This is a genomic window from Deltaproteobacteria bacterium (assembly GCA_016219225.1).
Classification (GTDB): domain Bacteria; phylum Desulfobacterota; class RBG-13-43-22; order RBG-13-43-22; family RBG-13-43-22; genus RBG-13-43-22.
The window spans coordinates 1-55,977 of sequence record JACRBX010000075.1 but is presented as its reverse complement, the minus strand read 5'-3'; the positions used below and the strand labels follow the sequence as shown (position 1 = coordinate 55,977).

Below are 55,977 nucleotides of genomic sequence, written 5' to 3'. Positions count from 1 at the left end.
GAATCAGGTGTTCCTATATCCCGCCAATAATGGCCCCGGCTGATAAAGGCCCGAACCGGAACGCCTTCTTGAATCATCTGCTGATAGACCGGGATAATATCATAACTGCCGGTAGAAGGGAGAAAACCGAAGATCTCCTGGCCCAGGATATGTATGCCGGTAAAGGCCAATCCTTTTCCTCTTTCCTGTCTGAAATCCCGGATACGGCCCGACCCATCCACTGCAATCTGGTTGAATTCAGGGTAATCGTGCAGAATCAAAGTGACCGGCCCCGGTCCGCTTTGATGAAAATCAAGGGCCTTTTGTAGATCGATATCCGTAACGATATCCCCGTTGAACACCACGAAGGGGCTTTCCTTCCAGAAGCCCCGGGTGCCGCCGATCCCGCCGCCCGTCCCCAGGATTTCCGGTTCGTAGCGGGTGTGTATTTGAAACGGCCGGCCCTCTTTTTCGGATTGAACAAATTCTTCTATTCGGGGGGCAAGGTGATGGGTATTGAGGACCAGCCGGGAGATAGAAAATCGATTCAGGAAATCGAAGGTCAGGTCAAGCAGGGGCTGATTCAGGATCGGGAAAAGGGGTTTGGGACGGCCCAGGGTCAGGGGAAGGAGACGGGTCCCTTTCCCGGCCGCCAGAATCATGGCTTCCATGGCTAAAAATCAGAATCCAGGAGCCAGAAGCCAGAAGCCAGAAGAGAAAAACAATCTTCAACATTCTGAATTCTGAATTCTGAATTCTGAATTCCTGTTCTTTTATATTCCCAGATAGGCTTCTTTGACATGGGGATTATTCAGGAGTTCTGCGCCGGTCCCTTCCAGGACGATACGCCCGTTTTCCAGGACATAGGCCCGATGACAGATGGACAGGGTGTGTTTGACATTCTGCTCCACCAGAAGGACGGTCACCCCTTCCTGATTGATTTTTTTTATCATTCGAAAGATCTCCTGCACCAGTACCGGAGCCAGCCCGAGGGAGGGTTCATCGAACATCAGCAGTTTAGGAAGGGACATGAGCCCCCGGCCGATGGCACACATCTGCTGTTCGCCCCCGCTCAAGGTGCGGGCATGTTGTTTGCGCCTTTCTTCAAGACGGGGGAACAGACTGTAGATCCATTGGAGGGTTTCCTTCCTTTTGGATTTAGCCAGGGGGGAAAGGGAGCCCATAATGAGATTTTCTTCTACGGTCATTTCCGGGAAAAGGCGTCTGCCTTCCGGGACATGGGCAATACCCTGTTCGATGGTTTTATGTTCGGGAATCCGGTCCAGTCTTACCCCGTCGAATTCGATGGACCCCTTCTTGGGACGGATGAGACCGGAAATCGTACGCAAGGTGGTTGACTTCCCGGCCCCGTTGGCCCCGATCAGGACCAGGATCTCTTTTTCCCGGACTTCAAAGGAGACCTCCCACAAAACCTGGACATCCCCGTAGGAGACCTCCAACTGATTGACCTTAAGCATAATCTTCTCCCAGGTAAGCCTCGATTACCTGCGGATTCCGGGAAACCTCTTCCGGAGTCCCGGAGGTGATCGACTGGCCGTGGTTGATAGCCAGGATTTTTTTCGAGATGCTCATGATCACCTTCATGATGTGTTCGATGATGATGATGGTAATTCCCTGCTTGTTGATGTTTTTAATCAGTCCGATAGCCTGATCGACTTCTTTGGGGTTCAGGCCGGCACAGGTCTCGTCCAGAAGAAGGACTTTGGGTTGCGTGGCCAGGGCCCGGGTAATCTCCAGGCGTTTACGGAGTCCGATCGGCAGGCTTTTAGCCGTCTGCTCCTGGTAGGATGAAAGTCCGCAAAAGGCGATGGTTTCCAGGGCCAGTTTACGGGCTTCCCTGAGGGTGTTTACCCGGCAAAAGGCTGAGGCGATGACATTATCCAGGACGGTCATTCTGGCCAGGGGTTTGACTACCTGGAAGGTCCTGGCAATGCCTAATTGGCAGATTTTATGGGTGCTCAGACCGGTGATCCGCTGTCCCATAAAATAAATATCGCCGGAGGTCAGAGGAAAGTAGTGATTGATCAGATTGAAGATAGTTGTCTTTCCGGAGCCGTTTGGTCCGATAAGACCGAAGATTTCCCCCTCCTCCACCTGGAAGCTGACCCCGTTGACTGCCGATAACCCTCCGAAAAATTTAACCAGGTCCCTGGCTTCAAAGATGATCATGAGGCCTCCCTTGCCGCTTTCCGAAGGAAAATTTTCTTGATTTTGTTCCAGTCTCCTACCAGGCCGTTGGAAAGGTACAGGATGGTCAGGACCACCAGGATGCCGAAGGCCAGGGCATGACCGTGACTGATCCATTGGGGACCCAGTCCAAAGAGGGCGGTGCGGAAAAGTTCCTGGATGCCGACCATGACCAGGGCGCCTACAGCCGGACCCCATAAGGTGGCCACACCGCCGATGATCCCGACCAGGATGGCCTGTATGGAGACATCATGGAGCGAAAATACGACCGCCGGGTCGATGAATCCCATATAATTCATATAAAAAGCCCCCACCGTCCCGGTGAAAAAAGAACTGATCATCAAGGAGATATTTTTATAAAAGGGGGTACTGATCCCCAGGGATTCGGCGGCATCCTGGTCTTCCCGGATGGAGACAAAATAATAGCCCCATTTGGAGTTCATGACCAACTTGATGATCCAGAAACAGGCGGCGGCGATGAAAAGGACGATATAATAATAGGGAAGCTTGCTGGCAAAGGTCTGGATGATCATGATCCCCACCATGCCTTCGGTAAAGTCCACCCAGTTATTGGCGACAAGCCTCAGGATCTCCCCGGAGGCCAGGGTGGCCAGGGCAAAATAAGGGCCCCTCAACCGGAAGCAGAGATAACCGATGAGGATGCCGAGGATTACAGCCGTTCCGCCTCCAAAGGCCATCCCCCACCAGGGAGAAAGTCCCAGTTTTGTATTTAGTATGCCGGCCGTATAGGCCCCAATTCCGAAGAAGGCCGCATGGCCGAAAGAGACCTGACCGGTAAAGCCGGCCAACAGGTTCCAGGAAGAACCAATGACCACCCACATGAGGACCAGGATCATGAGGTGTTGATAATATTCCTGCCGGACGATCAAGGGTAAAAGGACGGCCAGGATAAGAATGATGAGGCTGAACAGGCCCTGCCTTGGTCTTTTCATAACTAAACCCTCATGCCCGCCTGCGCGGGCGCTACGATGCATGAAAATGGAATTAAGAGAGGCTATAGGCTATGGGCTATGGGCTATAGGTCAGCTTTTTGCTGCTCCGTTTTTCCTCTCGCCTCGTACCTCTCGCCTGAATTTTTATTTTCGAACTAAACCCCCATGCCCGGGGCGGGCACCACGAAGAATGAAAATGTCTTTCGCCGACCCCTGATCCCTGATCCCTGATCCCTGATCCCTATTTTCGAACTAAATCCGGGTCACCCTTTTCAGTCCCCCGGGGAGGAAGATCAACACCAGGAGGAAAATGACCATACCCACCGCATCCTTATATCCCATGGAAATAAAGGTGGCCCCGAGGGATTCATATACGCCGAGGGTCAGCCCTCCTATGATGGCCCCCACCGTGCTCCCCATGCCCCCCAAGATAGTGATCACAAAGGCCTTCAGGGTAAAGGGGCCGCCGATATCCGGAAAAAGATAATAGACCGGAAGGAGTAAGGAGCCGGCAGCGGCATCCAGGGCCGAGCCAAGGGCATAGGTGGTGAAAGTGATTCGCCGCTGTGGTATCCCCATGAGCACAGCAGCATCCTTATCCTGGGCCGTGGCCCGGATGGAACGTCCGATATCGGTCTTCATGAGGAAGAAAAAAAGGCCGATAGTCAAAAGGATGGCGATGAAAAAGGCTATGGTCAGGGGGTAGTTGAAAGAGATTCCTCCCAGATAAATGGCCTTATTGGCATAGCCGGTGCGGACCGATTGGTAGTTGGAGGTAAAAATGAAGCGGGCTACTTCGGTCAGACAAAGGCCGATGCCGACGGTCATGAGGACCTGATTTTCCGGCAGGATGGATTCTTTCCCGATCAGGGGATCCAAAAGATATTTACCGATGAAAAAGGCCAGGATAAACAAGGCCGGCATGGTTACCAGGATGGACAGGTAAGGATCCATGCTGAAGTACTTAAAGCAAATAAAGGTGATGTACATGGAGGTCATCAGGATCTGGCCGTGGGCCAGATTGATGATGCCCATAACCCCCATGATCAGGGTCATCCCGATCCCGATCAGGGCATAAAGGCCGCCGATCAGGATACCTATGACAACGGTCTGGGTCATCTGGAAGAAATCGTTCATCCCCATGACCCCCATGACCATGCCGACAACAACCAGGGCATAGGGGACGCCGATGAGGATCAGGGCTGCGACTATCAGAATCCTGAAAAGAATGGCCATAGGTCCACCCGTAATTTGATTGTCTATGTGCTTATTGCCTGTATACCGACAAAATTTTGTAGATCAAGTTAAGCAACTTGCACTGCACGCGGATTTTTTTGCTAATGCGCCCCTTTTCCGTCTGAATTCTGGCTCCTGGCGCCTGAATTCCAGATTGGGTTATCGTTCCTTCCAGGGTTTATGCGGGTAGAGGTATTTGACCGTGGCGTATTCCTTGGGCCAGACACATTCCAGCTTGCCTTTGTTCCATTGGACCAGATAGGTGGCCACCTTGTTCTGATTGGTTTTCTTGCCGTAAGAGGTGAACTTGATCCGGCCGAAAGCGGTCATTAAATCGGTGGCGGCCAGGGCCTGACGGATATCTTCATGGGATAAGGACTTGGCCCTTTTCAGGACATCGGCAATGACGAACATGGCGGCATAGGCCTCAGCCCCATGATATTCCGTATCCTTCCCATGCAATTTTTTGTAATTCTTAAAATAGTCCATGGCACCGGGGAAGGGAAGGGTCGGGACCCATAAAGTGGCTGAGAAAACCCCATCCGTGGCCTTACCGGCATTTTGATAAAACTCCGGCAGGGTAAAACCGGCCGCCCCCCCGACAAAGAGTTTGGGGTTGATATCCAACTCCATGGACTGGCGCACGAGCAGGGACGCATCCATGATGTAGGAGATCATATAGACCAGATCAGGATTGGCGTTCTTGACCTTGATCAAAAGGGGTTTGAAGTCCACGGCTCCCTTTTCATAACCTTCCTTGAGGACCACCTGAATCCCTAACTCCTTGCAGGATTTTTCAAATTCCCTGGAGCCGCTGGTGCCGAAGAGGGAATTTTCAAAAAGGATGGCCGCAGTTTTGGGCTTGGCGACTTCCTTAAAGAAGGTTTCAGCGGCATCGGCATACTCGCTGACCGGAGGATTCAAACGAAAGACATAATTCCAGCCCTGCTCGGTGATAACATCGGCCGCGCCGGTATTAATCAAAAAGGGCATTTTGTTTTGCTGGGCCACCCCGGCGATTGCCCGGGTTTCGGAACTTCCGTATCCGCCCCCCAACAGGACCACTTTGTCTTTGGAGATGAGCTTTTCCGCAGCGGCCCGGGCGATATCCGGTTTGCCGGTGTCATCTTCAAAGAGTAATTCGATCTTGGCCCCTTTTATCCCGCCGGCCTTTTGAATCTCATTGAAGGCCATCAAAAAAGAATTTTTCTCAATTTCCCCGAAGGCTGCTTGCCCTCCGGTCAGGGGAAGGATGATCCCTACCTTGATGACATCGGCGGCCTTGACCGGACTCGAAACACCCAAAGTTCCAGTTAATAAAAAAATCATACCCAAAAGATAAATCCATTTCCCTCGTCCCATAACACCCTCCTTTGTTTAAGATTTCAAAAAACGAAGTATGATGAATGAACAATTATGTAATAATACTTTGGTAACTTGGTGAATGTCAATAAAAAATCCTGATTTCAGGCGGCACCCGGAGGCCTTTTTGGACGCAGATCGACTCGGATCGGCAGATTTTCGCCGATCGTGCAGATTACCAAGATTTTGAATATAAAGATTAGTTTTCGGCGGCGATCGGCGAAAATCGGCGTCCAAATTTAATTTTACCCCTTAAAATCGTCGGTCGATAATCCGAAGCGCCTCATCTTGTCGTAAAGCGTCTGCTTCGGCAGCCCCAGGGCTTCGCTGGCCGCCGATGCCCGTCCCGAGTGGCTCCGGAGCGCCTCTTCGATAAGATGGCGTTCGAACAGATCCACCTGTTCTCCCAGGGAACGGGGTCCGGTTTTTGAGGCTTGCAGCGAACCGATTACACTGCTTTGCATGCCGAGGACGAATCGGGCGGCGATATTGCGCAGTTCCCGGACATTGCCCGGCCAGTCATAGGCCAACATCCGGTTTAATTGTGGTTTCGAAAGGGCCGGGGCCTCACGGTTATAGCGCTGGGCCGCTTCCATGACAAAATGTTCGAACAGCAGGGGAATATCCTCCCGCCGTTCCCTGAGCGGCGGGATGGTCAGTTCCAGGACGCTCAGACGATAGAAAAGGTCGATACGAAAGCGTTGTTGGGAACATAATTCCCGGAGGTCCTTACAGGCCGAAGCCGTCAGGACGCGACAGTTCATGGGGATAAGCTCATTGGAACCCAGGCGTTCGAATTGCCGCTCCTGCAGGGTCCGCAGCAACTTGCTCTGTAAGGAAAGGGGCATGGACTCGATTTCATCGAGAAATAAGGTGCCGGCGCCGGCGTGTTCGATCTTGCCGATACGCCGTTTCAAGGCCCCGGTGAAGGCCCCGGCTTCGTAGCCGAAAACCTCGCTTTCAAATAAAGTCTCCGGCATTCCGCCACAATTGATGGCCACAAAATTATTCTGCTGCCGGCTCCCATGTTCGTGCAGACAACGGGCCACCAATTCTTTCCCCGTTCCGGTTTCACCCAGAATCAAGACATCGACATCGGTGTCAGAAAGGTCCAGGATCGTCCGGCGTAAACTCTCAATGGCCGGTGAGTACCCAAGGATCTTGGACCCGATACCCTGCCGGTTTTCCAGCTTACGACGCAGGGACAGGACTTCCAGGGTCAGCTTGCGTTTATCCAGTGCCCTTTTGACTACCTCGCTCAGGTGTTCCGAAGAGAAGGGTTTTTCAATAAAGTCGTAAGCCCCTTCCCGTATGGCCTGGACGGCCATGGAGATGTCGCCATGGCCGGTGACCAGGATTACCGGCAGGTTTGGATCGATCGTTTTAGCGTGGCGCAGCAGTCCCAGGCCGTCCATCCCCGGCAGTTTGACGTCGCTCACCAGGACGCCGGCAAAATCGGGCACGATATGCTTTCGCACCTGTTCAGCCGAGTCATAGGCCTGCACCTCAAGACCGGCCAACTGTAAGGCCTGTTGGCTGCCCAGACGTACGGCCGGATCATCCTCAACAAAAAGCACCTTGAGCCCCTCAAACATAAGACCCCTCCGTATCGGCTGCCCGAAGTTCGATCTGAAATTCGGCACCGCCCTCACTATGATTCCGGGCCTTCAGCACACCGCCGAAATCACGCAGGATACCCGTTGAAATGGCCAGACCCAACCCCAGCCCCGCACCCTGTTCTTTGGTAGTGAAAAAAGGTTCGAAGAGATGAGGCATTACGCTATCGGGAATACCGGTTCCGCTGTCCCGGACCCCGATGAATACCCTTTCAGCCATTTGGGAGACGTCGATCTTCAGCCGGCGTTCCGGCACAGCGGCCATGGCATCCAGGGCGTTGCTCAAAAGGTTCACCAGGACCTGGGCCAAGCGGTTTCCGTCGCAGAGCGCCCACACCTCAGGTGGGGAAATATCCCGCTCCAGAACAACGCCCTCTTTATGAATACGTTGTTCCATCAGGGCTATGGTCTCGGAAATCACCCGGGCTACGGAAACCGGCCTGGGGTGGGCCGGTGATTTTCGGGCAAAAGATTTTAGTTGTCCGGTGATTTTTCCCATCCGTTCGGTCAATTGGCAAATGATTTCCAGATTGGCCTCCACATCGGAAACACGACCCCGTTGCAGCAAGACCACGGCATTATCGGAAAGGGTCCGCAAGGCCGCCAGAGGCTGATTTAATTCATGGGTGATACCACTGGCCATCTGACCCAGAGCGGCCATCTTCCCGGCTTGAACCAGTTCTTCCATGGCGTCTTTGAGGACCTGTTCGGCATGCTTCCGTTTATTGATTTCCTCCTGCAGATGGATGTTGGCCGTGCTCAGGTCGGCGGTGCGCTCAATGACCTTGAGTTCAAGTTCATCATGGGCACGCTGCAAGGCCTCCTTGGCCGCAATATTCTGGGCGATGGCCCGTCGGCGTTGTTGCAGATACAGGGCCAGGATCATCAGGAATCCCAAAGCCAGACCGGTGGCAAAAGCGGTATTGCGGGCCAGCACCTTGACGGGTGCCATGTTGGACAAGGTGATGAGTTGCCAGCCGGTTTCCGGAACAGACCTGCTGGTGGCCAGGACATAGGGCTCCAACAGGGACTGCATCACTTTGTTCTGAAGGGCTTTGGTAATGGTTATCAGGCGGGCATTTTTAGAAAGACGATCATCCTCTTTAAATCCAATCGGATCCAATGAACCGATTCCCCAGTATTGTCTGGTCCTGGCCAGTTTTTTTCTGGTTTCTTCCGAAAGCGGATTCAGGGTTTTGAATTTCCAATCCGGTACTGAAGTGAGAAAGACTACGCTGTTTTCATCGACCACCAGAACGGCCTCACCCCCGCCGCTCCAGGACTCACCGAGCTTATCGAGGCTGACCTTCAAAGCAGCCACGCCGATCAGTCTTCCGGCGTGGAAGATACCGTGGGCCAGATAATAGCCCGGCTCATTACTGACCGTGCCGATGCCGTAAAAGCGTCCGGTCGACCCGTGCCGGGCATCCTGGAAATAAGGGCGGAAGGCATAGTTCTTGGCCACGAAGCTCAAGGGCTGGTTCCAGTTGCTGGAGGCCAGGGTGAGACCCTGGCGGTCCATGATGTAAATCGCTAAAGATTTTGCTTCCCGATTAAGCTCTTCCAGGTAATGGTTGGCCGTGGCCACCTGCCTGGGATCATCCGGATGGAGCAGGAGATCGACCACTTTGTTGTTCAACCGCAATACCTTGGGCAGGTAATCATAGCGGCGTAGCTCGCTCAACAGACTGCCGACATAAATATCAAGCCGATGCTCGGCGTTCTGGCGTAAATTACGGATGCCGGCCCGTTCACTCCAGATATAGGCCAGATAGACACCAAACGAAAGCAGGGTAAGCAGCAGCAATCCTGAGACCATCCGTCCCTTGACGGGCCCGGTCCAGGGTGAGAATTTTTCTCTAACTTGGCGAAGTCTCAATAGTTACTCGTTGCTCGTTGTTCGTTGCGGGATGGTGGAGAAATCCGCAATCCGAAAACCGAAATCAAGTATCCAGTATTACCTGAGAAATCACCGGCCCGTCAAGGAATTATGTAGTGAAGTTAAATTTCTTGACTTTTGTTGACTTATTAAGATATTAAACCCTCATGCCCCCCAGGGGGCGCCACGAAACATGAAAATGGGTTTCTCCGCACTCCGAACTCTTAACCCAGAACTTTATTTTCGTGTTAAAGGCACCATTTATGAGTATAGGGAAAGGATGAGGCATGGAAAAAAATCTTGAAAAAGTCAGAACCATTGGTCTGGTGGCCCACAGCGGGGCTGGAAAAACCTCCCTGGGGGAAGCCGTTTTATATACTACCAAGACCATTGATCGCCTGGGCCGGGTGGATGACGGGTCATCGGTCCTGGATTTTGAACCCGAGGAACTGAAACGCCATTTGACCATCAATACATCTTTCCAGCATTATAATTGGAAGAAACACACGATTTTTTTCGCCGATACGCCGGGGGATGAGAATTTCATCGCCGATACCTTTTCCTGCCTCCAGGTCCTGGACGGCCTGGTGGTGGTGGTCGATGCGGTTGACGGAGTAAAGGTCCAGACCGAGCGGGTCTGGCAGGCCGCCGAACAATATGGAATTCCCCGTTTGATTTTTATTAATAAGCTGGACCGGGAGCGGGCCGATTTCCAAAAGACCCTCACCTCGATTCAGACCATCTTGAAAATCAAAACCGTTCCTTTTACCCTGCCCATAGGTATGGGTGAGACCCTGAAAGGGGTAGTCTCTCTTTTAAATAACAAGGCCCTGGAATATGCCGGTATCCAGGGGGAGGGGAAGGAAGTCCCCTTGCCGGCGGACATGGCCGATGAGATCCAGACCTACCGGGAAAGCCTGGTAGAACATCTGGCCGAAGGGGATGACTCTCTGATCGAAAAATTTCTGGAAGGGGAGGAATTGACCCCCGAAGAGTTATCCATAGGCCTGCGGAAAGGGGTCTTACGAGGGGGACTTTTCCCGATATTCTGCGGTTCAGCCTTGAAGAACATGGGGATCGACCTGCTTTTAGAGGCCATTAACAGCGCCTTGCCTTCGCCCCTGGATCGGGGCTCTCGAATCGGTCAGGATCCCAAAACGAAGGCCGAGAAGAAAAAAGAACCCTCCATCGAGACCCCTTTCGCCGCCCTGGCCTTCAAAACCCTGGCCGATCCTTATGCCGGCCGGCTGACCATCTTCCGTATTTTTTCCGGCGAAATTACGGCCGATTCCGGTTTCTATAATGTCAATAAAGGGGTGAAGGAACGGTTCGGACAATTGTTTGCCCTGGAAGGAAAAACGCAAAAACCCATTCCCGTCGGGTATCCGGGTAATATCCTGGCCGTGGCCAAATTAAAGGAAACCGAGACCGGCGATACCCTGGCCGACGAGAAAGACCCCATCCTTTTTCCTTTTACGTCCCCGGCCTCTACGGTCATTTCCTATGCAATTGAGGCCAAAAATAAGGGAGAAGAAGACAAGGTCTTTTCATCTTTAAGCCGTCTTATGGAAGAAGACCCGACCATACGCCTGGACCGGGATTCCCAGACCAAAGAGATCATCCTCTCGGGCATGGGTCAGGTCCACGTGGAAGCGACCGTTGAAAAATTAAAGAGGAAATTCGGGGTGGAAGTGATCCTGAAACCCCCCAAGATCCCTTACCTGGAGACCTTCCGCCAGCCGGCCAAGGGGATTGTCTACCGGCACAAGAAACAGACCGGGGGCCGGGGTCAATTCGCCGAGGTCCACATCGATGTCTTTCCCCTGGAACGGGGCAAGGGGTTTGAATTTCAGGATGCCCTGGTGGGTATGAACGTGCCCAGGAATTTTGTGCCGGCCGTGGAAAAGGGCATCTCTGAATCCATGCAAAGCGGGGTCCTGGCCGGCTATCCGGTGGTAGACTTTAAGGTCCGCTTTTATGACGGCAAGTCCCACGAAGTCGATTCTTCGGAAATGGCCTTCAAGATCGCGGCCTCCATGGCCTTTAAGAAAGCGGTCCAGCAGGCCCAGCCGATCCTGTTGGAACCCATCGTCAAGATTAGCGTCACCGTACCGGACGAGAGCATGGGAGATGTCATCGGTGACCTGAACAGCCGCCGGGGAAAGGTCTTGGGCGTGGATTCCAAGGGGAATTATCAGGTCATCCAAGCCCAGGTCCCCATGGCTGAAGTGGCCAGGTATGCCCCCGACCTGACGGCCATGACCCAGGGCCGGGGTTCCTTTCAATCCGAGTTCTCCCATTACGAAGAAATCCCGGCTTACATGAGCGAGAAGGTCATCCAGGAGGCCAAGGCAGCGCTGGAAGAATAAACGAAAAAAATTTCGGATTGCGGATTTTGGAATGCGGATTTCAAACAAAAATCCAAAGGAAAAGCTATTATTTGACAACCTCTTAAAAAGTCCGGAAGAGTCCATTTCCGTCATTCCCGCGCAGGCGGGAATCCAGATTTTGATTCTTCATTTAACCAGTAACCAGTAACGAGTAACAAACCCTTGATCCAAACAGGCATCCTGACCATCAGCGACAAAGGCTCCCAGGGGTTGCGCACCGATGAGGGGGGACCGAAGATCCAGACCTTGCTGGCTGCCGATTGTTATCAGGTCCGGATCACGGCCGTGGTCCCAGATGAAATCCCTTCGATTGTCGAAACCCTGGTGGATTGGTGCGACCGGGAAAAACTGGACCTTATTTTGACCACCGGGGGCACAGGATTGAGCCCGAGAGATATCACCCCCGAGGCCACCGGCCGGGTCCTGCATCGTGAAATCCCGGGCATAGCCGAGGCCATGCGCCAGGAAGGTCTCAAGCACACCCCGTATTCCCAACTTTCCCGGGCCAAGGCCGGAATCAGAGGCCAGACCCTGATTATCAACCTTCCCGGCAGCCTTAAGGCTATCGAAGAGATGCTCCCCGTAATCCTGCCGGTCATTCCCCATGCCCTGGAAAAGATCCAAGGGGACCCGAGGGATTGCGGGCGGTAAGTTTCCTCTGAAAATGAACACGTTGAATTCAAGGAAGCGAAACAACTTTTTGATCTCCTTGTTAACATCCTTCCCGAACCTTTTCAAAAAAGGAAAAATCATGGCTGGTATAGGAGAAGTTCCTTGATTTCGAAATCTTCTCCCCTTCGCCGATGGGTTTAAGCCCTGCCAGCTTCATATCATAATCGACCATGATCTTGATCAATTCATCAAAGGTGGTCCGGGGTTCCCAAAGGAGCTTTTGCCGGGCCTTGGTAATGTCCGCCTGGAGGAAATCGACCTCCGTAGGCCTGAAGTATCGGGGATCGATTTCGATTATCGCCTCACCGCAATGGAGCAGGCCTTCCCAGGTTGATGAAAAACTTTTGACCAGCCCCTTTTCTTCCCGGCCCCGGCCTTCCCAGACCAGTTCAATTCCTGCGTAAGTAAAGGCCTTTTCCAGGAACTGTCTGATGGAGTGGCTCTTCCCGGTACCGATGACATAATCATCCGGACTGTCTTGCTGGAGCATCAACCACATCATTTCGACAAATTCCGGGGCAAATCCCCAATCCCTTTTGGCCTCCAGATTGCCCAGAAAAATCCGTTTTTGTCTGCCCGACAATATATTGGCCAAAGCCCGGGTGATCTTCCTGGTCACGAAGGTCTCGCCCCTTCTGGGGGATTCGTGGTTAAACAAAATCCCGTTACAGGCATACAGACCGTAGCCTTCCCGGTAATTAACCGCCAGCCAGTAGGCATACACCTTGGCCGCGGCATAAGGGCTTCGAGGGCGAAAAGGGGTTTGTTCATTTTGCGGGGGAGGGGCCGCCCCGAACATTTCGGAAGAAGAGGCCTGGTAGAATTTGGTCTTGATGCCGCTTCTCCTGATGGATTCCAAAATCCGGGCCGTACCCAGGGCGGTCACATCCCCGGTGTATTCCGGCATATCAAAACTCACCCGGACGTGGCTCTGGGCCCCCAGGTGGTAGATCTCATCGGGTTGGATGTTATAGATCAAATTGGTCAATTGTCCCGAATCGGCCAGGTCGCCGTAATGGAGAAATAATTTAGCCTGGGCCGTATGGGGGTCAATATAGATATGGTCGATCCTTCCGGTGTTAAAGGTGCTGGCCCTTCGAATCAACCCATAGACCTCGTAATCCTTGCTTAAGAGCAATTCTGAAAGATACGAACCGTCCTGCCCGGTTATCCCGGTAATAAGCGCTTTTTTCATTTGATGATCCTTGTTGCGGGTTACGGGTTACGTTATTTTCGTATTAAGCCTTCATGACCCATGGAGGCACCACAAAGCATGAAAATGCGAATATCGAATAATGAATGTCGAAGTAAGGTTGGGTTTGAACCCGCAACCCGTAACCCGTAACCCGAAACTCGAAACCCCCATGCCTAAGAGGAAGCCGATTGCGCCACGATTCCCGGCTCGGAAACCCAGTAAGGGTTGACCAGATCCTCGAAGATGGCCAGGGCCGCTTCGGCCCCCTGACCGGCGGCGGTAACGATCTGCTTATAGCCGCCCTCCACATCCCCGGCTGAATAGATTCCCGGGAGGTTCGTGCGGTGCCGTTCGTCCTTTTTGATATAGCCGTCTTGGGTCAGCTCTATGCCCAGACGTTTTGCTAACTCCACGGAAGGTTGGTACCCGACGGCCACAAAGACGCCGTCTACTTCCATGACCAGCGCCTCCCGGGTTTGGTTGTTGATCAACTCCACTTCCCGCACCCGATCTTCTCCCCTGATCTCCTTAATTTCGGTGTTGAGCAGGATGGGTATCTTCTGGTCTGAAAGACTTTTGGTCAGATGGGCCTGGGCCCGCAAGGTATCCCGGCGATGGACCAGAGTTGCCTTAACGCCGATCTGGTGCAGGTGCAGGGCCTCGGTGACGGCACTGTCTCCTCCGCCGACGATGATGACCGGCCGATCCTTGAACAGGGGCCCGTCGCATGTGCTGCAATAGCTGACTCCCCGTCCGAACAAGCGTTCTTCCCCCGGGCTGCCCAGGTGCCGGTAAACGGCTCCGGTGGCCAGCAATACGGCCCGGGTCAGGAACCGCCGGCGGTTGGTGGTGACGATAATGGGCTGGCCGGGTTTAATATCCATGACCTCCTCCCCGGGAAAGATATTGGCATACTCCAGGGCATGGAGGGCCATAATGTCCACCAGGGCCTTGCCCCCCACCTGAGTAATACCGGGGTAGTTTTGAACAATGGGGGTCGTTGCCACCTGTCCCCCCAGGACACCTTTCTCAACCACCACAGTCTTGAGGCCGCTGCGGGCGCCATAGATCCCGGCCGTCAGGCCGGCCGGCCCGCCTCCGACAATGACCAGGTCCGTTTCGATCTGCGGCGCATCGTTGTCCGGAATAAAGATCGTCTCTTCCTTAAGTTTTTTGAGGCTGGCCATAAACAGTTCTTCCGGTTGGGCTCCTCTGGCGATCAGCTTCTCATTGGCAAAAACCAAAGGTGTGCCGAAGGCCTGGTACTGGTCGGCCAGTTCCGGCATGGCCTGGACATCGATGATCTCCAGGGAGATGAATTCAGGCCTCTCCACCGCGGCCTGGAGGGCGTTCCGGGCCTGTTGAGGGCAATAGGGGCAGGTGAGGCTGACAAAAAGCTTGATCTGACGGGGCTCGTTGATGTCCTTTAAAATCTTGAGGGATTGTTCTCCTAACCGGCTATTTCGGTGACCGATCATATTCAGGGCCTGGAAAAAGGGCTCTGTCTCATGGCCGAGGGGAACACCCAGCCAGCGGATATTAACCTGATCAGGGGCCAGGATCAGGGTCGGGGTATATTGAACCTGATATTTAGAGGCCAGTTCGTGTTTTAAATCGAATTCCTGAAAGCTGATTTTATCGGAAAGGCCGGCCAGGGAGCCCAGGACCTTCCGCGCCGCTTCGCAATAGGGCTCGTTTCGTCCGGGCCCGGTAAAAAGCAGGAGCTCAACTGTTCGGGGGAGCAGATCAAAAACCGCTTTCAGCAGGTCATTGACCTTTTCTTCCTCAGGCTGCTGAGTTTTTGGTTCGGTCTTTTTTTTTCTGAACACAGTCTTTCCCTCATTTTAAGTTGCAAGTTGCCTGTTTCAAGTTTGATGATCTTGCAAAAATTCGTCATTCCCGCGCAAGCGGGAATCCAGGCCAATCCCAACTTATCAGAAACACTGGATTCCCGTTTCTACGAGGAATGACGGAAAAGGGGCGCCTTCGTATTTTTTACGAATGTAGAAAGATGCAAGTTTCAAGGGACATGGTCCGACGAAAAGACCATTCCGCTATCCGCAATCCGAATTCAGATGGGGGGTTGCATTTTTCAAAAAACATTTTACTTTTATACTAAGCCCTCATGCTCAAAGGGCCGCCAAGAAGTACGAAACCAGTTTATTTGTATCAGTTTAGCTTTTTGAAAAATAATTTTCACCGCAGAGCCGCAAAGGGCGCAAAGAGGGAATAAATTTTCCTTTCTGTTGAGAGGACAGAAAGGAAAAAGCTTTCGCAACCCTTCTGCCGGCTTCAAAACGGAAGCCTTGTTTAAGGTCGACGAAGTCGACCGCGTAATTATTTGGTCGGAGGCCAAGTATGTTTTGTTCAATCCCGCCTCTCACGGGATTGAACAAAGATGTTTCTCTCTGCGTTCTTCGCGCCTTTGCGGTGAAAAAAACTCTCTTTTCAAACAGCTAAAGTGTTACGTTTATTTTAATTCCGAAATCCGAAATTAGCAATCCGAAATCGAAAGGAGATCTTCCATGTATCAAAGCCAGTACCGCCGAATGGACCGTTTAACCCAACAAAAACAAAACGATGCCTATGTCCATCAGGGAAAATGGCCTGAACCGACCGTCTGCGGCCAGTGTCAGAGCCTCTTTTCAGGGGGCCGATGGACCTGGAATAAAGACATTCCCCGTGGTGCCAACCAGGCCCTTTGTCCGGCCTGCCGCAGGATCAATGATGATTTTCCGGCCGGTATCGTGGAATTGAGCGGCCCTTTTTTCTCCAGCCACAAGGAAGAGATCCTGAACCTCCTGCGCCATGAGGAAGCCCTGGAAAAGCAGGAACATCCTATGGAGAGGTTTGTTAAAATACTTGACGAAGCCCAGGGGACGACCGTCTCCACCACGGGGATTCACCTGGCCCGGCGGCTGGGCGATGCCGTACACCGGGCCTATCAGGGCGAATATGATATCCAATACCTGGAAGATGAAAAATTTGTTCGCATCTCCTGGCAGCGGTGATTTCCTATTATTTTGGAAGTCAGGAAAAGCTTATTTTCGTCATTCGTCGTTTTTTCGTGAAAACGGGTCCCGCCCTTGGCGGGATTAATAAAGTTACGCCTGGCCTGGATTCCCGCCTGCGCGGGAATGACGCGTTATTACTTGGTCATCATTTCTGATGGCTATGTAAAAAGTCAAAGATTGCTCTTTTCCGTCACCCCGGTGAAAACCGGGGTCCAGAGGCCGTTCAGACCCTGTCACTGTATAATGGCTCATTGATTTTTAGGGTCCTCCTCTCTATAAGCCGGGAAATAACTTTCCGTCCCTGTTTCTTTTTCCGGTTGGCGCCCTCGACCGCTCAGGCGTTGCATGAAGACATAGAGGACCGGAACAAAGGGAATGGCCAGCAAAGTGGAAGCGAGCATGCCCCCGAAAACGGCGGTTCCAATGGCCTGTTGGCCGGCTGCCCCGGCCCCCTTGGCGAACAAAAGCGGAACCACCCCTAATATAAAGGCAAAGGAGGTCATCATGATGGGCCGGAAGCGCCGGCTGGTGCCCTCAATGGCCGCATCGATGGCGGACATCCCTTCCCGCTGGAGGTCCCGGGCGAACTCGACGATGAGTATGGCGTTTTTACTGGCCAGGGCGATCATCAACACCAGGCCTATCTGAGTATAGAGATTGTTGTCGAATCCCCGGATAATAAGGGCCAGAAGAACGCCCACCAGGGCCATGGGCACAGCCAGAATAACCGCGGCTGGAGAAATCCAGCTTTCATACAAGGCGGCCAGGACCATGAACACCAGGGTCAAGGAGATGAGATAGATGAAATAGGCCTGGTTCCCGACCCGTTTCTCCTGATAACTGGTGGCCGTCCAGTCATAGCCCACCCCCTTTGGAAAGGATCGGGCCGCCAGATTTTCCATCAAGGTCAGAGCCTGTCCGGAGCTGAATCCCGGAGCGGTGGAGCCGAAAATTGTCGCTGCCGGGTAGAGGTTGTACCGGGTGATCAATTCAGGGCCTTGAGTCGGCCTGACCTCGATCAGGCTTCCCAAGGGAACCATTTCCCCCCGGATATTCCGGGTATAAAGGTTTTTGATGTCCTCAGGCTTCAGGCGGAAACGGTCGCTGGCCTGGATGTACACCTGGTAGACCTGATCGAATTTATTGAACAGATTAACGAAGCTGGAGCCCAGGTAACCCCGGAGGGTCTCAAAGACGTTAGAAAGCGGGACCTGAAAGGATTGGGCTTTGGTCCGGTCGATATGAAGGTACAACTGGGGACTGCTGGCGTTAAAGGTGGTGGTCAGGCCTTGCAGGGTCTGTTCGGACCTGGCCCTTTCGATCAGTTCGCCGGTGGCCTTTTGGAGTTCGTCCAGGCCAAGGCTCTTCCGGTCTTCCACCATCATCTGGAAACCGCCTGACTGGCCCAATCCCCTGATGGACGGGGGGATGACTACAAAGGACAGGGCTTCCTGGATTCCGGAAAGATCCCGGTTAAGGCCGGCCACGATCTTTTCCTGGCTCAGGCCGGCCCCCCTTTTACTCCAGTTTTCATAGACCACAAAGGTGGTGGAAACCGTTGAGACATTCGCCGCATCCAGAAAGGAATACCCGCCGATGGTGACCCATCCCGAGACGCCCGGGGTCTTCTTCAAAATAGCGCTGATTTTCTCCGAAACCTCCAGGGCCCGCGGTTGGGCGGCGCCGTCAGGCAACTTAGCGAACAAGACGGCAAAGCCCTGGTCCTCCGTCGGGAGAAAACCGCTGGGCCGATGGACAAAGGCCCAGCCGGTCAGGGCGATAATGATAAAAAAAACTATGGACATGAGCACCGACCGGTTTACCATCCAACGAACAAGATTCATATAGGGGCCTTTCATGGCCTGGTAAGCCCGGTTGAAACCGCGATAAAACCAGTTGGTCTGTTTCTCCCGGCCGGAACGGAGCCACAGGGCGCACTGGGCCGGTTTTAAAGTCAGGGCATTGATGGCGCTGATGACAGCAATAGAGGCAATGACCAGGGCGAATTGCCGGAAGATCTGGCCGGTGATGCCCGGTAAGAAGGCGGCCGGCAGGAAGACCGAAACCAGGGCCAGGGTAATGCCCATAATGGGGCCGGTCAATTCGTTCATGGCCTTGATGGCCCCTTCCTTGGGCGACAGCCCTTTCTCGATGTAATAGGAGGTGTTTTCCACGATGACGATGGCATCATCCACCACGATGCCGATGGACAAAACCAGGGCGAAGAGGGTCATGAGGTTGATCGTAAATCCCAGGGCGATCATGGCCGCAAAGGCCCCGATGATGGTCACCGGGACGGTGGTGGCCGGAACGAGCAAGGCCCGGTAATCCTGCAGAAAGACCATGATCACGATCAGGACCAGAATTCCGGCTATGAAAAGGGTGACATAAACAGCATGGACCGCCTCCCGGACAAAGAGGGTGGTATCATACCGGATGAGGTATTTCAACCCCTCGGGAAATTCCCTGGCCATCTCGGCTACGGCCTGGTAAACATTGTCGGCCACCTTGATGGCGTTGGCCTCCGGCAGGGAGAAGATGGGGATCTGGGCCGATTTCTTCCCCCCCATGTTGGCAAAATTTGAGTAGAACTGCTGTCCCAGGTCCACCCGGGCAATATCCCGCAGGCGGACCATCTGGGCGGTTGTCCCCCGTTCGCTTTTGATCACGATGTCTTCAAACTGTTTGATATCGGCCATCCGTCCCAGACTGGTTATGGTAAGCTGCATGGAGTGATCGGCCGGCACCGGCGGGGCACCCAATTGTCCGGTCACCACCTGGACATTCTGGTCGGCAATGGCGTTCTGGACATCCTGGGTAGTGAGGTTGAAATCCTGGAGCCTTTTGGGATCCAGCCAGACCCGCATACTATAGGGTCCGGCCCCGAAAACCCGGACCTGGCCGACCCCGGGCAGCCGGGACAGGGGGTACTGCATATTGATAATGGCATAATTGGACAGGAAGGCTTCATCAAAACGGTTGTCTTCGGCGTAGAGACTGACTACCAAGAGGATGTTGGTGGAAACTTTTCTGACGCTCACCCCTTGCTGCTGGGCCCCCCCGGGAAGCTGGGCCAGGGCCGAGTTGACCAGATTCTGGACCAGGGCCAGCGATTTGTTCAGGTCGGTCCCCACCTCAAAGGTGATGGTCAGGGCATAGGAGCCGTCGCTGCTGCTGGAAGAAGACAGGTAAATGGAATTCTCCAGACCGTTGACCGCCTGTTCAATGGGCACTCCGATGGTTTCGGCAATGACCGTCGCACTGGCACCGGGATATCGGGCGGTCACCTGAATGGTCGGCGGCGTGATCGGAGGATACTGCTCCACCGGAAGGTTCGTATAGCTGACCCATCCGATGATAACGGTGACGATGGCCAGGACATTGGCCAGGATGGGCCTTTCGATAAAAAATTTAGAGATCATGATCCGGCCTTCGGGGAAACAGGGGGCTTCGGGGATTCAGGAATAAGGGACCGGGGTTCCTGTTTTTCCGGGGTAACCACCCGGCCGGGAAAGGCCTTTTGCAGGCCTTTTACCACCACCCATTCCTTTCCGGTCAGTCCTTCTTCAATCACTCTCAAGTGGTCCAGCGAAGCTCCGGCCCGCACACCGAACCGTTGCACCTTGTTCCCCTGGTTGACGACCAGAAGGAATGAACCGCGCTGATCAGAGCCCACCGCCTCTTGAGGCACCAGGAAAGCCGGTCTTTTTCTGACCGGGAGTTGTAGCCGGGCATAGAGTCCCGGCAGTATCTTTCCATCGGGATTTGGAAAGACGCCTCGCATCAATAAGGTCCCGTTAGTGGGGGTCAGACCGGTGGCGGCAAAATCCAGAAAGCCTTTGTGGGGATGGGCCTTTTCATCGAGAAGGCCCATGAACAGGGACCAGGGCCTGGACGGGGTCTTCCCCGGCCGCCAGCCGGCCTCGGCCATCAGGCGGGCCAGATCCAGATCCATAATGGTAAAATAAACGTAAATGGGGTCGATCTGGGTAAGCTGGGCCAGGACCGTAGCCTGACCGGAGCCGACCAGGTTGCCGGGGTCCACCAGCCTCCGGTCGATCCGGCCGGAAAAAGGGGCTTTGACTTCCGTATAGCCGAGATTGAGTCCGGCCAGGTCCCGCTGGGCCTGGGCCGAGAGGAGATTGGCCTGGGCCGAATCCCTTTGATTCCGCCAGTGGTCTACATCGGTTTTAGAGGCGGCATCAAGGTGCACCAGATTGGCGGTGCGGTCCAATTGGGTCTGGGCATAATCCAGTTGGCTTTTCTGGAGCAGGACCGCAGCCTCGGCCTGCTTGAGGTTTTCCTGATAAGTGTTTTGCTGAATGAGAAAGAGCAGATCCCCTTTTTTTACCGGTTGTCCGTCTTTAAAAAAGACCTTGTCCAGGTATCCGGCAACCCTGGCCACTAATTGCACGGTGTTAGCGGCCTGGGTATTGCCGGTCAATTCCAAATAATCGGTCACGATCCGCCTGACCGGCTGGGCGACGGTAACCGCCGGGGGAGGCGGGGGCAGGGGTTTGGGTCCTTGCCCACAGCCGGCCGGAAAAAACAAGAACAAGAAGCAGAGGATCCGGATCAGAAGGGCCCGGAACTTAAAGATGATGAATTCGTAAAAAGTCGCCGAAACCCGCATTACGTCATTCCGGCGAAAGCCGGAATCCAGTGTTTTTAGCAGGTTCGAATTTCCTGGACCCCGGCTTGCGCCGGGGTGACGAGTTTTTACGAGACCATCAAAGATCCTTTTCCTCCCATGAACCATAATCTATCTCCCTACCTCCCAGCCGCCTCCCAGTGCCCTGTAGATGCCGACCAGATTGCCCGAGACGGTGCCCAGGGCAAGGGCAAGATTGTCCTGCTCATTTAAAAAGGCCTGCTGGGCAATCAAAACGGTTGTGAAATCCCTGGCCCCTTCCTGGTATTGCCGGATGGCCAGATCCAGGGAATGGCCGGCCGCGGCTGCACTCCGGGCCAAAAATTCCCTGCGTTCCTGGGCTTTTAAAAAAGCCACCAGGGCGTCCTCCACCTCTTTCTGGGCCTTGAGCACGGCCTCCTGGTAAGCGATCAGCAGTTGCTGGAAGCGGGCGTCCTGGACCAGGACATTGTTTTCGATCCGGCCGTAATTGAAGATGTTCCAGCGGAAGGACGGTCCGGCCGAGATGGACCGGCTTCCCCATTGGAAAACGTCGCTAAGCTTAAAGGCATTGACATCGGTGGAGAAAAAACTGAAAACCCCGCTAAGGGAAAAGGCCGGATAAAGCTCGGCCTTAGCCACACCGATTAAAGCGCATTGGGCCGCTGCCTGAAATTCGATACTCCGGATATCCGGCCGCCGGCGGAGCAGATCATTCGGGATCCCCACCACCACTTCGGCCGGAGAAACCGGGATCTCCGCCGGGCCGGACAAATAATCCCCCAGGCCCCCCGGCGGCAGCCCCAATAACAAGCTGAGGGCGTTATTGGCCTGCTGTACCTGGGCTTCAAAGGCCGGGATGGAGGCCTGAATATTATGGAGCAGCGTTTTAGCCTGCTCCACATCCAATCGGGTGACCACACCGTATTGGAACCGGGCTTCGGCAATCTTCAGTATTTCTTTTTGCCGGTCGGCGTTTTGGCGGGCCAGGCCGAGGCGTTTCTCCAGGGTCCTTAACAGGATATAGGCATTGGCCACCTCGGCGGTCAGGCTCACCAGGGCATTGTCATAATCAGCCATTGTGGCCTGAAAACCGGCCTCGGCGGCCTCGATGGCCCGTTTGAATTTCCCCCAAAAGTCTATCTCCCAGCCGGCCATAAGGCCGATCTGCACTTGCCGGTAACTTGAAATATTGGAAAAGGCGGCCGTCGGGGCCCGCTCACTGGTCCGGATATATTCCAGGGATCCGAAAAACTGCTGGGTCTGGGGATAAAGCCCGCCAAGGGCGATGCCCAGCCTGGCCCGGGCCTCCAGGACTCGCACTCCGGCCATCTTCAAGGGCAGATTTTCCTGGTAAGCCCGGTCAACCAGCCGGTTAAGGACCGGGTCATTGAAGGCCTGCCACCAGTTCTTGTATTCCGCCGGCCCTGTTTTGACCCGCGGATCACCCGCTTCAAGCCAGCTCCCTGAAACCGCCGCCGCCGGCTTCCGGAAATCCGGTCCGACCCGGGCACAGCCGGAAAGGAGGAAAAAAAGGATTACCATGAAGGGACAAAGCCCGCCCCTGAGGGTCATAGTACGGTCCAATCCAAATGGTAGAAATGACAAAATGAGCCTTTTTCGACTTTTTACGAGTCCGTCAGCATTTAACCCGTCACTTTTTATTTTATTTTAGAATGCCTTGGATAGGGAATAAGGGTAATAGGGTATTTTATGAAGGAAAAGACTGTATTTAAAAGAAATTGCTTTAATTTTTCCTTGACCCATCTTATGACGAAGTATAAATTTGATAATGAAGGTCTGGAATCAGGTCAATCTCGTGAATCTGACCCCGACCCGTGAGAAAAGGCAGTTCAAACGGATGATGCAGGAAAAGGACCGGGGATTTGTATAGAGGGGGCATCCCCGAGAAAAAGGCGGAGGATGGATTTACAAGAAAAAGGTCTTATAACATGCGCAATACCTTGAAGCAACTGTCTCCCCGAACCATTCTGGCAGGGATCTTCTTCGCCTCCCTGTTGCCGTTCCTGCTTCTGGAGTTGTTTTCTATCCGGTTTCATTATGTCATGGACCGAAGCACCTACCTCCTTTTTCATAATATCGTCGAGTTTTTCAGTATCATGGTTTCGTTGTCCGTATTCGGCGTCGGCTGGTACAGCTATGAGCAATCCAGGGACCGGCACGCCCTTTTCCTGAGCGCGGCTTTTCTATCTATTGGCCTCCTGGATTTCATGCACACCCTGGCCAATGCCGCCATGCCGGCCTTTATCACCCCGAACTCTTCCAACAAATCGACCCAATTCTGGATTGCGGCCAGGCTGTTTTCGGCCTCGGCCTTCCTGGCCAGCGCCTTTGTTTCACACCGGAACCCAAACCGATGGCTGTCCAAAACCACCTTGATGACCGGAGCCATGGCCATTTCAGGAATGGTTTTCGCGGGGGTTATTTTTTTCCCCTCGGTTATGCCGGCCACTTATATTCAGGGCATCGGACTAACCCCCTTTAAGAGATTTTCCGAGTATCTGGTTATTCTTTTGTTGCTATTAGCGGCCTGGGCCTACTGGAGCCGGATGGCCAGAACCGGGGACCGGCAGCTCATCTACTATCCGGCGGCCTTCATCGTCAGTATCTTCAGCGAACTGGTCTTCGCCAGTTACAAGACCGTTTTTGATACTTATAATGTATTAGGGCATGTTTATAAGGTAGCGGCCTTTTACCTGATCTATAAAGGCCTGTTTGCCACCTCGGTTAAAAATCCTTATGTAAAACTTTCCGCTGTTAATGAGCGGCTCAGAGCCGAGATCGATCAGCACCGGCTGGCGGAAGAGGCGCTGCGCCAAAGGGAAGAGCAATTGTGTTCTCTTTCCTCCCGGCTGCTTACCGCCCAGGAGGAAGAGAGAAAGAGGATTTCCAGAGAGCTTCATGACAGTCTTGGATCGTCTTTAAGTGCCGTTAAATTCGGCCTTGGAAATACCCAAAACCGGCTCCTGCAAGGGTCCGCTACATCCGAAGATATGGAGGTCCTCATTGCCACCACCCAGCGTTCTATTGACGAAGTGCGCCGGATCATGACCGATTTACGGCCGTCGATTCTCGATGACCTGGGGCTTATTACGACGGTCGGGTGGTTTTGCCGGCAGTTTCAATCGATCTATGGGAATATTCACATCGAAAAGGATATTACTGTAGACGAAAAGGACGTGGCGGACCCTTTGAAAATCGTCATCTTCAGAATCCTGCAGGAAGCCCTGAATAATGCCGCCAAGTACAGCCAATCGGAATGGGTAACCCTGTCTTTTGTAAAAAGGGATCAGACCCTTGATTTGGTCATAGACGATAGCGGGGCAGGCTTTGATTTAAATGCCCTTTTGGCCGGGGACAACCATAAACGCGGTCTGGGACTTACCAGCATGAAAGAACGCACTGAACTTTCAGGCGGGGTCTTTTCCATTGAATCCACCCCGGGGTCAGGGACCCGGATACGGGCCTCCTGGCCGATAGCGCATTAAACCTCATGGGGCACCACGAAACCTGAGAATAACTTCTGATGGCAATGGGCAATGGGCGATGGGCAATAGGTTAAAAAGTTTTCCCGATTTTTCTTTACCTATAGCCTCGTGCCTATAGCCTATAGCCTGTATTTTCTATTTCCGAACTAAATAAGGACGAAAAAAGTGCTTTCCCATAAACAGCCATTCCTGGTTTGGACCATCGTTATCCTATCGGCCCTGGCCATAGGCGGCTATTTTTATATGCGCACCGGCCGGGACCATAAGCCCGTATCCCCTCCGGAAAAAATCCTTATTGCCTATTCGGCAACCCCCAACGCAACTCTGGTTGAAGTTGCCAAGACGCAAGGTTTTTACCGGCAGGAGGGATTGGAGGCGACTCTGCAAGTACATTCTCATGGGAAAACGGCTCTCCAGGCGGTGTTGGAGGGCCAGGCGGATTTTGCAACCGTCGCCGAAACCCCCTTCATGTTTGCTGTCATGAAAGGAGAAAAAATATCCATCATCGGGTCAATCGAGATATCCGATAAAAATATTGCTGTTGTAGGAAGAAAGGATAAGGGTGTTCTCATCCCTTCAGATCTAAAGGGGAAAAAGATAGCTATGACGCCGGGCACCAGCAGTGATTTTTTTATGGATGTTTTTTTGGCTTCCCATGGGCTTAGAAGGAAGGACATCAAGGTAGTCGACCTGAAGCCGGAGGCCATTCCGGAGGCTCTGTTAAAAGGAGAGGTTGACGCCGTCTCCACCTTTAATCCGTACTTAATCCAGGTGAAAAGGACACTGGGTGCCAGGGGAGTTTTCTTTTGCGATGGGGATATCTATTTGCAGACCTTCAATGTTGTGGCCAAGCGGGAATTCATCCGGAAAGAACCCGGAAAGGTCCAAAAAATACTTCGGGCACTGATCAGGGCTGAAGAATTTGTCAAACAGAATCCGGGGGAAGCCCAAAGGATCGTGGCGGATTTTTGCCGGCTGGATATAGCGCTCGTCCGGGAGATATGGCACGGGACCGACTTTACCGTTGGGCTGGACCAGTCCTTGTTGCTGGCGCTGGAGGACGAATCCCGATGGGCCATAAATAGCGGGCTGACCGAAAAGAGGATAGTCCCCAATTATCTCGATTTTGTCTGCCTTGATGGCCTGATGGCGGTCAAACCGAAGGCCGTAAGGATATTAAAATAGGGCCGGGCGAATAATGGAACTTAAAAAAAGGCTTCAAATAAACGTTGCCGTTTCAGCCATAACGGCTTTGGTCATTATTTTTATGCTTTTCCTGACGCTTTATCGCATCAACAGGGCGGTAGACGCATCGGATTTAGCCGACGAGATCATAAGAGGCGTTTTTGAAAGAAGCACCTTTGAAGCGGATTACTTGCGGACCAATAGTGAAAGGGCCAGAGTCCAGTGGCTTTCCAAAAATGAAAAAATCGGCCGACTCCTTATGTCGGCTTCGGGAAGTTTTAAGGAACCCGAAGACCAAGTCAATATCGAAGGGATGCTCAAAGACCATGAGGCCATCGGTAGACTCTTTTCGTCTGTCATGAAGAATCGGGGAAGGATACGATCCGATTCAGACCCGACGGCCCTTTCCCGGGAGATCGAAAACAGACTGCTCACCCAGATGACCATGCGGTCCTATGAAATGGTTTTACATGCCCGTCGGTTGCAGGAGGCTGGCACCAAGTCCCTCTTTTCCATCCTCAAGATCGCAGGGTGGGGCATTTTTCTGGTAATCGCTTTGGTTACTGCGGCAGCTATAATCAACTTGTGGACAGGGGGCCGGATTATTACCTCCCGCATCGGGAGGCTCCGGGACAGCGTCTCGGTTATTGGAGAGGGGAACCTCGATTACAAGATCGAGGTTAAAGGGGATGACGAGTTTACCGACCTTTCAAGGGCCTTTAATACAATGACCGCAAAATTGCGAGATTCTTACCTTGCCCTTGAAAGTGAGATTGCCGAGCGCAAGCGGATGGAAGAAGAACTCCGCCAGGCCCGCGACGGATTGGAATTGCGGGTCGCGGAACGCACCGCCGAGATGGAACAGGCCAATGAAACCCTTCGAAACGAGATCAATGAGAGAAAAAAAATAGAACAGGCCCTGAGGGAGTCGGAGAGCCAGCTTCGTTTATTGCCCTCCAGGCTCATTGCTGTTCAGGAGGAGGAAAGGAAAAGGCTGGGAATTGAGCTTCACGACAGCATTGGACAAACCCTGGTGGCCCTGAAATTCAATGTCGAGGCGGTCCTCTATGCCAAAGATCAGGGAGAACCCGAACAGGCCTTTAAGCTCCTGGAGCGCTTTGTGCCTACTCTTCAGCACGCTATCGCCGAGATCAGATCGATCTATATGGGGCTAAGGCCGACGATGCTTGGAGAGATAGGGGTCCTGGCAACCCTGCGATGGCTGGGCAAAGAATTCAAAAAACTCTATCCGGAACAGCACCTTGAGCTCATAACGGCAATCGAAGAAGAGGAGATCCCGGAACCTTTGAAGATCGTGATCTTCAGGATCAGCCAGGAGGCCCTGAACAACGTAGCCAGGCACAGCCAGGCCGAACGGGCAGACCTCCTCCTGGTAAAAAAAGGGGATGGTATTGAATTGACCATTGCGGATAATGGAAGAGGCCTGGACGTGAACCGCATCCTTTCTCCGGGGAATTCCGTAAAAACGCTCGGGCTGGTCAGTATAAGGGAAAGGGTCCAACTCACCAGAGGGAGCCTTTCTATCGAATCCAGTCCAGGAGCGGGAACAACCATTCGGGTCTTCTGGCCGGAGGGAGTTGAAGGATAAATTTTTTTGGTATCTTTCTAAAAGTTTTTTACATAGCCATCATAGTTGAAGAGACCGCCCAAAGCCCATCGATAGCCCCGCTTTTCGAGGTCAGCGAATTGGAATTATTACCGGACCGTCAAATTGGATCCGGTAGTGTTCCTGGTCCTGCCAATGGTCCGGGCGGTCCGTTCCATAGAATGGATCGTTCCAGCAAGGGGCATATTCGCCGCTCCGCAAGGCCTGGACCAATTCCTCCTCTGTCCGAATCAGATCCGGGAAAAGGGTATAGGCTCGGCCCAGGACCGAAGGACCATGGGCGTCCGAGCCGCCGATACCCTTGATCCCCAGGAGATTGGCCGCTTTCAGGGCCAGGTGGTTTTCCCTGGCCGATAGACTGGCATTAAGGGCCTCCAGGGCAATAATGTGCTCGATCTCCAGGACCTTATCCCCGAGAAACCCGTTCAGGGTGTCTCTTTGATAGGGATGGGCCGGTACCGCCACCCCGCCCCGCTTTTGGACCCAGTCGATGGTCCATTGCATGGGCAGTCCCTTAAGGAGATCCGATTGGCCGATTTTAAGCCCGAAAATCAAAAGATGCCCTTCCATGGCCCGGTATTCAAGGCCTTGAAAAACCGGAAAGCCGGTTTCGGTGGAAATTTTTTTGAGGGGATCGCTTAAAAATGAGGAGTGATGTTCGGTGACACAGACGGCATCCAAACCCACCTGACGGGCCCGGGAAACCAGCTCATGGGGCTTCAGGATGGAATCTCCGCCAAGGGCGGTATGGACGTGTAGATCGATTTTAAACATCAGATCGCATAATCGGAAAAATTTTTAAACCCTTCAGCCCCCTGGCGCACCAGGAAGCAAGAAACAGGGGCCAGGGAACAGGGGTCAGGGTTGGGGGTTAAGGAAAACCCTATAACTGATTCCGAAATTTTATTCCCAGAGGAGACCACGAAGCGTAAAAATAGAATTAAAAGGGCTTATAGGGAATGGGATTTTTCGCCGAACCCTGACCCCCGACCCCTGATCCCTGAAGGTTATTTTCGCACTAAACTACCGCCCTTTCCACTGAGGCGGACGTTTTTCGGCAAAGGCCTTGGGCCCTTCAATAAAATCCTCGGACTGATACATGGCCACCTGCCCCGGGTAGGCGGTGGACATAGCCTCTTCCAGAGTGACCTTTAATCCTTTAAGGGTCGCCTCCTTACAGGCCCGGATACACAAAGGTGCGCCCTTGAGAATCTCGGCGGCGTATTTCTCGGCAGTTGCCAGAAGATCCGCCAAAGGGACCACCTCGGCCACAATCCCGTATTCCCGGGCTTCTTGGGGAGTGAGCCGTTTGGAGGTCATGATCATATTCATGGCCAGATGGTAGGGGATCTGTCGGGGGAGGCGATGGACCCCGCCGGCGCCGGGTATCAATCCAACCCTGGGCTCCGGCAGACCGAAGCTGGCATTTTCCGAGGCGATGATGATGTCGCAAGCCAGGGCGATTTCGAAACCGCCTCCGAGGGCCAGACCGTTGACGGCGGCGATGAAAGGCTTATAACAATCGAACCTGGCGGTGATGCCGGCAAAACCGCCTTTCACCCCTTTCATGAGTTCCCGCATCTTCTCATTCCCGTGCTGGGCCTGGAATTTTAAATCATTACCGGCTGAAAAAGCGCGGTCCCCGGCTCCGGTGACGATACAGATCCAGGCCTCAGGATCTTCGGAAAATTCATTAAAGGCCTTATCGAGTTCCACAGTGGTCACCGGGCTGACGGAGTTCATAACCTCGGGACGGTTTATGGTTACGATGGTTACATGGTCTTTTTTCTCTACCTTGATTTGCTCATAGCTCATAATCTACCTCCTTTTTTAATTAAAAATCTTATTATATTATTTTTTGCAAGTTTCGTCAAAAGAAAAACCAATGAAAAATCAAGATCGAAACTTCATGGAACTTGATGGTATAGGAATTTCCTTTTTGGACGCAGATCGACGCAGATTGCCAAGATTTTGAATATATAGAATAGTTATCTGCGGGTATCGGCGAAAATCAGCGTCCTAATTTAATAGTAAAGAAAATTGCATTTTGGATCGGAAGGATTTCATTCAGGACTGTTTCACAATTATCCCCCAATCTTCCAAAGTCCGGATCATATTACGGACATGGGTCCCGGCCCAAAAAAGCTGTCCGCACCGCTCACACCAGTTAAACCGTTTCTGGGTCTGAAAAACATATTCAGGCAGGGCGGGCCATTTTATTTTGGCCTTCTCCGGACTCAAGGCCACCAGCAGGCTGTTGCAGCGCAGGCATCGCTTGAACATCTGTGAGCAATCCGGTTGGATCCCTGAAACTTCAAAAAATTCCTTTAAAAGGGCTTCCCGGGCGGATTGGGACAGGGTGATCCGTCTTGTGTTTTTCCCTTCAAGAGGCAGGGGATAACGGGCCCATTGAACGACCGTTTCCACTTCGGCCGCGAAGGTCTTCCTTTTATCCCAGAGCCGCACGTCGACTCCCAGGACTCTAAGCCATTGGACCAGGAAGGCCAGATGTGGGGCGATAATGAAAGACATAATTGCAAAAATTTAGACTTGTTTATAGATGGCAAAAGTGTAAAATGCAAAGACTCGAAGGTCAAGCTTAAAATAAGGAGGCCCCCAATGAAACATCTGGTAAAAATTTTAGTTCTGGTGTCGGCTGTTTTTCTGATCCATCAGATTGCCCTGGCCCTGGAGATCGGGGAAGTTCCACCCAAGGTGGAACTCAAGGAAAAACTTGGGGGACGTCTGGATGGAAAACCCTGGAGCAGTGAGGAGTTGCAGGGAAAGGTCTGCCTCATTTTTTATGTCGACCCGGATGAAAAGGATACCAACAATCCGGCCAGTGAAGCCCTGGATAGAGAAAAGTTTCCGGCTGAAAAATTTCAGTCCTTCGGGATCATCAACATGGCCGCCACCTGGCTGCCCAATTTCGCCATCAGTTCCGCATTGGAAGAAAAGCAGAAGAAATATCCCAAGACCATTTATGTGCGGGATTACAAAAAGGTTCTGGTCCATGCCTGGAAGATCGCCGATGACAGCAGTGACGTCCTGGCCTTTGATAAAAAAGGGAAATTGATTTTCAGAAAAGACGGCAAACTCAATAATGAAGAGATCCAGAAGTTGGTTAAGACGATTCGGGATAATTTGTGATCTAAAAAGGCTATAGGCAATAGGCAATAGGCTATAGGTGAGGAGGAAGTATTTGTTGCTCTTTTTCCTCTCGCGCCTTGCGCCTCGTGCCTGATTTTCTATTTTCGAACTAAATCCTCATGCCTCTTGGGGGCACCACGAGGCATGAAAAAGTGAATATCAAATATCGAATCATGAATGTTGAAGGAGAGTTTCTTTTAAATTCCGAAATCCGAAATCCGAAATCCGAAATTGGAATCTATTCTCGTACTAATCCTGTCTAATAAACTCGGGCCATTTAAAAACTTCATCAGGGATATCCGGACGCAGGATCAATGTTTCATACCGCAGGCTTAAAACGTTTTCCCCGGTCCCATCTTTTATTTCCAGCCGTAAAGGGAGTCGGTTACTCGTTCCCCTGGAAAAATCAGAAAAGGTTAACTCGATCTCCCCTTCTTTCGAAGGGCTTTTAATCCGGCTTTTAATGAGCGAGAAGGGGTTGGGCCTTATCCAAATTTCTTGCTGGTAAGCACCTTGGAGCAGTATTTTAACCGTTTCTTTTCCTTCTTCCTCGGCCGATTGGATTTGATAAGAATCATAAGGGAAGATCGGCACCCGGCCCCAAAAAATTTTAGAAATTTCAGTAAAGGGCATCTGTGAAAAGGCGGCCAGGGGGCCTGAAAGGGATTCGGGGAGAGGGATCTCTTTTTCCTCGGCTATGGAAAAGACACGGGTTTTTCCCAAATAGGAAACAATATAAAGCATGGGCCGGCCGAATGGATCGAATATTTCCAGACGGAAGGCCTCCGGACCGCGAGCGAGCAGGCGGAATTGAAGTCTGTACCTTTCCCCCGGGGCCTGGGCGACCAGGAGCCCCGTACCTTCACGGGAGACGGGTTCTTCGAGCAGCGCCAACCGGCTGAGCAGGGCTTGCAGGTTTGAATGGCCTATTTCCGGTGAGCAGGCATCTTTGGGGTATGGGCCTTGAATAGAAGCAGGAGCCGATATCGGATAGGGGAGGATGCCGAGGGCCAGGAAAAAAAATATAAAAAGATATAAGGGAAAGGGTAAAAAGCGTCCGGTTTTTCTTTGAACCTTGAACCTTGAACCCTGAACCTTGAACTTTGAACCCTGAACCTTGAACTTTGGACCTTGGACCTTGGACTTCGGACCCTGAACCTTGAACCCCGGGGTTTTAATACATGGTCGGATATTCCCAACCTCCCTTTTCTTCTTCCAGTTTTTGTTGGGCTTCTTTGATCTTTTTTAAGATGATATCTTTCTCTTTAATCGAAGGATTCATCTCCAACACCCGACGCAATATTTTAACGGCCTTTTCCCAGAGATTTTTTTTAAGATAGATCTCCCCCAGATGTTCTCCTATGACCGGATCATTCGGGGCCAGTTTCCAGGCCTTCTCAAGTTCTACCAGGGCCTCGTCGTAGCGCTTTTTTTTAAAATAAACCCATCCAAGACTATCGATGATGTACCCGTCGTTAGGGCGAAACTTCAAGGCCCGTTTAATCAAATCCTCGGCCTCGTCGAGATAGATCCCCCGGTCGGCATAGGTGTACCCTAAGTAATTCAAGGCCATAACATGAAAAGGGTCTTTCTTTATCGCCATTTTCAGATGCTGGAGGCTTTCTTTCTTCTGTCCCATTTTATCGGATAGGACGCCCAGATGAAAATACAGTTCGGCCTGATCGGGATCGATCTCAATGCCTTCCAGGAGTACTTTTTTGCCTTCCGGGAGGTTATTTATTTTTTCATAAAGGGAGGAGAGGGTCAGGTAAATCTCAATCTTCTTGGGGACGATCACCAGGGCTTTTTGAAGGCGTTGAATCGCTTCTGAGAATTTTTTTTCTTTCTCCAGGATATAGGCCTCGAGGATTAAGGACTGCGAAAAATACTCCGATTGAGTGGCAATGGATTTCAGGGTTTCTTCGGCCCTTTTATAATTTTTTTGTTCCACCAGAGTGATGGCCAAAAAATATTTTATTTTGTTGTTGTCGGGTTGCTCGGCTAACAAAAGACTGAGTTCTTCGGAAGAAGGGTGGAATTGTTTGTTTTCCAGGTAGATAATGGCGATTCGGAATCGGGTTTCAAAGTCTTGATTGGAGTTTTTCTTTAAGGATTCCAGGAGGTCTCGGGCTTGTTCCCCTTTACCCAGTTTTAACAGTTGATCTCCGGCCCTTTCCTGGGCCGCCAGATTATTGGGGTTCATCTGGAGGATTTTCTGATAGGTGGCCAGGGCCTGTTTGGGTTGATCGGTCAACTCATAAATCTGGCCGAGACCCATATAGGCATTTAAATTTTGGGGATTGATTTTGATGGTTTCCTGAAAAAAAATTCGGGCCCGATCATATTGTTTTTGTTCTAAATAAATCTTGGCCAGGAAGAAATTGCCTTTATCGGATTTTGGATTGATTTTTATTAATTGATGAAAGGTTTCCGTGGCCTGGGACATCTTTTGGGTTTGCAGGAAAAGAATTCCCAAATTAAAGAGGACCTCTTCATTCCGGGGATTGAGAGCCGAAAGGGCTTGATAGGTCTTGATGGCTTCTTCCCATTTTTGCTGGGTGATATAGATCTCCGCCAAAAGGGAATAAGCCTCCTGATATTTCGGATCCAGGTCGATGGCCTTTTGAGTATGTCGGATGGCCTCGGGCAGGTTGGAAGCCTTGAAAAAAAGACGCCCTAAAGAAAATTCTAAGAACGGGGAATCGGGCACTAAATCCAAGGTCTTCTGGAGTTCCGCGATTGCTTTGGGGTCGTTGTCTTCCTGACTAAAAAGGTTCCCCATGATAAAATGATAATAGGCTTCGGCCTGCGTATCAAAAGTTTTCGGGAGCGTTTTCGGGATCGTAGGGACCGTGATCGGCTTCTCGGGAAGGGGTTGAGGGGTATGTCCCTGGCATCCGGCCAGGGCTAACAGGACCGCCAGAATCACAACCAGCCATAAAGCCGATGCCGGATACTGGATCCAGTATCCAGTATCATGTTCAATCAGGTCAGGAAGTTTCATATAAATAGTCGGGTTTTATATCCGGAAGCTCTTTCTCGAGGTAGGCCTTTACCTTTTTTAAGAGTTTTTCTTCCAATTGCCGAACCCTTTCCCGGGAAACCCCAAATTGTTCCCCTAAGTCCTGTAAGGTCAGAGGGTCTTCGGCCAGGATTCTTTTTTCAAAAATAACTAATTCCCGCTTAGTGAGTTCTTTGCGAAAATCCTGAAGTTTGGTATTTAAAACCTGTTTTAATTCCCGTTCGCTTAAGGCCTTTTCAGGAGAGGCCTCTTTGTCCGGGATGAATGACTTGTGGTCCTCCGTAGAATCTCCGGTAATCGGGGCATCCAGGGAGAGTTCCCATTCCCCCAGCCTTTGATCCATTTCCACAATTTCTTTTTCGCTGACGGAAAACCTTTCTGAAAGGAGCTTGGGTACCGGATCGATCCCCAAGGCCAGGAGCCGGCCTTTTTCTTTTTTCAGGTTATAGAAAAGTTTCCGTTGGGCCTGGGTCGTACCGATTTTCACCAGCTTCCAGTTGTCCATAATAAATTTTAAAATATAGGCTTTAATCCAAAAGGAGGCGTAATAAGAGAATTTGATACCCCGAAAGGGGTCGAATTTTTTAATGGCCTGCATCAATCCGATATTTCCCTCCTGGATTAGATCCAACAGATTTTGCATCCAGTAACGCTGAAAATCCATGGCGATCTTAACCACCAGCCGCAGATTGGAGGTAATCAATTTATAAGCCAATTCCGGCTCCGGGGATTTATGATAATTGAGGAGCAGGGTCTTTTCTTCTTCCGGCGTAAGGAGGGCATACCGGTTTACCTCAAAGAGATAGCGCTGAAGAGGGTCATAAGGAACCACATCGCTTTTGGTCAAGGGTGGGACTTCCGGTTCCTTTTCCTCCAGAAGGGTGTTCCAGGGGTCTTCAGACTGGGTGGTGCTCATCTTTATCGATCAATCCAATATGGTTTCATCGTAAATAGATTCTAACCGATATTTATGCTGGGCCTCTTGATCAGCCAGATAGGCAAATAATTTTTTTTGAGCCGGATCTTGCACCTTGTCTTCCCAGGACCGATAGAACTTCAGGGATTTTTCCTCACTTTTCATGGCCAGGATCATCACGTCTTGATATTTCATCTCCTTATGAAACTTAAGGTCCATAAGATAGTCGCTGATTTTTAAATCCGGTATGGGTTTGGAACTTACCGGAAGGGTAGCCGGATCCGGCAATTCTTCCAATAGTTTTTGATGGTTTTCTTCTTCAGCCGCCAATTCTAAAAAAAGGGTCGATATACCGGGGTATTGAGACAGCGAAGCGGCCGATCGGTAAAAGGTTTGAGCATCTTTTTCGGTGTCGATAGCATAGCGGATAATTTCCTGGGTGGTGGAAAAAGACATGGTCAGTCCTCCTTGTTTTTCATGGGGGTTGCCCGACCCCCAAATCCGTATAATTTAAATGTACTGTCGGTCCTCTATCTTGTCAAGGAATAAAAAAGCACCTTGCCCGTCCCAAAATCGATCCCCCCCGGGTCGGGGAAATAGCTTGGCGACAAGAGATTGTAAAAATAAGGCATGCGGTCATATTCAGGGAAGTCTTTCAATAATCATGGTGCCGGACATTCCCTGTGCCGCACACAGGGTGATTAAACCATAACGTAGATTTTCCCGCTCCAGTTCATTGATCATGGTGGCCAGCAGGATTCCTCCGGTAGCTCCAAGTGGATGACCCATGGCGATGGCGCCGCCGTTGACATTCACCTTTTCCTCCGGGATATCGAGCGTTTTCATCCAGGCCAGAGGAACACTGGCAAAGGCTTCGTTGATTTCAAAACGATCGATTTGGTCCAGGGTTAGTCCGGCCCTTTTGAGAGCCAGACGCGTTCCCGGAATGACACCATCCAGCATTTCTTCAGGATCCACCCCATAGTTGGCATTGGAAAGAATATGGGCTCTGGGTTTTAGACTGTGCTCTTTAGCGATATCCTCCGATACCCACAAAGCCATGGAGGCGCCATCGCAGATCCCTGAAGAAGCGGCAGCATGAATCAGCCCATTTTCTTTGAACGGGCGGGGAAGACTGTTAATTTTATCGACGGTCGTTTGGGGCTTGATGTTGGAGTCCCGGTCCAAAATCTGCTCTTTGCCATCCAGATCAATATAGGTGACGGGGATAATTTCGTTTTTGAATTTTCCTGCTTCGGTCGCAGCCTGGGCCTTTTGCTGACTCCTGACAGAGAAGGCGTTGATCTCGTCCTGACCGATGCCGTATTTGACAGCGATGATTTCTGCAGACACCCCCTGGGGGACGATGTTATGCTTTTTAGTGACTTCCGGTGTAATAGGCGACCGATCCGGATCATTTCTGTCCGCACCCAACGGCACCATGTTCATGTGCTCTCCGCCGCCGGCCAGGGCCACATCATAGTCTCCTACCTTAATGGAGGCGCTGGCGTAGGCATTAGCCTGAAGGGCGCCGGAGCAATAGCGGTTCAGGTGTATGCCGGATACCGTATGGGGTAGTTTTGAAGCCAGAACAACCCATCTGGCGATGTTGGCCCCCTGCTCCTTAACAGCGAGGGTGGTGGAATAGATGAGATCCTCTATCTTCTCAGGCGGGAGATTGGAGTTTCTTTCCATGATCGCATTGGCCAGCGTTGCGCCTAATGTGGTGGGGTGAATATGGGCAAATTCTCCGAAAAATCCCTTTTGGGGGCGACTGACACGCCCCCGTGCGGTCCGAACCGCATCAATCAAATAGCATTCTTGCATAGTTCCTCCATTTCATAAACCTTCCGGTCCTTTTTCATTCTTTTCCAGGTAGCAAATTGGCCGACATTTGTCAAGTTCTTAAAAACAGACGAGAAAACAATTTCCATATCGGGATATTCAACAACCATAAAGGAGCCATTCTGGCCCCGAAAAAGGGAGGTAGCAGGATTTAGAGATTTCTATGATCGAAATCGTCCAAGAAGAGGGGACGATTTAAGGATGGGGCGTTATTGAAATAAGGGTAATTTCGCCTTTCCCCGGTCCATAGTACCAGAAGACCCGGTCTTCCCGTTGAATTCTTTGTTCGCCATCATTATAATTGACAAAGCCATATCGATCATGATATCGTAATACAAAATTGATCGACGGAGGTATTAGTATGCAATCAGTAACCGTATCACCAAAATATCAAGTCGTAATACCCAAAACAGTTAGAGAGGCATTGAATCTTCTGCCGGGCCAAAAAATGCAGGTTGTCGAATATGCCGGACGTATTGAACTAATACCGGAACGCGATATCAAAGAACTCCGCGGATTCCTCAAGGGCATCAATACTGAATTTAAGCGAGAGGAAGATAGAGTATGAATATCGTAGATTCTTCCGGCTGGCTTGCATACTTTGCGGATGAGCCCAATGCCAAGCATTTCCTGTCCCCGCTAAGTGATTCGGCTTTGCTTGTTGTCCCAACGGTAACGATATACGAGGTTTTCAAGGTCATTCTCCGGGAGTCCAGTGAGAATGAAGCACTGCAGGCGGTTGTTGCTATGCAAAAAGGAACGGTTGTAGATCTGAACGCATCATTGGCAATCGCTGCTTCAAAGCTAAGTTTGGAGCATAATCTTCCAATGGCGGACAGTATCATTCTCGCAACAGCGCAGGAATTCAAAGCCATTCTCTGGACTCAGGATTCAGATTTTAAAAATATAAGTCATGTGAAGTATTTTCCCAAGAAATAAGAAAATGGCCAATGATCTTGAACTCTTCGACCGGGCCAGCCGCGTTGGGAAGGAGAGCTATGAAAAGACATCGAACGATTAAAAGTTATACAATGAGGCTTGAGGGAAAGCCTCCTCAAATATCAGCTTCTCCGAACTCTAACTCCGAACGATCTACTCCCAGACCCTTTTATCCTCGATCTTCTTAGCCTCTTTGGCCAAGGACCCCTTGGGCAGGAATTGGACCTCTCCCCGGACGCGGAGGATTTCCTGGATCACCTTTCCCACGGCCATAGACAATTCGTCTGGATTGGAACAGGGCTGGGTAAGCTCGGCCCGGAAGGTCATCTTGTCCTGATGCCCTTCCCGGGTCACCACCACCTGGCAGGCGCAGATATCCGAAAATTTGGCCGCCACCAAGTCCACTAAAGCAGGGTGGATGAACATGCCTTTGACCTTGGTGACCTGGTCCACCCGGCCGACGATTTTAACCAGACGGGGTGAAGTGCGGCCGCAGGGACAGGGTTCGTCGCTCAAGTATGACAAATCCCCGGTCCCGAAGCGGATCAAAGGATAGACTTTATTGAAACAGGTTCCTACGACCTCGCCGACTTCGCCCGGCCCCAATTGTTTGCCGGTTTGAGGATTAACGATTTCAACAATACAATCATCCGGGAAATGCATCCCGTTTTTTTCAACACACTCGAAGCCCAGACAGCCGATATCGGCTGTGCCGTAACTCTGCCGGATCAGGAGGCCCAGTTCCGATTCCAGGCTGTCCCGCATGGATTCGGGCAGCATCTCGGCCGCCACAAAAGCCGCTTTTAAGGCCAGGTCCTTTTTAGGGTTAAGCCCCATCTCCTTGGCCTTCTGGATAGCCGAAAAGAGAAAGCTGGGGGTTCCCAAAAATCCGGTTACCTTTAAGTCTTTCATAATCTGGACCTGGAGTTCCGTATTCCCCACCCCGGCCGGAATGGTGCGGCAGCCTAAGAGCTTCAGGGAGGAATCCAGCATAAAGGCAAAGGGGACCAGTTGAAAATTAAAAGTAATCTGGCAGATGTCTCCGGCCCTGAATCCTCCGGCGTATAACCCTTGGGCCCAGCGGGTATCTTCATAAACCATTTCTCCCGGTTCATAAATAGGCCCTGGGGAAACAAAAATGCGGCGGAGTTTTTCAGGCGGCACCCCGTTAAGGCCTCCGAAAGGGGGATTCTTCTTTTGCAGGGCCACCAGATCGGCCTTCTCGGTGATGGGCAGTTTCTCCAGATCTTTGACGGTCTTGATTGCTCCGGGCGTTACCTTGGCTTTGTCTAATTTTTTTTTGATCGCCGGGGCCTTCTCATAAGCATAGGCGATGATTTGCTTTAATTTCCTGTTTTGGAATTGACGTCTTTCCGAAGCCGTCATGGTTTCTAATTTGGAAAAAAAGCCCGAGTAGCGATCCTTTTTATCAATCATCATTCCTCCCCTTGGGGTTCCGGCAATAGTTCTGTTTTCGTACTAAGCCCTCAGTCTCCGCTGGGGCAGGGCACCGACGAAGGATGAAAATGGGGTCAGGGAACAGGGGTCAGGGATTGGGGGTTAAGAAAAACCCTATAACTGACTCCGAACGTTATTTCCAAGAGGGGACCACGAAGCGTAAAAATGAAATTGAAATGGCTGATAGGCAATGGGATTTCCCAGACCCCCGACCCCTGGCCCCCGACCCCCAAAGTTTATTTTCGAACTAAAAAAAAAGGGCCGGTCGTCTTCATCCTACCGGCCCCTTTTTCCCTCATCATCAGGGTCTATTACTTTTCAGGAAAAGTGGCTTCAAAGGGGACGATAATCATTTTCCCATCGGGGCCGACAAAATTGGCGGTGCCGTTGACCGTAATGGGAAAATTGAAATCGGCGATTCCTTCCCACCATTTTTTCAACAGCTCACCAGACTTGACATTCATCTCCTGGAGTCGGTGTCCACTGGTGACCAGTAAGGCCAGATTGGCCGTATTGTAATCAAAGGTCCCATTGAATCTCATATGATCGGTGGTCTTGGCTGGAATATAGTTGTCGTCAAAGAAAGTCAGGGTATTGAGTTCAAATCCTTCAAAGGCGACGGTAAATTTCAGATCGTCCAGCATGATTTTAAAGTTATTGGGGTTTTGGATAGAATAGACAAAGGAAAGGACCATGGGTGCCCCTCTCCTCCCGGCCAATAATTTTCCTTCCTTATCCAAAATCCCATCTAAATAGTAGCCCCAATAGTTGGCGATTTCAACCCGTTCCAATTTAACCACCGGGGCCTTGGCAGCAGCCATTTTCATGGCCTTTCCCTTGCCCATAGCCGCTTTGGCTGCGGGTTTTTCCGGGGCGGCAGCCTTTTCTTCCGCTGCCAGACAAGGCAAGGCAATCAAGCTCAGGATACCGATCAGTAACAGTAAGGCTATACTATATTTTTTCATAAGACCCTCCCTTAGGTTAACCAACGTTTTCGGCGTTTATAATGTTTGACCTCTTTGAAACTTTTCCGGGTTCCCAGATCGGTAAGACCCAGGTAGAAGTCCTTGATGTCCGGGTTTTCAGAAAGTCTCTCGGCCGTATCGTCCATAACGATCCGGCCGTTTTCCATGACATAGGCATGAGGAGCCACGCTTAAGGCCAATTTGGCATTCTGTTCTACCAAGAGGATGGAGATATGGGATTCCTCGTGAAGCCGGGTAATGATATTAAAGATCTCCTTGATGAGCATAGGGGCCAGGCCCATAGAGGGTTCATCTAAAAGCATCAGCTTGGGGTTGGCCATCAAGGCCCGGCCCACAACGGTCATCTGCTGTTCCCCTCCGCTGATGAAGCCAGCGGTTTCACTGCGTTTCTCTTTGAGACGGGGGAAATAATGGTAGACCATTTCCAGCCCTTCTCTCACCGCCCCCCGGTCCCGACGCAGATGGGCCCCGACGATCAGGTTCTGCTCGACCGTCAGATGTTCAAAGACCCGGCGACCTTCAATGACCTGAACAATACCGGCTTTGGCAATCTCCTCGGCGTTTTTTTTATCGACCCGTTCTCCCATGAACATGATGTTGCCGTCCGTTACCTTCCCATCCTCATGTTTAAGCAGACCGGAGATGGCCTTCAAGGTGGTACTTTTCCCGGCCCCGTTAGCCCCCAGGAGGGCTACAATCCCCCCCTGGGGGACTTCGATAGAGACCCCCTTAAGGACTAAAATGACCTCATGGTACTTCACTTCCACACTATTGATCTTGAGAATCGGTTCCTCTGCCAACGATCTTACCTCCTTGTCAGCATTCAGCGTTCAGCGATCAGCCAGTCAACCTTACCAGCCCAGCCATTCCTTTTCCCATTTATCCGGCCAGCGTTTCTTTAAATCAATGGTTTCGACCAGAACGAATTTACCTTTTTCGATTCTAAAAATGGGGGTTCCCGTGGCGGCCCGATGGTCGGTGGGGGTGAAGCTGACCGGTGAGGATCCCACACCCAGGTCCTTGTTTTTAAAGGTTTCCATGGCCTTCATGATGCCTTCGCCGGTTAACTTGCCCTGTTTGTCGGCCACCTTCATAGCGTCGGCCAGCAGGAGCACATCCCCCCAGGCCTGGACCGTTCGGATCAGTCTTTTAGCGGCCGGAACACCGGGGTTCATCTTTTTGGCATAAGCTACTATTTTATCCATCATGGGTGCCTTGCCGCCAAAGAAAGCACAGACCGCCGCGCCCATGACCCCTTCACCGGCCGGTCCGGCCAGACGGGGCAGGTTTTCATCAAACCCCCAGTTGTTGACGATATGACTGGCCCCCAGGCCCAGGGAATAGGCATCACGCAGGGCCGTGGCCACGGACATGGTGGTATTGCCGTGCCAGACCAGATCCGGTTTAAACTGCTTGGCCCCGAGGACCTGGCTCTTGGTATCCAGAGCGGTTAAGGAGACATCCTGATCCGGGCCGACTTCAAAGCCTAAGAGGGTGGCCTGATCCTTGATGGCCTTGATGGGAGCGCTGGCATAAGGGGTGGGGAAGGCATAAAAACAGAGAAAACGGGGTTTTTCGCCTTTGTCTCTTCGATCCTTATACTTGGGATCTTTCTTCCAGACATGATCGAACCAGGCCGTAATGGCGCTGCGGGCATTGGTTGAATAGTCGGAAGCAAAAAAGAGGTTATAGGGTGTCTTTTTGGGGTCGGTCAAATGGGCTGAATAGGAAGCCGACACATAGGGCATTTTATCTTTGGTGACGGTCGGAGAAAGGGCCTCCGTGTCTCCGGTGCCCCAGCCTAAAACCGCAACGACCTTGTCGAAGTCACGGAACCGCTTGTAGGTGGTAACCGCCTCCGGGATCCGATAACCATAGTCATATTGGAAAAGTTTTACTTTTTTGCCGTTGATTCCGCCCGTATCGTTTACATAGGCAATAGCCTCGGCTATACCCAGGGCATAGTCTTTCCCGACATCCGAGGTGGCTCCGGTCATATCATTGATGGAACCGACCTTGATCTCTGCCGGTGCCGCCCAAAGCAGTCCGGAGGCTCCTAAAAAAGATATCAATAAAGCAGTTACCCAGAAAAACGTTTTTTTTCTCATCATTGCATCCTCCTTCGTTTGTTATTAAAAAAAAGTTTAGGAAAGTTCCTGGACGGTCGTCAGGTACGGTGATCACCTCCTATACCGATTTCGGATTTCGGAATTTAAAACCAAACCTTTAATAGCTTTCAGGGTTCAGGGATCGGGGGTCAGTTGAAGAAAAAATTTCAAGTTTCAAGTGTGAAACCCTTGCCCCTCGCCCATAGCCCATAGCCCTAAAAAATATTTTCATGATTCGTGGTGTCCCCTGGCCATGAAGCTTTAGTTCGAAAATAGATCTGGATTAACCTCCAGGCTTGTTAGTTCTCCGTCATGCCGGACCTGATCCGGCATCCAGGGCTTTAGGTGCTTTCTTTAACCTGGATTCCGGCTTTCGCCGGAATGACGAGCTAACTCCACGTTAATGTAATATTTTCATGCTTCGTGGTTCCCCACCGGGTCATGAGGCTTTAATACGAAAAAGGCCATAAATTGAAATAATTTTTGATCTGCCACCAGCGATAAGCCAATCCATTGGGTTCATATATTAAAAACAGACAAATAGCCAGTCCAAAGGTGGCTTCCTTCAGGAATAAAAATTTCATCGCTAACTGGGGATAGATCGGGGTCAGGGGAATGATGGCAAATTTCAAGCCTTCCAGGATCAGGACCATAAACAGGGAACCGAAGATGGTTCCGTAAATGCTGCCCACCCCGCCGATCAGGATCACCCCCACCAGCCAGAGGGACCAGAACCATTGAAAATGTTCCGGGCTTAAGGCCGACAGATTGCTGACCCAAAAGGCCCCGGCGATCCCCCCGATAAATCCGGCCACGAAAAAGGCCATCAATTTATAGACAACGATATTGATCCCCATGGTTTCAGCGGCGATATCATTATCCCGAATGGCGATCCAGGCCCGTCCGACCTTGGAACGAAGCAGATTGACCAGCCCCATGGTCAGGACAATTGTCAGGACCACCCCGAGAAAGTAGACCTTGGTGTCATCGTCTATGACCAGAGGTCCGATGGTGATGGTCCCCGGAGGCAGGGAAAAGGCCTGGCCCCGGCCGCCGATCTGACTGACATATTGAGTCAGAATAAAATCCACGGTGACGAACTGGGCCGCCAGGGAGGTCATGATCAGATAAAATCCCTTGACCTTGGCCGAAGGCAATCCAAAGAGAACGGCCCAGAGCCCGGCCACGATACCGCCGATGAACATGCTTAACAGATAAGGCAGATTCAGTTGCAGCATAAGCAGAGTGGCGGTATAGGCCCCGACGGCGATAAAGGCCGAATGCCCGAGGGTCACCTGGCCGCAATAGCCGATCAAAAGCTGCACCCCCAAGGCCCCCATGACGGTATAGGCCACCAGATTGGCCACCCCGATCCAATAGAGGCCCCCCCAGTAGGGAAGGATATAAAAAAGAAAAATTCCCAGGAAAATCATCTTGCCGATGACAAACCGTGTCTGCCACCAGGCATGGTCCTGCCGGTAGTATTCGTGGTAAACCCCGCAAGGCAAGTAGGACATGGCTTATACCCTTTCTATTCTTTCCCAACCCCAGAGTCCATAGGGTTTATATAATAAAAGGATGACCATAAAGATAAAAGGAGCGATTTCCTTGACCCCTCCGGGGGTGAAGCGGTCCAGATAGGCGCCGCTCAGGTTCTGCAGAACCCCGATGATGAGACCGCCGACGATGGCCCCGGGGACGGAATTCAACCCGCCCAACACCACGGCCGGCAAGACCAACAGGCCCAGGTAGCCGACCGAAATATTCAGTCCATTGATATTACCCAACAAGGCCCCGCCCACGCCGGCGGCGATAAAGGCAATGCCCCAGGCCGTAGCATAGACAAACCGGGCACTGACCCCAAGAGAAAGGGCGGCCATTTCGTCATCGGCCGTGGCCTGCATGGCCAGGCCCCAGCGGGTGTATTGGAAAAAGGCCACGAAGATCAGAAGCAAGGCGATGGCGGCCACAAAGCTCCAGAGGTAAACCTGGCCGATGATGATCCCTCCGATATCAATGGGCTCCATAGGGAAAACTGGGGGATCAAAGATGACCGTGTCGGTCCCGAACAGGAATTCGACGACCCCCCGGAAGAAAAAGGACAACCCCACGGTGACCATGATGACCGTCAGGACCGGTTCTCCGATCAGCTTGTCCAAGAAGACCCGCTCGGTGAGGAGTCCCAGGATAAAACCGATGATGACCGTAAAAAGAAGGGCCAAGATGAAGGGGACCCCCCAGAGATAAAAGGTCAGGCTCACATAGGCCCCGATCAAAGTCAGTTCGCCCATGGCCAGATTGAGGACCCCGGAACACTTGTAGATCAGGGTCCAGCCCAGAGCCACCAGGGCATAAATTCCCCCCATCAGAATGCCGGTAATAATGACCTGAATAAAGAGCTGCATCTTATTTCCCCTCCTCAATGGGTATTTTCCGGATATGGAGATCGGTTTTGATGTGGACCACCCGGCCGTCCTCATAGGTAATGGTGGTATCCATATGGACCGTGTTGGTATCTTCATATAAGGCCCGGACGATGTCCTTGTAACGGTTTTCCACAAAGGCCCGCCGCAGCTTCCGGGTTCGGGTCAGCTCTTCGTCATCGGCATCGAATTCCTTATAGAGATTGACGAACTTGTGGATCTTGGCCACCGGTTTAAGGCTTTTGTTGGCCTCCCGTATCTGTTTTTCCACCAGGTCATAAACCTCCTGCTTCTGGGACAGCTCGGGATAACTGGTATAGTTCAGCTTTTTTTCGTCGGCCCATTTCCCGACAACGGCATAGTCGATACAGACCACGGCCGTCATATAGGGCTTTTCATGGCCGATGACCCAGGCGTCCCTGAGAAAGGGGGAGAATTTTAAACGGGTTTCCAGGTACTGGGGTGAGAAGATGGTTTTGTCGTTTAAGATCATGACATCTTTGGTCCGGTCGAAAACGACCAGGTGCCCGTCTTCATCGATAAATCCCTTGTCGCCCGAATAAAGCCAGCCATCCTGGAGGGTTTTGGCCGTAGCCTCGGGGTTTTTATAGTAGCCTAAAAAGACCGAGGGGCTTTTGGAAATGATCTCCCCGTCTTCGGTGATCTTGATCTCGGTTTCGGGAATGGCGGTGCCGACCGTATCAAACTTGATATCCCCGTTGCGGTGGAGTACCGAGATTCCGGCAATCTCGGTCTGGCCGTAGATCTGTTTGAGGTTTACGCCCAGGGCATGGAAGAAACGGAAGTGATCCGGCCCCATGGCCGCCCCGCCGGTATAGGCATTACGGACCCTGGAGAGCCCCAGGTGATCCCGGAGTTTTTTAAATATCAGGGCATAGGAAATCAAGTCCAGTAATTTCCAACCCAGAGGGATCGATTTTTTTCCAAACTTTAAATCCGCCACGTGATAACCGATTTTCATGGCCAGGGTGAAAAGGTTCCTTTTCAGCCAGGTGGAGTCCAGGTGTTTGACTTGGACGGAACGGGTCATCTGTTCGTACATCCGGGGGGGAGCGAACATGACATGGGGGCCGATTTCGCGGATATTTTCCTGGGCAATCTCCGGCTCCTCGGGAAAATTGATGGTATAGCCTACCTGGAGGCCGGCCGAAATGGACATCATCTGTTCCCCGATCCAGGCAAAAGGCAGATAGGAAACAAAATCGTCTTCCGGAGTGCAGGGGTCGACTTTCATCAGATTCTGGCCCATGGTCAGCATATTATAGTGGGAGAGAAGGACCCCCTTGGGCAGGGCCGTGGTTCCGGAGGTATAGAAAAGCAAAGCCACATCCTTGGCCTTGCCCTGGGCCACGAGCTTTTCAAAGAGGCCAGGGTCTTTTTGATCCAGTTCCTTCCCTTTCCGCATCACCTCTTTCAGACTGATCAGGATGGGATCATCATAGTCCCGCATGCCCTTGGGATCATCCCAGATGATTCTTTTTAAGTAGGGGCATTTATCCTGGATGGATAAGGCCTTGTCCACCTCTTCCTGTCCTTCCCCCACCAGGAAAGCAGCGTCGGAATGGTTGATGATGTAGGCCACTTCATCCATAAGGGAATCCTGAAAAAGCCAGACGGCAATCCCGCCCACGGAGAGGGTGGCCATTTCCATCCATAACCCCTCCGGACGGTTGTCGCCGATCATAGCCACCTTGTCTTCCCGCTTCAGGCCCAGGCTGACCAGACCCAGGGCGATATGTTTGACGTTTTCCAGATAGTCTTTCCAGGTGATGGGACACCAGACCCCGAATTCCTTTTCCCGCATGGCTGCTTTGGTATCCCCATACTTTTTAGCGGTTTCCAGCAGGACCTTGGGCAAAGTCAAGTCTTCGGTGATCTGAAAAGGGATGGTATAGGCTTTATCTCCTCGTGGCATATAAGTCCTCCTCACCCAGATAGGCCTCGATGACCTGGGGATTATTCTGTATCTCCGTGGGGGTGGCGGTGGTTATCTTATTACCGAAATTGAGAACGGAGATGCGCTCGGAGATGTCCATCACCACCCCCATATCATGTTCCACCAGGATGCAGGTAACTTTCCAGCGTTCTTCCAGGTTAATATCGAGAATAAACCGGGCCATGTCCTCGACCTCCTCCAGATTCAATCCGGCCAGGGGTTCGTCCAGGAGAAGCAACTTGGGGTTTAAGGCCAGGGCCCGGCCTAATTCCACCCGCTTTTGCAGGCCGTAAGGCAACATGCCGACGGTTTTGTTGCGGATCGATTCGATTTCCAGGAGGTCGATGATCTCTTCTTCGATAAATTTACGGGTTTTGATCTCCTCCCGGGCCGTTTTCCCAAAATAAATGGTGCCGCTGACGATCCCGGATTTCAAATGAATATGCCTGCCCAACCGGATATTATCCAAAACGGTCATTCCCCGGAACAGCTCGATTTTTTGAAAAGTCCGCGAGACACCCATTTCGGCCCGATGATGGGGAGTGAATTTGGTGATCTCCTGTTCCTCAAAGGAAATCTTCCCTTTTTGGGGGTGATACAGTCCGTTGATACAATTGAGCAGAACGGTTTTACCGGCCCCGTTGGGACCGATAATGGAATGGATCTCCCCCTGTCGGACGTCAAAACTGACCCCGGAGAGGGCGGCCACCTTGCCAAAAAACATGCTGATATCCTCAACTCTTAGCATAACAGGCCCGAGGTGATCGGAAGACATCTGGCCATTCTCCTTCCTTAAAAAAACGGCATTATTAAAGAGGGCCTTGTCCTGAACAGGAAAGGCGATGAATAAAACTTAATTTCTGAGAAAAAATTCAATAATCTGAACAGATACCTTATGTACCGTTTGTTGTTGATGTGAAACTGTTGATATGAAGCAACTATTTTCTATATGTTTTGTAAGAGATTTGTTTTTTTGTCAAGTAATATATGAAAAAAAATAGTTACATTGATTATGGGAAGTTTGGTTTATAAGTATGGTCTATGGGTAACTAAATTTCGAGCCCCTGTCAAGTTTATAAAATAGTAGGATAATAGCAGGTAAAAACAACTATTCATCATAAGACAACAAATGGGAGCGCAGGTTGATTTTTTTATTTTTCAATTTGAGTTTACTGCGTATATTGTGCCGGTGAAACAAAATCGTGTTTTTAGACAGGAGCAGAAGCTCGGCGATGTCTTTATTGGTTTTGCCTTCCTTGACCAGATTGGCGACCTTGATTTCCATGGAGGTGAAGTTAAAATATTTGGAAGATAATTTGCTGATGAAGGGGGAGATGATATTATTGAGATTGGACTCCAGGATATCGATCAGGGTCTGCTGGTTGGGGTTGAGCCGGCTTTTTTTAACCCGGTCGATATATGGGGAGATCAGTTCCTTGACATTGGACAGGACATTCTCCCCAAGCTCCTTTTTATCCTCTTCCCTTTTTTTTAAAAGGACCTTTAAGGCGGTATTGACTTCTTCCAGATGATGGGATTGGGCCTTCAGTTCCACCTCTCTTTTTCTCAAGGCCCTTTCAGCCCGTTTACGCTCTTCAACCTCCTGTTTGAGCTGGGTATTGATTTTGGCCAATTCGGCCGTCCGCTCTTTAACCCGGTCTTCGAGGTGGTCATGATATTTTTTTAATTCCTGCTCGGCCTGTTTCTGGGCGCTGATATCCCGCAGGATGACAATATTTCCGGCCGGCCGGCCGTCACGGTTTTTATAAACCGTCGAGCTGATTTGGACATCCAATATCCGGCCGTCTTTGGTCAGACGTCGGGTCTCAAAAAGTTGTATCTTTTTGCCGCTGAGCATCCTTTTGATGGCCTTCCGGGTTTCCAGCCGGTTTTGGGGGGGGACGAAATCGATTTGTTTGCCCTTGATATCCTCACCGGAAAATCCGAAGGTCTGTTCAAAGGCCGGGTTGACATAGGTGGCCGTCCCGTTCATGGTATAAACGACTATGGGATCGGGAGAAGAGGTCAACAGGAGACGATACCGTTCTTCGCTCTCCCGCAAAATTTCTTCGGTCAATTTCCGCTCGACCAATTCCCGGCGGACATCGGCATATAATCGGGCCTTATCGATAGCCACCAGGGCCAATTCGGCGAATCTTCTTAAAAAGGACAGGTCTTCGTCCTGAAATATTTTATCCGGGCTGACACTGGCCAATCCGATGACCCCATGAAACCGCTCTCCGTCTTTTAAGGGAATGCCGACCACGGAATGGAGGACATCGAGGGATTTATCACTGATCCGGTCCTTCCAGTGATGATAATCATTGACCAATACAGGCTGGTTGGTTTCCCAGACCTTACCGCCCACGCCTTCACCCATTTTTACACGCCGGCCCAATTGGTTTCTAAAAAATCCCATGCCGACCCGCATTTTCATTTCCCGGTCCCCGGGGTCGAGGAGATAGATAAAGCCGTTCTCCGTGCCGCTCAACCGGGCGGCCCGGTGGAGGATGGCTTCCAGTAACTCCTCCTTGTCCAGACGGTCAATCAGACCAAGAGAAGTCTCGTGCAGGGCCGTCAGGTGTTCGTTTTTCCGCCGGAGCGATCGTTCGACCTCTCTGAGCCGGTGGATTTCCCGGTCCTGTTCTTCAATCCAGTGCGCCCCTTCATCCGGTTTACTCTTGCCGGCCGGTTTTTCCAATAGGATCCCCTTCCTTTTCCCTTCTCATTATCTCATCAACAACTTGAAAAAGATTGGGGATTGGGCAAATATTTATCCCGTTCGTGTTATGTTTGTGGGATGGTTGGGATAAAGAGGGCCGGTGGGCAGCATTGTCATATCTGAACATCAAATTTTTATGAACATCAAGGCATTGGTAGGCAAATGAGAGTTAGGGAAGTTTGTAATGGACATGTTCCAGCTCTATAAATTCTTTTTCCAAACTCTTCAAGAGGTGAGCCTCGCCTGACCATTCGACATATTCCAAATCGCCCTCTGCCAAATCTTCAGCGGCCATTTGCTTCAAGAAATAATCGGTGGAAACCTGATAGCGTTGTTCGAATTCTCCTAATCGGCGTTTGGTTCGTTCAATGCCGGCTTGGAGACGGGCCTTATAACTTTCAAGGGCATGAAAGACTACTTGAGCCCCTTCTTTGTTCGGTAATTCGATTAACAGTTGTGTGCCCATCTCTAAGTTCCCTGATAACTAACAAGTTGTTTTTTATCAAACTATAAGAAGTCCGATAATAGAAGTCAATAAATAAAAATATTTGGACCAGGTTGTAAACCGGTTCCCGCGGAAAAGCCCTCATGCCCCTCTGGAACGCCACGAAGCAATATAATAGGTTCAAGGTTTTTCAAACTGAAACTTGCATCTTGCAACTTTATTCTCTAACTCAGCCCTGATCCCTGATCCCTGACCCCCGAACCCTGAAGGTTATTTTCGAACTAAACCCCTTTCCCCACCAGCCCCCCGGCCGGGTCCATCTTTTCCACCCGGACCCTGACCCGTTCATTTTGTTTAAACCTTCCCGGTATGGAAACGGTCAGATAATTTCCGGTGAGGGCCTTGACCCAGCCCTTTTCCTGGCCCGGTTGCAGGACCAGGGCCGAAAAGATCTGTCCCAGGCAACGTTCCATAAAGGCTATCCTCTTTTCCCGGTCCAAGGCCCTGACAATCCGGAGCCGTTCTTTTTTGATTTTTTCCGGGACCGGATTGGGAAAATCGGCGGCCGGGGTTCCGGGTCTCCGGGAATAGGGGAAAATATGGAGATAGGATAAGGGCAGGCCGGAGATAAAATCCAGGGTTTTTTGGAAAAGACTTTCATCTTCTCCCGGAAAACCGACGATCAGGTCGGCCCCGATGGCGGCATAAGGGATTTCCCGGTGAACGGTCCGGATCAATCGGCCATAAAATTCCGTGGAATAGGTTCGATTCATTTTTTTCAGCAGGGAATCCTCACCGGCCTGCAGGGGAATGTGCAGATGAGGACAGAGGTTTGGGTATTTTTTAAAAAGGCCGAGCAGGGCAGGGGAAACTTCCTGAGGCTCCAAAGAGCTTAAACGGATAAAAATCCCGGGGTGTCCTGGAAGCAGGACTTCGAGCAGAGAAACCAGATCGGTGGCCGGAGAAAGGTCTCCTCCGTATTGCCCTAAGTGGATGCCGGTCAGGATCAGTTCCTGGATCCCCTGACCGGCGAGGACTTCGACTCCGGAAAACACATCTTTCATCGGAAGACTCCGGGACCGCCCCCTGGCCCGGGGCACCAGACAATAACTGCACTGGGCATTGCAGCCCTCCTGGATGCGCACAAAGGCCCTGGTCCTGTGAGCCGGCCTGGGGAATTGGGCTTCTATCGTGTGTTCCGATTCCGGGGTCAGCAAAAGATGTGGGAAGGGCCTTTTCCCCGGCAAGGGCAACTTAAAGGGGGCCTCCAGTTTTTTAAAAGTGCCGGTTATATAATCCAGCCCGGGAATTTTTTCATACTCCTTTGGAAAGATCTGGGCCGCGCATCCGGCGGCCACGACCAGGGATTCCGGATGGTTTCGGATGACCTGACGGACCATTTGGGCCGATTGTCTCTGGGCCTCGGCCGTGACGGCACAGCTATTAATCACATAGAGATCGGCTTTTTCTTTGAAGGGGACGGCCTCCCACCCCTGGTCCTGAAAGCGTTCCTCCAGACAGGCGGATTCAAACTGGTTGACCTTACAGCCCAGGGTGTAGACCGCCACCCTCGGCGGGTTATTCTTTCCAGGTTTCTTCAATCCAGCCCCCTCCCACTAATCGGTCCTCCAGATAAACCACTGCGGCCTGTCCCGGTGTGACCGCCTTTTGCGGCTTTTCAAAATGGAGGTCCGCCCTCCGGTCATCGATAATCCGGATTATGGCCCCTGCCGGTTTATGCCGGTAGCGGATCTGGGCCGAAACTTTCAGGCCGTCGATTTCGGGGGGCCGGCTTAAGAAATGAAAATCAGAGAGCCGGCAGCCGGCGGATTCCAGATCCTTTTTATTGCCGATGACCAGGCGGTTGCGGTCCGATTCCAGACGGATCACATAATAGGGTTCGGCCGCCGGTATTCCCAGCCCCCTTCTTTGTCCGACCGTATAGGCGAATAATCCCCGATGGGTTCCCAGCTTTTTCCCTTCCGGGTCGACCACATCGCCGGACCGGCTCAGGTCTAAAGAGGCCTGTTTGAGCAGAAACTCCCGGTAGCCTTCCTGAGGCAGGAAACAGATATCCTGGCTTTCTCCTTTGGGATTCATGGGAAGTCCTATTTCCCGGGCAAAGGCCTTCACCTCTTCCTTGGTCCAGTCGCCGAGGGGGAAGAGAATCCGGGGGAGATTTTGAGCCTCAAGGCGGTGTAAAAAATAGGATTGATCCTTCCCCCTGTCCCGTCCTCTGGCAATAGTCAGGCCTTCGCCCCAGGAGGCCGGAACAATCCGGGCATAATGCCCGGTGGCAAAAAAATCAGCCCCCAGATTTAAGGCCTTTTGAAACATGAGCCCGAACTTGATGGTCGGGTTGCAGACCACACAGGGGTTCGGGGTCCGTCCCAAGGTGTATTCGGAAATAAAATAATCGACCACTTTTTGCTGAAAAGGTTCTTTTAAGGGAAGCACCTCCAGGGGGATGTCCAAAAAGGAACAGAGCTTTTCCAGCCAGGGAAGGGGAGATTCCGGGGAAAACCCAAAGTCGGCATGGAGCCCTATAACCCGATACCCTTCTTTTTTCAAGAGATAGGCCGACAGGGCGCTGTCGATTCCGCCACTCAGGGCTACGGCGACTGTTTTCACAAGACAATAATCATTAGACAGGATTTACAGGATTAACCGGATAGTATAGGAATTTAGGTGAACTTTTTAAAAACCTTTTCAAACCCGGCCAGGGATTTTTCGATGGTCTGGTCCGGCACGCAATAGGCGATTCGGAAATAACCGGGTTTGCCAAATCCCGTACCCGGTACGGTCAGGATCAACTCTTCCTGGAGGGCCTGGACAAAGGCCACGTCATCGGGAATGGGTGACTGCGGGAAAAGATAGAAGGCCCCTTCGGGCTTGACCAACTGATAGCCGGCCCCGGTCAGCCCTTGATAAAAAAGATCCCGCTTTTTTTGATAGATCCCGATATCCACCGTCAGACCCTGAACAGCCGGGAGAAGCCGCTGCATCAGGGCCGGGGCATTGACAAAACCCAGGATGCGGTTGGTGAAGGTAGCGGCGGCCATCAGCTCTTCCCGGTCCGGGGCCTGGGGATGGATGGCTAAATAGCCTATCCGCTCCCCCGGCAGGGAAAGGTCCTTGGAATAGGAGGTGACACTGATGCTTTGCCGGTAGGCCTGGAAAATGCTGGGCACCTGAACCTGATCATAGACGATCTTCCGGTAAGGTTCATCGCTGATCAGGTAAATGACCTGCCCCTGTTTTTGGCCATAGCCTTCCAAAAGTTCCCCTAATTTTTTGAGCGAGGTTTCATCATAGACTTTGCCGGTGGGGTTATTGGGGGAATTGATCAGGATGGCCTTGGTCCTGGGATTCAAAGCCTGCTCGATAGCCTTTATATCGATGGAGAAATCCGGTCCGGTTTGAACCACCCGGGGGACCCCCTGAAAATTATCGGTATAAAAAAGGTATTCCACGAAATAGGGGGCCAGGACGATTAATTCGTCGCCCGGGTCCAATAAAGCCTTTAGTAAGACATTCAAGGCCCCGGCGGCCCCACAGGTCATAATGACCTCGTTTTCGCTGAATGCCAGATCGTGTTCCCTGGATAGGAATCCGGCAACGGCCTTTCGGGTTTCCACGTAACCGGCATTGGCCATATAGGCATGCAAACCGGATTGGGGTTGATTGATAATCGAGGCCAAGACCTGGTGCACCGCGGCCGGCGGTTCCAGATTGGGATTTCCCAGACTGAAATCAAAGACATTCTCCGCCCCGTGCCGCGCTATGAGCCGTGCACACTCCACCAACAACTTCCGTATCCATGAGGAATTTTCCATATAACCTTTTATTTTTTGGGCAATAGCCATGAGGTGCTCCTCTGGTTAACTATCCTTAAATTGCTTTGGGTTGATAGCGGTTCGGTTCACTAAAAAAATCCAGGGCCTTCATAGAGAAAAGGACGTGGGCCGAATGTACCGCCCCGGTCGGAATGAAATAAGAGTCGCCCTGTTTTAATGTCCTGGTTTGACCATCGATGGTCATTTCAACTTCCCCTTCCAGGATCACCCCCCACTGGGCCTGATGGGCATGGGGCGGAATGTCCGCCGGTCCTTCGAGCGTAAAAAACACAGCCTGCATCTCCTTCCCCTGAAACAATTTTCCTTTAACTCCGGGGAAATTGATATCAACATCGGGTAGCTTCTCAATCATCTCGGGGAACAAAATTTTTTCCATCAAGTTAAGGTACCTCCACCACTCATAAATGTCCGGTCATTTTATTTAGATATTTATCTAATAACACAATAAATTCTTTCGGTAAAGGGTAAAAATTTACCATCTACTTGACAAAACGAACCTCTCATGAAATAACTACAAAACCCTCATGGACCAGGGGGGCACTGACAAAGCATGAAAATGGGCTTAAGATTATGTAGAACAGGCGCCCTCGCCTGTTATTAGGGAAAACAGCCGGGGGCGGCTGTTCATAAAACATATTTTATTTTCAAACTAACAGGGTCGGAGAAGGGGGAATAGAATGAAAAAGATTCTGGTAACCGGCGGGGCAGGGTTTATAGGAAGCCATCTTTGTGAAACGCTATTGGGTCAGGGCCATGACGTCGTCTGCCTGGACAATTTTTTTACCGGCTCAAAAGACAACATTTTACATCTGAGAGACAACCCCCATTTCGAAATCATCCGCCATGATATCATTAACCCCATCACCCTGGAGGTCAATGAGATTTATAATCTGGCCTGCCCGGCTTCTCCGGTCCACTATCAGTTCAATCCGGTCAAGACCATCAAGACTAATGTCATGGGAACCTTGAATATGCTGGGCCTGGCCAAGAACATCAAGGCCCGGATACTTCAGGCCTCCACCTCGGAGGTCTATGGCGACCCTTCGGTCCATCCGCAAAAGGAGACTTATTGGGGCAATGTCAATTGCATCGGCCCCCGGGGTTGCTATGATGAGGGGAAACGGGTGGCCGAAACCCTGATGATGGATTACCACCGGCAGCACGCCGTGGATATCCGCATTGTCCGCATCTTCAATACCTACGGCCCTAGGATGGCCGTCAACGACGGCCGGGTGGTCAGCAACTTCATCGTTCAGGCCTTGCGCGGGGAGGCCATCACCGTCTATGGAGAAGGGCAGCAAACCAGATCCTTTTGTTTTATTTCCGATCTGGTGAGGGGCCTGATCGCCATGATGGAACAGGATGGGTTTATCGGGCCGGTCAATCTCGGCAACCCCAATGAGTTTACCATTCTGACATTGGCAGAAAAGGTCAAAGCCATGATCGGATCAAAAGCCCCGATCGTCTTTAAGCCCCTGCCCCAGGATGACCCTATCCAGCGAAAACCGGACATAGAAAAAGCCTGGAATCATTTGAACTGGGTGCCCGGCGTCCAATTGGATGAAGGACTGGAGCAGGCCATCCGATACTTCCGCAATCGTTTGGCTTAATCCTACATAAAAATTCTGAAAAGATCAGGGACGCCCTCATAGATTGGCCTTATGGGGGCGGAATAAGACCTCTTTCATTCCCAGACCGGATCTGCAACACAACCCCTCAAAACTCCGTTTTTCAATATTGGTGATCTCGTAAAAAATCGCCGGAACCTGCATTCCGTCATTCCGGCGAAAGCCGGAATCCAGTGTTTTTACATGGTTACCCGTGACCTGGATTCCTATCCCCGATTAATACATTCAATATTGACAAGTTCGTAAAAAGCCCGAAAGCGCGCACATTCGTCATTCCCGTGAAAACGGGAATCCAGTCCCGCCAAAGGCGGGATTGAAAAACCTGGATTCCCGATAAAGACATTCGGGAATGACGAGAAAAATGTCGCTGTTTGTAATATTATAGGGATTTTTAATCGATTTGGAAGAGGCTAACATGATACAAAAACTCCCATTTTATTGATGATCCTTGAGAACGGCCTCCCGGTCCGGCCAGACCTGTTTGCCCTGCACGCCCGGGGGCGGCAACAGGGTAGGAATTCAGTTTAAGTATAAAAGTTTACTTATTTAAAAGAAATATGTTTACATACTAACAGAAATTGAGATAATATCATAAAAAAATTTTTCCGATAATCTGCCAAGATGAGGGGGTAACTATGGATCGATGCAAGCCGAGGACGTCCATGACCTGGCCGGGGTTTGGAATGATCGTTCTATTGCTGGCCTCGGGATTATTCCTTCCTTTTTCTTCAGAGGCCGTGATTACCACCCGGGTTTCGGTAGCTTCGGACGGGAGTCAGGGAAATGATTATTCGAACAATCCATCCATTTCGGCTGATGGACGTTTTGTGGCTTTTAGGTCTCTCGCATCCAATTTTGTACTTGGAGATACGAACGGCAAAGAGGATATTTTTGTCCATGACCGGCAGACCGGACAGATCAGCCGGATCTCGGTAACTTCGGACGGGACTGAGGGGAATGATCATTCTTACAGTCCATCCATCTCGACCGATGGGCGTTTTGTGGCTTTTACATCTTATGCTTCCAATTTAGTACATGGAGATACAAACGGCAAAATGGATATCTT

At 51.5% G+C, this 55,977-nt stretch carries 46 protein-coding genes; 11 read left to right on the top strand and 35 right to left on the bottom strand.

Going from position 1 to position 55,977, the window contains the following annotated elements; all coding sequences use genetic code 11:
* The 8 genes from HY879_06380 to HY879_06345 all read right to left on the bottom strand — a co-directional run.
* On the bottom strand, positions 1-650 hold a 650-nt coding region (locus tag HY879_06380; protein MBI5602964.1), incomplete at its 3' end, for an NTP transferase domain-containing protein.
* A 102-nt stretch (positions 651-752) separates the two neighbouring features.
* Positions 753-1,457, bottom strand: coding sequence for an ABC transporter ATP-binding protein (locus HY879_06375; protein MBI5602963.1), 705 nt, complete (start codon positions 1,455-1,457; stop codon positions 753-755).
* Entirely contained in the window at positions 1,450-2,169 is a 720-nt protein-coding gene (locus HY879_06370; GenBank protein MBI5602962.1) for an ABC transporter ATP-binding protein, read from the bottom strand. The genes HY879_06375 and HY879_06370 overlap by 8 nt, the downstream gene beginning before the upstream one ends.
* Positions 2,166-3,140, bottom strand: coding sequence for a branched-chain amino acid ABC transporter permease (locus HY879_06365; protein MBI5602961.1), 975 nt, complete (start codon positions 3,138-3,140; stop codon positions 2,166-2,168). The genes HY879_06370 and HY879_06365 overlap by 4 nt, the downstream gene beginning before the upstream one ends.
* Positions 3,141-3,392: 252 nt before the next feature.
* Positions 3,393-4,259, bottom strand: coding sequence for a branched-chain amino acid ABC transporter permease (locus HY879_06360; protein ID MBI5602960.1), 867 nt, complete (start codon positions 4,257-4,259; stop codon positions 3,393-3,395).
* Positions 4,260-4,535: 276 nt separating this feature from the next.
* Complete coding sequence (locus tag HY879_06355; protein MBI5602959.1) at positions 4,536-5,738, bottom strand: ABC transporter substrate-binding protein; 1,203 nt, start codon at positions 5,736-5,738, stop codon at positions 4,536-4,538.
* A 245-nt stretch (positions 5,739-5,983) separates the two neighbouring features.
* Positions 5,984-7,333 (bottom strand): sigma-54-dependent Fis family transcriptional regulator, encoded by a 1,350-nt coding sequence (locus tag HY879_06350; protein MBI5602958.1) that lies wholly within the window; start codon positions 7,331-7,333, stop codon positions 5,984-5,986.
* Positions 7,326-9,233, bottom strand: coding sequence for a sensor histidine kinase (locus HY879_06345; GenBank protein MBI5602957.1), 1,908 nt, complete (start codon positions 9,231-9,233; stop codon positions 7,326-7,328). The genes HY879_06350 and HY879_06345 overlap by 8 nt, the downstream gene beginning before the upstream one ends.
* Before the next feature lie 287 nt (positions 9,234-9,520).
* Here HY879_06345 and fusA point away from each other — a divergent pair, with 287 nt between their 5' ends.
* Together fusA and HY879_06335 are read left to right on the top strand one after the other, a co-directional pair.
* Positions 9,521-11,602 carry an elongation factor G gene (gene fusA, locus HY879_06340; protein ID MBI5602956.1) on the top strand — a complete coding sequence of 694 codons (2,082 nt, stop codon included), beginning with the start codon at positions 9,521-9,523 and terminating at the stop codon, positions 11,600-11,602.
* 183 nt (positions 11,603-11,785) lie between these two features.
* A complete protein-coding gene (locus HY879_06335; GenBank protein ID MBI5602955.1) occupies positions 11,786-12,274 on the top strand; it encodes a MogA/MoaB family molybdenum cofactor biosynthesis protein in 489 nt (162 codons plus the stop codon).
* Between the two features lie 61 nt (positions 12,275-12,335).
* On the opposite strand, the gene gmd is transcribed toward HY879_06335, so the two are convergent.
* Positions 12,336-13,490 carry a GDP-mannose 4,6-dehydratase gene (gmd, locus tag HY879_06330; protein MBI5602954.1) on the bottom strand — a complete coding sequence of 385 codons (1,155 nt, stop codon included), beginning with the start codon at positions 13,488-13,490 and terminating at the stop codon, positions 12,336-12,338.
* A 173-nt stretch (positions 13,491-13,663) separates the two neighbouring features.
* Positions 13,664-15,319 (bottom strand): FAD-dependent oxidoreductase, encoded by a 1,656-nt coding sequence (locus HY879_06325; GenBank protein MBI5602953.1) that lies wholly within the window; start codon positions 15,317-15,319, stop codon positions 13,664-13,666.
* A 696-nt stretch (positions 15,320-16,015) separates the two neighbouring features.
* Here HY879_06325 and HY879_06320 point away from each other — a divergent pair.
* Complete coding sequence (locus HY879_06320; protein ID MBI5602952.1) at positions 16,016-16,501, top strand: ATPase; 486 nt, start codon at positions 16,016-16,018, stop codon at positions 16,499-16,501.
* Between the two features lie 251 nt (positions 16,502-16,752).
* Here the strand turns inward: HY879_06320 and HY879_06315 are convergent, their stop codons facing one another.
* From HY879_06315 to HY879_06305, 3 genes are all read right to left on the bottom strand, one after another.
* Entirely contained in the window at positions 16,753-19,926 is a 3,174-nt protein-coding gene (locus HY879_06315; GenBank protein MBI5602951.1) for an efflux RND transporter permease subunit, read from the bottom strand.
* Complete coding sequence (locus HY879_06310; protein MBI5602950.1) at positions 19,923-21,137, bottom strand: efflux RND transporter periplasmic adaptor subunit; 1,215 nt, start codon at positions 21,135-21,137, stop codon at positions 19,923-19,925. The genes HY879_06315 and HY879_06310 overlap by 4 nt, the downstream gene beginning before the upstream one ends.
* A gap of 129 nt (positions 21,138-21,266) precedes the next feature.
* Positions 21,267-22,709 carry an efflux transporter outer membrane subunit gene (locus HY879_06305; GenBank protein ID MBI5602949.1) on the bottom strand — a complete coding sequence of 481 codons (1,443 nt, stop codon included), beginning with the start codon at positions 22,707-22,709 and terminating at the stop codon, positions 21,267-21,269.
* Between the two features lie 377 nt (positions 22,710-23,086).
* On the opposite strand from HY879_06305, the gene HY879_06300 reads away from it, so the two are divergent.
* The 3 genes from HY879_06300 to HY879_06290 all read left to right on the top strand — a co-directional run bounded on the left by HY879_06300 (position 23,087) and on the right by HY879_06290 (position 27,437).
* Entirely contained in the window at positions 23,087-24,643 is a 1,557-nt protein-coding gene (locus HY879_06300) for a hypothetical protein (GenBank protein ID MBI5602948.1), read from the top strand.
* 165 nt (positions 24,644-24,808) lie between these two features.
* Positions 24,809-25,828 carry an NrtA/SsuA/CpmA family ABC transporter substrate-binding protein gene (locus HY879_06295; GenBank protein ID MBI5602947.1) on the top strand — a complete coding sequence of 340 codons (1,020 nt, stop codon included), beginning with the start codon at positions 24,809-24,811 and terminating at the stop codon, positions 25,826-25,828.
* A 13-nt stretch (positions 25,829-25,841) separates the two neighbouring features.
* Positions 25,842-27,437 carry a sensor histidine kinase gene (locus HY879_06290; protein MBI5602946.1) on the top strand — a complete coding sequence of 532 codons (1,596 nt, stop codon included), beginning with the start codon at positions 25,842-25,844 and terminating at the stop codon, positions 27,435-27,437.
* A gap of 90 nt (positions 27,438-27,527) precedes the next feature.
* On the opposite strand, the gene HY879_06285 is transcribed toward HY879_06290, so the two are convergent.
* The 3 genes from HY879_06285 to HY879_06275 form a co-directional block, all read right to left on the bottom strand.
* Positions 27,528-28,229 (bottom strand): PHP domain-containing protein, encoded by a 702-nt coding sequence (locus HY879_06285; GenBank protein MBI5602945.1) that lies wholly within the window; start codon positions 28,227-28,229, stop codon positions 27,528-27,530.
* A 249-nt stretch (positions 28,230-28,478) separates the two neighbouring features.
* Positions 28,479-29,270 (bottom strand): enoyl-CoA hydratase/isomerase family protein, encoded by a 792-nt coding sequence (locus HY879_06280; GenBank protein MBI5602944.1) that lies wholly within the window; start codon positions 29,268-29,270, stop codon positions 28,479-28,481.
* 252 nt (positions 29,271-29,522) lie between these two features.
* Positions 29,523-29,987 (bottom strand): hypothetical protein, encoded by a 465-nt coding sequence (locus tag HY879_06275; protein MBI5602943.1) that lies wholly within the window; start codon positions 29,985-29,987, stop codon positions 29,523-29,525.
* 87 nt (positions 29,988-30,074) lie between these two features.
* Between HY879_06275 and HY879_06270 the strand changes: the two genes are divergently transcribed.
* Entirely contained in the window at positions 30,075-30,605 is a 531-nt protein-coding gene (locus HY879_06270) for a transcriptional regulator (GenBank protein MBI5602942.1), read from the top strand.
* A 249-nt stretch (positions 30,606-30,854) separates the two neighbouring features.
* Here the strand turns inward: HY879_06270 and HY879_06265 are convergent, their stop codons facing one another.
* The 5 genes from HY879_06265 to HY879_06245 all read right to left on the bottom strand — a co-directional run bounded on the left by HY879_06265 (position 30,855) and on the right by HY879_06245 (position 36,370).
* Positions 30,855-31,499: a DUF4292 domain-containing protein gene (locus HY879_06265; GenBank protein ID MBI5602941.1), complete on the bottom strand. Its 645-nt coding sequence runs from the start codon at positions 31,497-31,499 to the stop codon at positions 30,855-30,857.
* A gap of 280 nt (positions 31,500-31,779) precedes the next feature.
* Entirely contained in the window at positions 31,780-33,609 is a 1,830-nt protein-coding gene (locus HY879_06260) for a tetratricopeptide repeat protein (GenBank protein ID MBI5602940.1), read from the bottom strand.
* Complete coding sequence (locus tag HY879_06255) at positions 33,596-34,543, bottom strand: RNA polymerase factor sigma-32 (GenBank protein ID MBI5602939.1); 948 nt, start codon at positions 34,541-34,543, stop codon at positions 33,596-33,598. Before HY879_06255 ends, HY879_06260 begins: the two co-directional genes overlap by 14 nt.
* A gap of 9 nt (positions 34,544-34,552) precedes the next feature.
* Entirely contained in the window at positions 34,553-34,999 is a 447-nt protein-coding gene (locus HY879_06250; GenBank protein ID MBI5602938.1) for a ferritin family protein, read from the bottom strand.
* Positions 35,000-35,185: 186 nt separating this feature from the next.
* Positions 35,186-36,370, bottom strand: coding sequence for a thiolase family protein (locus tag HY879_06245; protein MBI5602937.1), 1,185 nt, complete (start codon positions 36,368-36,370; stop codon positions 35,186-35,188).
* Between the two features lie 379 nt (positions 36,371-36,749).
* Between HY879_06245 and HY879_06240 the strand changes: the two genes are divergently transcribed.
* Together HY879_06240 and HY879_06235 are read left to right on the top strand one after the other, a co-directional pair.
* Positions 36,750-36,956, top strand: a complete 207-nt coding sequence (locus HY879_06240; protein MBI5602936.1) for an AbrB/MazE/SpoVT family DNA-binding domain-containing protein — start codon at positions 36,750-36,752, stop codon at positions 36,954-36,956.
* Entirely contained in the window at positions 36,953-37,327 is a 375-nt protein-coding gene (locus HY879_06235) for a type II toxin-antitoxin system VapC family toxin (protein ID MBI5602935.1), read from the top strand. The genes HY879_06240 and HY879_06235 overlap by 4 nt, the downstream gene beginning before the upstream one ends.
* A 153-nt stretch (positions 37,328-37,480) precedes the next feature.
* Here the strand turns inward: HY879_06235 and HY879_06230 are convergent, their stop codons facing one another.
* The 14 genes from HY879_06230 to HY879_06165 form a co-directional block, all read right to left on the bottom strand.
* Entirely contained in the window at positions 37,481-38,767 is a 1,287-nt protein-coding gene (locus HY879_06230; protein MBI5602934.1) for an AMP-binding protein, read from the bottom strand.
* 329 nt (positions 38,768-39,096) lie between these two features.
* Entirely contained in the window at positions 39,097-39,750 is a 654-nt protein-coding gene (locus tag HY879_06225) for a hypothetical protein (protein ID MBI5602933.1), read from the bottom strand.
* Positions 39,751-39,761: 11 nt separating this feature from the next.
* Positions 39,762-40,556: an ABC transporter ATP-binding protein gene (locus HY879_06220; protein ID MBI5602932.1), complete on the bottom strand. Its 795-nt coding sequence runs from the start codon at positions 40,554-40,556 to the stop codon at positions 39,762-39,764.
* A gap of 66 nt (positions 40,557-40,622) precedes the next feature.
* The gene (locus tag HY879_06215) at positions 40,623-41,879 is read right to left on the bottom strand and encodes an ABC transporter substrate-binding protein (protein MBI5602931.1); all 1,257 of its coding nucleotides are present in this window, start codon (positions 41,877-41,879) and stop codon (positions 40,623-40,625) included.
* Positions 41,880-42,328: 449 nt separating this feature from the next.
* Positions 42,329-43,396: a branched-chain amino acid ABC transporter permease gene (locus tag HY879_06210; GenBank protein ID MBI5602930.1), complete on the bottom strand. Its 1,068-nt coding sequence runs from the start codon at positions 43,394-43,396 to the stop codon at positions 42,329-42,331.
* A 3-nt stretch (positions 43,397-43,399) separates the two neighbouring features.
* Positions 43,400-44,284, bottom strand: coding sequence for a branched-chain amino acid ABC transporter permease (locus tag HY879_06205; GenBank protein ID MBI5602929.1), 885 nt, complete (start codon positions 44,282-44,284; stop codon positions 43,400-43,402).
* Between the two features lies 1 nt (position 44,285).
* Positions 44,286-46,238, bottom strand: coding sequence for an AMP-binding protein (locus tag HY879_06200; protein MBI5602928.1), 1,953 nt, complete (start codon positions 46,236-46,238; stop codon positions 44,286-44,288).
* Complete coding sequence (locus tag HY879_06195; GenBank protein MBI5602927.1) at positions 46,222-47,034, bottom strand: ABC transporter ATP-binding protein; 813 nt, start codon at positions 47,032-47,034, stop codon at positions 46,222-46,224. Before HY879_06195 ends, HY879_06200 begins: the two co-directional genes overlap by 17 nt.
* Before the next feature lie 333 nt (positions 47,035-47,367).
* Positions 47,368-48,960, bottom strand: a complete 1,593-nt coding sequence (locus tag HY879_06190; GenBank protein ID MBI5602926.1) for a PAS domain S-box protein — start codon at positions 48,958-48,960, stop codon at positions 47,368-47,370.
* 190 nt (positions 48,961-49,150) lie between these two features.
* Positions 49,151-49,447, bottom strand: coding sequence for a hypothetical protein (locus HY879_06185; GenBank protein ID MBI5602925.1), 297 nt, complete (start codon positions 49,445-49,447; stop codon positions 49,151-49,153).
* 260 nt (positions 49,448-49,707) lie between these two features.
* Complete coding sequence (mtaB, locus tag HY879_06180) at positions 49,708-51,027, bottom strand: tRNA (N(6)-L-threonylcarbamoyladenosine(37)-C(2))-methylthiotransferase MtaB (GenBank protein MBI5602924.1); 1,320 nt, start codon at positions 51,025-51,027, stop codon at positions 49,708-49,710.
* On the bottom strand, positions 51,005-52,057 hold the full coding sequence (gene mnmA, locus HY879_06175) for a tRNA 2-thiouridine(34) synthase MnmA (protein MBI5602923.1): 1,053 nt from the start codon (positions 52,055-52,057) through the stop codon (positions 51,005-51,007). Before mnmA ends, mtaB begins: the two co-directional genes overlap by 23 nt.
* A 53-nt stretch (positions 52,058-52,110) precedes the next feature.
* Positions 52,111-53,292: a pyridoxal phosphate-dependent aminotransferase gene (locus HY879_06170; protein MBI5602922.1), complete on the bottom strand. Its 1,182-nt coding sequence runs from the start codon at positions 53,290-53,292 to the stop codon at positions 52,111-52,113.
* A 25-nt stretch (positions 53,293-53,317) separates the two neighbouring features.
* The gene (locus tag HY879_06165; GenBank protein ID MBI5602921.1) at positions 53,318-53,659 is read right to left on the bottom strand and encodes a cupin domain-containing protein; all 342 of its coding nucleotides are present in this window, start codon (positions 53,657-53,659) and stop codon (positions 53,318-53,320) included.
* Between the two features lie 301 nt (positions 53,660-53,960).
* Here HY879_06165 and HY879_06160 point away from each other — a divergent pair, with 301 nt between their 5' ends.
* Both HY879_06160 and HY879_06155 read left to right on the top strand, forming a co-directional pair.
* On the top strand, positions 53,961-54,893 hold the full coding sequence (locus tag HY879_06160) for an SDR family oxidoreductase (GenBank protein ID MBI5602920.1): 933 nt from the start codon (positions 53,961-53,963) through the stop codon (positions 54,891-54,893).
* Between the two features lie 653 nt (positions 54,894-55,546).
* Positions 55,547-55,977, top strand: a 431-nt coding sequence (locus HY879_06155) for a PD40 domain-containing protein (GenBank protein ID MBI5602919.1), incomplete at its 3' end; no start/stop codon positions are given.

Excerpts from the sequence above, each read along its gene's own strand:
- HY879_06170 (MBI5602922.1), bottom strand. The coding sequence starts at position 53,292 with ATGGCTATTGCCCAAAAAATAAAAGGTTATATGGAAAATTCCTCATGG.
- HY879_06365 (MBI5602961.1), bottom strand. The coding sequence starts at position 3,140 with ATGAAAAGACCAAGGCAGGGCCTGTTCAGCCTCATCATTCTTATCCTG.
- HY879_06245 (MBI5602937.1), bottom strand. The coding sequence starts at position 36,370 with ATGCAAGAATGCTATTTGATTGATGCGGTTCGGACCGCACGGGGGCGT.
- HY879_06205 (MBI5602929.1), bottom strand. The coding sequence starts at position 44,284 with ATGCAGCTCTTTATTCAGGTCATTATTACCGGCATTCTGATGGGGGGA.
- HY879_06225 (MBI5602933.1), bottom strand. The coding sequence starts at position 39,750 with ATGAAAAAATATAGTATAGCCTTACTGTTACTGATCGGTATCCTGAGC.
- HY879_06235 (MBI5602935.1), top strand. The coding sequence starts at position 36,953 with ATGAATATCGTAGATTCTTCCGGCTGGCTTGCATACTTTGCGGATGAG.
- HY879_06215 (MBI5602931.1), bottom strand. The coding sequence starts at position 41,879 with ATGAGAAAAAAAACGTTTTTCTGGGTAACTGCTTTATTGATATCTTTT.
- HY879_06290 (MBI5602946.1), top strand. The coding sequence starts at position 25,842 with ATGGAACTTAAAAAAAGGCTTCAAATAAACGTTGCCGTTTCAGCCATA.
- HY879_06260 (MBI5602940.1), bottom strand. The coding sequence starts at position 33,609 with ATGAAACTTCCTGACCTGATTGAACATGATACTGGATACTGGATCCAG.
- HY879_06230 (MBI5602934.1), bottom strand. The coding sequence starts at position 38,767 with ATGATGATTGATAAAAAGGATCGCTACTCGGGCTTTTTTTCCAAATTA.
- HY879_06355 (MBI5602959.1), bottom strand. The coding sequence starts at position 5,738 with ATGGGACGAGGGAAATGGATTTATCTTTTGGGTATGATTTTTTTATTA.
- HY879_06250 (MBI5602938.1), bottom strand. The coding sequence starts at position 34,999 with ATGTCTTTTTCCACCACCCAGGAAATTATCCGCTATGCTATCGACACC.
- HY879_06165 (MBI5602921.1), bottom strand. The coding sequence starts at position 53,659 with ATGGAAAAAATTTTGTTCCCCGAGATGATTGAGAAGCTACCCGATGTT.
- HY879_06200 (MBI5602928.1), bottom strand. The coding sequence starts at position 46,238 with ATGCCACGAGGAGATAAAGCCTATACCATCCCTTTTCAGATCACCGAA.
- HY879_06210 (MBI5602930.1), bottom strand. The coding sequence starts at position 43,396 with ATGTCCTACTTGCCTTGCGGGGTTTACCACGAATACTACCGGCAGGAC.
- HY879_06320 (MBI5602952.1), top strand. The coding sequence starts at position 16,016 with ATGTATCAAAGCCAGTACCGCCGAATGGACCGTTTAACCCAACAAAAA.
- HY879_06305 (MBI5602949.1), bottom strand. The coding sequence starts at position 22,709 with ATGACCCTCAGGGGCGGGCTTTGTCCCTTCATGGTAATCCTTTTTTTC.
- fusA (MBI5602956.1), top strand. The coding sequence starts at position 9,521 with ATGGAAAAAAATCTTGAAAAAGTCAGAACCATTGGTCTGGTGGCCCAC.
- HY879_06350 (MBI5602958.1), bottom strand. The coding sequence starts at position 7,333 with ATGTTTGAGGGGCTCAAGGTGCTTTTTGTTGAGGATGATCCGGCCGTA.
- HY879_06185 (MBI5602925.1), bottom strand. The coding sequence starts at position 49,447 with ATGGGCACACAACTGTTAATCGAATTACCGAACAAAGAAGGGGCTCAA.
- HY879_06315 (MBI5602951.1), bottom strand. The coding sequence starts at position 19,926 with ATGATCTCTAAATTTTTTATCGAAAGGCCCATCCTGGCCAATGTCCTG.
- HY879_06255 (MBI5602939.1), bottom strand. The coding sequence starts at position 34,543 with ATGAGCACCACCCAGTCTGAAGACCCCTGGAACACCCTTCTGGAGGAA.
- HY879_06195 (MBI5602927.1), bottom strand. The coding sequence starts at position 47,034 with ATGTCTTCCGATCACCTCGGGCCTGTTATGCTAAGAGTTGAGGATATC.
- HY879_06300 (MBI5602948.1), top strand. The coding sequence starts at position 23,087 with ATGCGCAATACCTTGAAGCAACTGTCTCCCCGAACCATTCTGGCAGGG.
- HY879_06375 (MBI5602963.1), bottom strand. The coding sequence starts at position 1,457 with ATGCTTAAGGTCAATCAGTTGGAGGTCTCCTACGGGGATGTCCAGGTT.
- HY879_06160 (MBI5602920.1), top strand. The coding sequence starts at position 53,961 with ATGAAAAAGATTCTGGTAACCGGCGGGGCAGGGTTTATAGGAAGCCAT.
- HY879_06270 (MBI5602942.1), top strand. The coding sequence starts at position 30,075 with ATGAAACATCTGGTAAAAATTTTAGTTCTGGTGTCGGCTGTTTTTCTG.
- HY879_06285 (MBI5602945.1), bottom strand. The coding sequence starts at position 28,229 with ATGTTTAAAATCGATCTACACGTCCATACCGCCCTTGGCGGAGATTCC.
- HY879_06240 (MBI5602936.1), top strand. The coding sequence starts at position 36,750 with ATGCAATCAGTAACCGTATCACCAAAATATCAAGTCGTAATACCCAAA.
- HY879_06280 (MBI5602944.1), bottom strand. The coding sequence starts at position 29,270 with ATGAGCTATGAGCAAATCAAGGTAGAGAAAAAAGACCATGTAACCATC.
- HY879_06360 (MBI5602960.1), bottom strand. The coding sequence starts at position 4,259 with ATGACCCAGACCGTTGTCATAGGTATCCTGATCGGCGGCCTTTATGCC.
- HY879_06275 (MBI5602943.1), bottom strand. The coding sequence starts at position 29,987 with ATGTCTTTCATTATCGCCCCACATCTGGCCTTCCTGGTCCAATGGCTT.
- HY879_06370 (MBI5602962.1), bottom strand. The coding sequence starts at position 2,169 with ATGATCATCTTTGAAGCCAGGGACCTGGTTAAATTTTTCGGAGGGTTA.
- HY879_06310 (MBI5602950.1), bottom strand. The coding sequence starts at position 21,137 with ATGCGGGTTTCGGCGACTTTTTACGAATTCATCATCTTTAAGTTCCGG.
- gmd (MBI5602954.1), bottom strand. The coding sequence starts at position 13,490 with ATGAAAAAAGCGCTTATTACCGGGATAACCGGGCAGGACGGTTCGTAT.